Origin of the sequence: Dyadobacter sp. 676 (assembly GCF_040448675.1) — a bacterium.
GTDB lineage: Bacteria > Bacteroidota > Bacteroidia > Cytophagales > Spirosomataceae > Dyadobacter.
This window is the reverse complement of record NZ_CP159289.1, coordinates 689,362-747,032: the sequence shown is the minus strand read 5'-3', so window position 1 is coordinate 747,032 and position 57,671 is coordinate 689,362. Positions and strand designations below refer to the sequence as shown.

Here is a 57,671-nt window from a genome sequence, read left to right as displayed (position 1 = left end):
GCGTTGTCGCTTCCCGCATTCGCGCAGGCGCCTGTGACCGCCCCGGACGGGATCACGGGCGGTTTTCGTAATCCTGCTTTTTTTGATACCGAAGGCAAGGCGTGGCGCATGAACATCGCCCACGTAAGCGCCCGGGCCGCTTCCAACACGGCGTCCATTCACATCGGCGATTTCGGCAAATCGGGCCCCGATTTTCTCCGTTCCGACATTCTGGGCACCTCGTCCGTTTCCACCGGCGTGGGCGGTTTGGATTTCAAAGGGCCATCTTTCGCATTCCTCGCCACCGACCGCCTGACGTTGGCGTTGACCACCCGAATGCGCATCCATGCCAATTACCGCGATGTGGATGGCCGTCTCCTGTCCGAAATCGGGGAAATTACGAAAGTAGAGCAATCCTATCCCTACCGGTTGCCGCGGATCGCGAATATGCAAACCAGCATTGCCGCTTTCTCGGATATCGGGGTGTCGTTTTCCTACGGGCTCGTGCGCACCGACCGGCACCGCATGCGCATTGGAGGAACCCTGAAATTCCTGAATGGCATCGCGCACACCGCCATCGACGTTTCGCAGCTCACCGGTACCATCCGTCTCAATTCCGACCGGGTGAGTTACATCACGGCGGCAACCGGTGCCGTTTCAACCCTTACGGCCGGTAAGCTATTCGACAGGTTCTCGGCCGGTAATCTGCTCAAACCCGGCAAGGCGAGCCTCGGCGGTGACATCGGGTTGAGCTATTCCTTTCATGCTTCGGGGGAAGAGCCCTGGAAGTTCAGGCTTGGCGTATCTGTCAGCGACATCGGTAATATCAGGTACAAGGCGGACAGCGCTTACAGCAAATCGTATGACATCGGCATTGCCGCGAATAAGCGGTTATACTTCAACGGAAGTTTCAATAACTCGCTGTTCAGCCGTGCATCGCGCGTTTTCGACACTTATCCGCAGTATTTTACCCGCACCGGCCGGAGGAGCGGGTCATATAAGGTAGCGCTGCCGACCATGCTGCACATTCAGGCCGACTACCGCTTTTCGCCGCAATGGGTCATAAACGCTGGAACGGGCGCCAGCTTGCAGCGGAAGCACGATTTGTACAAATTATACCAGGTCCCTTATGTGGCATTGACGCCCTGCTGGCTCAAAAACGACATGGTGCTTTCAGTGCCATTGGCCTGCCAGCAATATGCCGGACTAACCGCGGGAGCGGCATTACGTTATAAAGGTTTTACAATAGGAAGCAACAGCCTGTTTTCCGCCTTTCTGGGAGGGAAGCAAGCTGATCTTTACCTGGGTTTTATTATTTCTTCCAAATAAAAAGATCGCCCCAAGATGAGGCGACCTTTCCGTTCATTCTACAATCCCTATTTTAACCTATTTCATTAAAATTATTCGCCTGTTGAGAATCATCGCGCCCTTGCGGAGCTGGAAGAGATAAGTGCCGTCGGGGTAGCCGCTCAGATCGATGGACTTGCGAACGGTACTGCCGGTCCCCACGGTCCGGCCTTCCCAGATTTGTTGGCCAGCGAGGTTGAAGATGGCCATATCCGCCCGTTGATTGTTGCCGAGCGGGAAGATGGCCGTCACTTGTCCGCGCGTCGGATTGGGTGCGATGGTTAGCTCCGCCTGGTCCGTTTCGCGGGAATTCGGCGCGATTTCCGTTTCGTCTTCACCCGGCGCGGCCATCCTGCCGCCCGCGGCACAGGTCATTGTCCGCGGCGAATCGGTGAGGGTGAATGTCGTACCTTTCACCCGAACGCCCACTGAACGGGTTTTACCGTCCCTGATCGCCGCCGGTGTTGCAATTTTGAAAACATAATTGCCGGTACCGATGCCCGAAGTTTTCAGGGCTTCGCGGTAAATATTGGCGACGCCGGTGGCGTAAACAGTAGTTCCTTCAAAAACTTCCACGGTCAGTGCATTGGCCGGGAAATTTTTGTCCCAGACCCATCCGTTAATGTAACTGCAACTAGGCGTTTCCATGCGGCCGGCGTAAGCGTTCACCGGGCAGTTGGAGGTGCGGGGCGAGTTGTTCAACACGGTCGCCGAGCCTTTCACCCGAATGCTCAACGCGTGGTTCCGGCCATCCTTCAAAGCGGCGGGCATCGGGAGCCTGAAACCATAGTAGCCGGTTCCGGTACCGTTGTTTTTAAGGTCGTCGCGGTATTGGTTCGCCAAGGCGGTAGCATACACGGTACTGCCTTCATAAAGTTCGACGGTAACCGCTGTGTTCGGGAAATTTTTGTCCCAGGCCCAGCCTTTGAGCGACTCGCAATCGAACCATTCGAAACTGCCTGCATATTGGTTGACGGCGCAGGTCAACGGGCGTGGTGAGTCGGTCAGGGGAAATGCGGTGGTTTTCACACGTACAGTTAGCTGGTGCGCTTTACCGTCCATCAGACTTGCCGGCGTCGGGATCTTGAATGCATAGTTGCCGGTACCGATGCCGCCCGCTTTAAGGTTCTCGCGGTAGATGTTGGCCACGCCGGTTGCATGCACGGTCGTACCTTCCGTTACCTCCACGGTCAATGCATTGGCCGGGAAGTTCTTATCCCAGACCCAGCCTGTGATGAAGTCGCAGCCGGCAGTTTCGAAACGCCCTTCGTAGGCGTTCACCGGACAGTTCATCGCCCTCGGCGAATTGGTCAGTGTGGTGGCAGAGCCTTTTACCCGGATGCTGATGTTATGGTTTTTGCCGTCTTTCAGCGCGGCAGGCATCGGTATCCTGAAACCGTAATTGCCGGTTCCGGTGCCGTTGTTTTTCAGATCTTCGCGATAGGTGTTCGCCACAGCGGAGGCATAAACGGTTGTTCCCTCAAAAACCTCTACCGTAACGGCGTTGCCGGGGAAATTTTTGTCCCAGGCCCAACCTTTGATGGCCTCGCAATCGAACCATTCAAAACTGCCTGCATACTGGTTCGCGGCACATGTCAATGTCCTCGGCGAATCGGTCAGGGTGAAAGCGGCGCCCTTCACACGTATGCTCACCTGGTGCGCTTTTCCGTCCATAAGTGCGGGCGGGGTCGCTATTTTGAAACCATAGTTGCCGGTTCCTTTGCCCGCGGCTTTCAATGCGTCGCGGTAAATGTTGGCGGTGCCGGTGGCATAGACGGTCGTCCCCTCAAAAATTTCGACGGTCAACGCATTGGTGGGAAAGTTTTTATCCCAAACCCAACCCTGGATAAAGCTGCAATCAGGCGTTTCCATACGGCCCTCGTAATTGTTCACGGGGCAGTTCAACGCACGCGGCGAGTTCGTCAGGACGGCAGACGACCCTTTTACCCGGATGCTTACCTGGTGGTCCCGACCATCTCTGAGCGCTGCCGGCATCGGAATCCTGAAACCATAGTTGCCGGTTCCGGTGCCATTGGCTTTAAGGTCGTCTCGGTAAATATTGGCCAATGCCGAGGCATACACGGTCGTTCCTTCGTACAATTCAACCTCGACGGCGCTGCCCGGCGCATTTTTGTCCCATGCCCATCCTTTAATGGATTCGCAATCGAACCATTCGAAGTTACCCGCATACTGGTTTACCGAGCAGCTCAGCGCCCGCGGCGAATCGGGCAGTGCCGTAGCGGTACCTTTTACACGAACACTCAGCTGATGGCTCCTGCCATCCCAGAGCGCAGGCGGCGTCGGAATTTTAAAAACATAATTACCGGTACCATAGCCGGCCGTTTTCAGTGCTTCGCGGTAAATATTGGCCACGCCGGTCGCATACACCGTGTTTCCTTCGTAAACCTCGACCGTCAGGGCCGAATTAGGGTAATTTTTGTCCCAAACCCAACCCTGGATATAGTTGCAATCCGCATTTTCGAACCGGCCTGCGTACTGGTTTACAGGACAATTGACCGGTCTCGGCGAATTGGGCAGTGTATAGGCAAAATTTTGCAGGCTGACGCTTATCTGGTGCGTGTTGCCGTCCCTGAGAGCGGCAGGGAGCGGGATTTTAAAACCATAATTGCCCGTGCCGGTGCCCGCGTTTTTCAGGTCCTGGCGGAAAATATTGGCTACGGCGGTGGTATGCGTGGTATTACCTTCCCTGACAACGACGGTCAGCGCGTCGCCGGGATTGTTTTTGTCCCACGCCCAGCCATTGAGCGTGTAACAGTCGGTGCCCTCGAAACTGCCGCCCAAAGTGCAGCTCAGCGACTTGGGCGAGCCGGTGATGAGCGCCGAACTGCCTTTGACGCGAATGCCTAGCTGATGTGCCGCACCGTCGAGCAATGCACCGGGTGCAGGAATGGTGAACCCGTAATTACCGGTCCCGATGCCATTGTTTTTAAGATCGGGGCGGAACTGATCGGCGCGGGCGGTGGCGAGTACGGTGGAGCCTTCCACGAGTTCGACGGTCAGGGCCACGTCGGGGTAGTTCTGGTCCCAAACCCAGCCACTGATGGCCGTACATGCCACATTTTCGAGGTTGCCAATGTAGTTGGTCGGCAATGTCGCCGAATTTAAGGCGGCGAGTGTGTAAATGCTGTAACTGTTCGGAACGACGGTTTGCACGGTGGTGATCGAACCCGCGGTGAGGCCGCTGGTGCCGCCCTGGTGTGCGACTTCGTCCACAACGGCCTTGACAGGCTCCCACCGGGAAGTGGCTGTGTTCCAGCCGACAATGCCCAGGGTGGCGAGGGAGTTGCCTGTGAGTGTGCCTACATTACTCGCGGCATTCCACGTGAGCGTAATGCGCGATGCGTTCGTGCCGTCGATGTCCCAATATTCGGTCGTACTGACGGCTTTTACAGTCCCCTCGCGGCTGGATGTGGTGAATGGCCCGCCCGCTGGTAATGCGGCCGTTCCCGGATTATCCTGAAAATATGCGCCGGTAACGCCGTCGGCATCCGCCCCGAATGGCCGGTAAATACCTTTATGCCCGACGGGGTACAGGAACGAGCCGGTGCCCGTTTTCTCGACATAGCCATCGATATGTTTCGCATTGCCGATGCCCGTAAGTTTGGCGGCTGCCGCGAAACTCACCAGCCCCCGCGCTGCCGAGCGGTCGGTTTTTACAATGCCGGTCTGGCAAAATCCCGTTGCCGTCGCCATCACCGTAATCCAGGTTATGAGGCAGCCTTTGTATATTTTTTTCATATAGATCTGAATACCTGTGAATACGCTGCTTTTAACCGGTGATATTGACTGTGTAATCACCAAGGAATTTGAGCTTTCCGCCTGATTCCACTTTCACATCTTTGGCGGTGATGTTTTGTGCCACATCCACGGTATGCCCGGAATTGATCCGGACAATCGCCTTCGAATCGGGCACGCGGCCGTTCGACCAGATTTCCGGGTTCGGCCATGCACCGGACGCGATGGTTTGCACGGTATCGGAGAAGAGCGACGTCGTTTTGAAATCGCGGTACAGGATCTGGTCGGTTTTGGAACCGGCCGTTCCGAACCAGTCGTTGAGGATATCGGCGTATACGCGACGGAAGTCGATCTGCATTTTAATGTCCCGGTTGCTGATGCCCGGGTCGGGGGCAGGGGGGAGCAGGCCATTCACGAGGTCGGGGTTGGTACCTATGACCTGTCTTTTGATACCCGTCCCAAACACGAACATCGGCGCGCCGATACCGTGGTCGGTGCCCTTCGAAGCATTGGAAGATGCCCGGCGCCCGAAGTCGGAGAAGGTCATTCCCAGGACCTTGTCTTCGATACCTTGCAGTTTGAGGTCGTTCTGGAATGCGTAAATGGCGTCGGAGAGTTTTTTGAGCAACGTTGCATGCACGCCTTCGGTGGTATTGGTGCCTACCTGGCCCGAATGCGTATCGAAGCCGCCGAGCTCGACGTAATAGATCTTGGATTTCAAACCGCCGTGGATCAGGCGTGCGACGATTTTCAGCTGTTCGGCAAGCTCGTTTTTCTGGGAGGCGTCGGGATAGGCGCCCAGATTTTTACCGGCATCGGCCGCCGCCTTGATTTCGGAAGCGTAGCCCACTGCGAGAACCTGTTTTTGTCGCACGTATGAAAGCAGATCACCGGCGTCGCAGCAGGGAAGCGGTGCGCTTACCGCCTGGTTGTTTTCGCCGATCAGCTGGTAAAATGCATTCGGGTCCTGGATATTGACACCGGTGGAAACGGCTCTTTCTCCAAAAAGCGTGGTCGTGGCGATCTGGCCGATCTGCACAGCCAGCGGATCTTCCATTTCACTATTCGGATATGCTTCGGGATATCCGGCAAAGCGGTCGCTCAGGTAGCGCCCCGCCCAGCCGGAAGTAGCATATCGGTTGGAATCGACGGCCGTCATCCAGATGTCCGTCGAGCGGTAATGCGACTGATCAGGGTTAGGATACGATACCGAATTGATGATCGCCAGTTTACCTTCGTTATAGAGGTCGCGCATACCGGTCATTACGGGGTGAAAGCCGGTTTCCGGCGCTCCCGCGAGTTTGAGTGCGCTGGCTTCCGGAATGGCGATATTGCTTCGCAGCCCGTAGTACTGGGAATAGTATTCGAGCGGGATGACCGTATTGAGGCCGTCGTTGCCGCCGGCAAGGTAAACGATCACCAACACGCGGTCGTTATTGGCGGCCGACGTCTGTTTCAGCGCCCGCACCAATGCCGAACCTTTGGCGAATGTCCTGATCCCGAACCCATTCAGCACTACGGGGACCATCAGCGAGGATGCCGCTGACATAAAATCTCTTCTTTTCATCGACAGCGGGATTAAAATAGTTGATATTCGGCCATTCTCATGAGGTATCTCAGTAATGCGCGGCATCGCCAGAGAATGGTGCTTTGCTTGGTCGTATCGCCGGGCGCCGCACGGTAGGCGTCCCATTCGCGGAGCCAGGTGGCGCGTGCGGCACTATTCATCATCAGGATTTTGTCGATCAGAAAATCCTTTTGTTCCTGCGAAAGCTCCATCGGAAAAAGGTGTCTGGTAAATTCGGCGAGGACCTGCTCGGTGGTGATGGCGGGCGAAGCGGCCACGTCCGAAAAGTTAGGCTGGATCTTTCTTAACCGCCCCAGGATATCGATGGAAATGTACTGGCCGGGCTTGATTTCGATCACCGACGACACCAGCGTGTCGGTGCGTCTGCCGCGGAGCCCGATGAGAGTCTCGTTGATCCAGTTTTTGGAAAAACCGGTCTGATAGTAAGCCGGCGAGCCGAATACCGTGGGCTGGTCGAGCAGGTTGAGCTGCAAGAGCTTCATGTTGTCGCTCAGGTGACTGGTCATCCGGCCGAAAGCGGCGGTATCGGTGACCATGTCGGGAATGGGCATATCGAATAACCTCACCGTACCGACCAGCAATTCCGCCGGCGACTTGATAATGGCTGCTACATTTCGGTTGTCGAAAAATATCTGACTGGTGAGCAGCTTTCTGATGAGCGGTGCGACGGCGAAGTTATTGGAAGTGCCCGCGAAAAAGGCGGCCAACGGGACGATCACATTATCCTCGATCTCCTGGGTCACATTGGGGTTGACATAATACCTGTAAAGCCTCCTGCAAATGTATTTCGGGGACTCGGGGTGCCGCACAAGCATGTTGATCAGGTCGGCTACTTCGGCGTCGCCCGCGATGGAACCGGTACGGCCGGCGATGGTAGTACCGTTGTATTTGGCCGAAAATGTCTTGTCGGAAATGTCGTGCCGGTCGGGATTGAACACCGCATCGATAGTGGTACTTCCTTCGAGGCGGCGGTTTTTGGTCTGCCAGCCGGTGAGCACCCGGGCCGCGGTTTTAACGTCCTGCTCGGTATAATTGTAGTTGCCGTAAAAGTCTTTCTGGCCTACTACAAAAATCTCCTGCAACTCGCGTGCGTAGTTTTCATTCGGGTGTTCCCTGGTGTTTTCGTTTCCATTCTGAAAAGTCAGCATGGCAGGGTCCTTGGTAATCGCAATGGCCAGGTCGCGGAAATTCCCGAGCGCGTTTGCGCGTAGCAGGCGCAGGTAGCGATACATATACCGGTAATCTTCGACGGCGGAATGGATTACCACAAAATGGTTTTGCCAGAATACCGCGAGCTTTTCCAGCACGGACGGATGTCCGTTTTGTTCGGCCATAAGCCCCGCCCACCAGTTTTTGATGTAGCCGAAATAGGTGTAGCTCAGCGAGTTCACGAATGGCTTTTCCATGAAAGGCTGTCCCAGGTCGCTTCGTGCCGGATCGAGCTCGACAGGCGGCGGCGGGGAAGCGCGGTAAGAGGCGTTGCTGATCAGTAAATCCACGGCTTCGGCAGCGGTTTTTCCTGTGAAATCGGAGATTTCCTGCTGGGTAGGCCCGAATGTGGCACGCCGGAGCAAATGGGCCGCCGCAGCGGCAGTCAAAGGTGTTGTGTAAGTGTCGAGGTATGCCATGTCTGGCGTGTTACAAATGTTTGGAATTATTTCGGGGAAGAACAGGAATGGCCAAAAAGGGCGCAGCAGGATTATCCTGGGCGGAATTTTCCGCCGGGTGATTTACTGTGGTCTTAATGGGGAATTAACTCAGTGCGGGCAATGCTGATCGGAACGTATAATCTTCACTTATCATCCTCATCTTTTATCTTTGTCTATCTGTTCGTTACCGTAGCAAAAATACTGCGATTGAAATCTATATTCAAAGTATTTCTACAAAAATTGGAAATAAATTTTTGGCAATAGAAGACAAAGCCGGAAGGCCCGGAGCTTCCAGCCCCGAGCTTCACGTTTCAACCGGATGGAATGTCCGGGAATTATCGCCCCGCAAGTGTCTCCTGATGCTGCCACAGGTCCTGGAACACCGGGCTGTTATGGTAGAGGTCGTGGAATGTGCCTTCGTCGATCAGATAGCCGTCGCGCAGAATGTAGACGTAGTCGAATTTGGTGAGTAAATGCAGCCTGTGCAACGTGGATACCACGGCTTTGCCGCGGAATTCGGCGAACATTTTGTCGTAAATCTGCGATTCGGTCTTCGGGTCGATGCTGCTCGTAGGCTCGTCGAGCAGCACGATATCGCTCGTGCGCGCCGCGAGGATGCCTCGTGCGAGCGCGAGGCGCTGTTTCTGCCCGCCCGAAAGGTTCACGCCCTTTTCCTGAATGCTGGATTCGAGCCCTTTCGGCAGCTTTTCCACCACATCCGCAAAATGGGCCGTTTCGCAAACCTGCATAATGTCGCTTTCGTCGAACGGCAGGCCAAGCGTAATGTTGTAGGCAATGGTATTTTCGAAAATTTCGGGGTCCTGCGGGAAGAGCGTAACCTGGTCGGCGAGCATTTCGATGGCGGCGTCCTGCTGGCCATCGACGGTCACTTTTACATCCTTTTCCGGTTGATATAGCCCCCTTAACAAGGCCAGCAGGGTACTTTTACCGCTGCCGCTCTCGCCGATGAATGCAATGCGCTGGCCCCGTCGGATGCGGATATCGAGCCGGTGCAGGCTGTGAGCCCGTTTTTCTGCGTCGTACACTTCGCCGTGCGAGAAGTTGAGGCTACTGATGTGGATCTCCTGCCAGTCTTCGGGGAGGTCGCCGGCCTCGTCCAGGCGGTGGTGCTCCCGGTAAGCCTCGCCGATAGCCCGGGCGGTTTGCACTTCGGTGTTGTAGCGGATAATCTCGGTGTATTGCCAGGCGATGTCCTGGAATACGCTCGTAAACTGGTTCACATAGCTCAGCAAAGTCACCAGTCCGCCCACCAGGAACACCTCTCCCGGCACATAATGCTGGTATACATAGCCGATTGTGACCACGATATAAATAATGGCGATAAAGACGCTTGCTACGAACCACTTCCATTCGTTGATCACCACCGAGCGCCGGAAAGGGGGGAATACGTCGCCCACCTTGTCCATCAGGCTGATTTTCATTCGTTTTTCAAGCCTCAACGTGATCACGGTAATAATGTTGGAAAGGCTGTCGAACAGGGTGGAGGAAACGATGTGCTCCTTCTCGTTCGACTCGTCGAGCGCCTTGATGAACGGTTTATCGAATTTGAAAATCACATATACATTAATGACGCCGATCAGCACGCCGATCGCTCCGAAAAGCGGGGAGAACCAGATGATCGCGACGAAGGAGAATATGAATTTGGCGAATGCGTGCAGAAACATGAAGCCGTTCTGGAAGAAGTCCTTCAATGCCTCGTAGGCTTTGCGGATACGGTTGATCGTCGCGCCGCTGTGGTGGTCCTGGTGCCACCGGATGGGTAAATGCAATGCCTGGTGGTAAAGCTCTTCGAGGAAATTGCGGCTGAGATCGAAGGCCAGTTTCCGCTCCATCACGCGTGCAGGTCCGTGGAACGCCCATTCGAGCAGGATCAGGCCCAGGTAAGCACCCGCGTAAATCCACACATTATGTAACGTGCCTGCGGCGTCCTGTTGAATGGATTGAATGAACCAGCCGTACAGCAGCGGGTGCGCCGCCAGCACGAGGTTGGCCATCACGAACATTCCATATACGAGCAGGTAACGGCCGCGTTGTTGCCGGGCGTAACGCCAGGCGGTGGACAACAGGGATAAATAGGGGTTCTTCATGCAAAAATCGGTGGTTGCGGGAAACGCCGAACGTCCCCGGCCCCTTACAACCGCAAAATGCCTTCAAAGGTTGCCTTCCGGTGGGTAAAGTTTATGTAAAGAAGCAGTAGTTTTTAGGAGTTTGTGGTTTAGTAACACGTTGACCGATTTTACAAACCAACCTTTTTGAACTACCAAACCGGAATTTTATGAAACAATTAATGCATGTTTTTTGCAGCGCCATCCTGCTGAGCATGGCCCTGGGCATTTCCGCACACGCACAGGACGGCTGGATTTCGCTGTTCAACGGAAAGGACTTTACCGGCTGGAAAGTCGGTGCGAATGCGAGCTCCTTCTCGATCGAGGATGGCACCATCAAAGTGGCCGGGCCGCGGGCACATCTTTTCTACGACGGACCGGTTAAAAACCATATGTTCAAAAATTTCGAGTTCAAAGCCCAGGTGAAAACGACGCCCGGCTCCAACTCCGGTATTTTCATCCACACCGCCTACCAGGAAGATGGCTGGCCCGCGCAGGGCTACGAAGTACAGGTAAACCAGTCGCACACCGACTGGAAACGCACCGGCAGCCTGTACAATGTGGTGGACGTGAAAGATACCTACGTAAAGGACAATGAATGGTACACCGAATACATCAAGGTAGAAGGCAAACACATTACCATCAAAATCAACGACAAAGTGGTGGTGGACTACGAAGAAGCCGATGTGGACAAGCGCCAGGGGGATATGAAGAACAAATTCCTGAAAGCGGGAACATTTGCGTTGCAGGCGCACGACCCCAAGAGCGTGGTGTACTACAAAGACATTCAGGTAAGGCCATTAACCGAGTAACCACATTCGCTTCTTATGGAAGAAGAGGTTCATTTCGAATCGATATTGGAACGCCTCCCCAAAAAGGGAGGCGAATTTTATATGATGGTACCCGACGACGTGGCGGCACAGTTTACCGAAGGCCGCAAGCCGGCACGGGTGCGTTGCGTGATCAACGGCCATGTGCATTTTCAGTGCGCGATCCGACCGAAAGGCGGGGGCGGATTTTACATCAACGTAGCCACCGGGCTCCGCCGGCAGGGTAAACTGGCGTTGGGTCAGAAATTGCAAGCCGCCGTCCGCAAGGACGACAGCGAATATGGCCGCGATATGCCGGAGGAATTACAGGAATTGCTCGCGCAGGACGAAGAAGCGAAGCGGTTGTTCGAAAATGCAAAACCGGTGAACCAACGAGCCATTATCCATTATATCGCCAGCGCGAAATCGGTACAGGTAAGAATCGATCGGTCTATCATGATGACGGACCGGTTGAAAGCGGGGCGGATAACATAGCGGTTGGGAGGGCAGGTGTAGTCAGGAATTGTCAGGTGTGGTCATTGGTTGTCATATGTGGCCATGTTTGGTCAGGAATAGTCATGTGTTGGTCATGTATGGTCGGGAGTGGTAATGTGTAGCCAGAGGGCTTGGTATGGTCATGGATGGTTTTCTTCTCAATATTAATGCTTAACTATACCTGACTATACCTGACTATGCCTGACAACAACTGACTACTCTTGACCACACCTGACAAAACCTGACCACAACTGGCCATACCTGACAACACCTGACCCGACCTAGCCACAAATCTGAATATCGAATTGTTTAATGAGCAGGTGCGACCGTCGTGTAGTGAATCTTTTACACGACGGTTTTGCACCTTTCTTGCCATTTTAGGACTTCTTCGTTATATTTGTTCAAATCGAGCGGTTTGCTGACTGGGAAAATCAAGGTCAGCTATATCTATAACACACCTGTAAATCAGTAGATTTACGGATTTTAAAAGCTGAATTTTGAATTTTAACGAATTTGAACTCCACGAAGACGTACTGAACGCCGTGGATTCCATGAACTACCAGCAGGCGACGCCTATCCAGGAACAGGCTATTCCACACATTCTCAGCGGCAAAGACCTGCTTGCCTGCGCACAGACGGGAACCGGCAAAACCGCCGCTTACCTGATCCCTATTCTCGACAAGGTGGCCCACGAGGCGAATGAGCATACGGGAGCGTTGATCCTCGTGCCGACCCGCGAACTGGCAGTACAGATCGACCAGCAAATCCAGGGGCTGGGTTACTTTGTGGGAGCTACCAGCATTGCCGTTTATGGCGGCAATAAAGGCCCGGAATGGGACCAGCAGAAAAAGGCGCTGACGCAAGGCGCCGATATTATTATCGCCACTCCGGGCCGTTTGATCGCCCATTTGCAATTGGGTTATGTCAATTTCCGCAATTTGCGGCATTTGGTCCTCGACGAGGCCGACCGGATGCTTGACATGGGCTTCCTGGGGGATATCCTGAAAATCATGAGCTATCTGCCAAACGAAAGGCAGACACTGATGTTTTCGGCTACCATGCCGCCTAAGATCGGGGAACTGGCCAAACGTATTTTAAAGGACCCGGAAGAACTCCGGCTGGCGGTTTCCCGCCCGGCCGATCGGATCGACCAGCAGTTTTACCTTGCCAAAGACGAGCAAAAATTGCCGCTGCTGACGCATTTGCTGAAAGAAGTCCGGAATATCAGCATGGTGTTGTTTACTTCCCGCAAATCGACTGTGGAGCCGATTGTGCGGGCGTTGCGGAAATTGGGGCTGGGAGCGCATGGCATTTCGTCTGATTCTGAGCAGGCTGAGCGTGAAATCGTGCTGCGCGATTTCAAAAACCGGCAGTTTCCGATCCTCGTCGCGACCGATGTATTGTCCCGCGGCATAGATATTGATAACCTCAGCCACGTGGTGAATTATGATGTCCCCCGCGACCCAGAAGATTACGTGCACCGTATAGGGCGTACGGCACGTGCCGAGTCGAAGGGTACAGCTATTACCTTTATCAATGAGCATGATCAGAAGTACGTTTTGAAGATCGAGCGGCTTTTTGAAAAGGAACTGGAGAAAAAATCCGTTACACAGGAGCTGGGATTAGGAGAAGCACCCTCGTTTGAGCCGCCACGGTTTCGGTCGGGACGGCGTAAGAAGGATAATGCGAAGAAGGCCGGCTCCGGAACACCGTCATCCGGCAGAAAGCCGCATCGCGAGGCAAAACCCCAGGAAGCGGCGGCGGCCGTGGAAGCAGCACCTGCCGACAGCAAGCCAAAACGCAGAAACAAGCGGCGGAGACCGAAAAAGGGCCAGCCCAAACCCGTAAACCCTACCGAGGCACAAGCCTCATGATCAGCGTTGGTCAAGACGTGCGCATAGATTTGCTTTGCTGTTCGTCATGAAAAAACTTAAATTACGTACACTTGGACCGTTTGATAGATTGGATAAGGAATTATAAATTCAGCGTATCCGATCCTCCTATCATTACGATGGAGGGTTTGTTCTCATTGCTGCTGCTATTGCTTCTGAGCCTGCTTGCGGTATTTTTCCACCTTGTCCGCATTCTCTTCAATTCTCCTGTTGATTTTTCGCTCGACTGGAACCTTTTTCTGAGCTGGATACCGCTCATTATTGCGTTTCTGGCGGATAACCTCACAAAGCGCTTCGGACATATTCCGGTCGTTCTGGGCATTCTCAGCATTGCCTGGCTGGCGTTTTTCCCGAATGCGCCTTATATGATCACCGATCTCGCGCACCTCACCGTCGACTACCACCGCGACCTTACCTGGCACGACATCATTATGCTGTTTTCATACGCGGAGGTAAGTCTCTTTAACGGTCTGGTGTCGCTTTACTGGATTCATCGCTCGTGGCGGCGGGTTTTCGAACGGAGGCCGGCTAATACCTTGCTGCTGTTCAGTTTGCCGCTGGCAGGCTTCGGGGTGTACCTTGGCCGGGTCAGGAGAATGAACAGCTGGGATATCATTCACGAACCCAGGGCTATTATCAATAATCTCTTCGAAAGCCTGCTCGACCGGACCGCCTGGGTTTTCGCGATGGAAATCGGGATGCTGCTGGGGATTTTGTACCTGGTTTTGTGGGGGATAATCCGGTTCCGGATCCGGCATTCGAAGAAGAATACCGAATCCGGCAACAACGGTTAATCGCAGATCAGGATTTTAAAAGTTTCCGAGCCGACAGTAACGAATGCACCCCGTCGGCCACTTTTGACACGTCGATTGGTTCTGACCGGACAAATTTTCCCGCTTTGACCTACTTTCCGGACTACGGTTGAAACAGCATTGAATGGAGCCTTTACAAATTTTATTTCAAACCGACGATCTGGTCGCCATCAATAAGCCCAATGGTCTGCTTGTACACCGTTCGCCGATTGCCGGCGACGCCGATGTTTTCGCGGTACAGCTGCTGCGTGATCAGCTCGGACAGAGAGTTTATCCTGTCCACCGGCTCGACCGGAAAACATCCGGCGTCTTACTTTTTGCACTGGACGAATCCATGAACAGCGAAATGCAGCGCCTATTCATGGGCGGCGAGGTTACCAAGACCTATCATGCGATCGTTAGAGGCTACACTCCCGACAACGGCGAAATAGATTATCCGTTGAAGCGAGACGACGGTGTTTTTCAGGATGCGATCACGTTTTTTGAAACGCTCCGGCACACCGAAGTGCCGTTCGCGGTTGGGAAACATTCTACATCGCGCTATTCGCTTGTGCGGTTGAACCCCGTTACCGGCCGTATGCATCAGCTCCGTAAGCACATGGCGCATATCCTGCATCCGATCATCGGCGACCGGCCACACGGCTGCAATAAGCAGAACCGCTATTTCAAGGAGCATTTAAACATGACCCGGATGATGCTGCACGCATTGTCCCTGGAATTTATCCATCCCAAAACAAAAGAGCCCGTAAAAATACAGGCCCCTTATCAGCCGGAGTTCCTGCGAATGCTCGACGTGTTGGCGTTCCATGTCACTTCGGACGCCAACTGACGGTTTTTGTATCGGGGTTAGTCAAAGGAAATCACACAGTGTCTGCAACGTTTACATGCAACATTGTGTCTAAAACAGAAATTCAATCCTGACTAGCCGCCATGAAAAGAACATTACCCGCCATTTGCCTCTCATTACTGATCTTCTCGTGCCACATCAGGGACTCCGATCCTTTCGTTGGCAATGTAAAATTCGATGGTACGGGTTACCGGCCGGTTTATAAGGATCCGGAAGCCGTCGCGAACGTGGAGATTATGGCCGCCCAGGCACTCCGCGACCCGGGAAAGATCTATACTTTCGATCGCTACCTGTTTATCAATGAAAAGGGCAGGGGCATTCACATCATCGACAATGCCGATCCAGAAAAGCCGGAAAACCTTTCCTTTATTTCCATAGCCGGGAATTACGACATTGCCGTGAAAGGCAACTGGCTCTATGCCGACAACCTTTCAAACCTGCTCGTGATCGATATTGCCGATCCCCGTACGCCCAGGCTTACGAAGACGATCCCTAATGCGGTGCCGGTACATGCCTACCCGCCGTTGCAGGGCGTTTATTTCGAATGTGCCGATGCCAGGAAGGGTGTCGTGGTAGACTGGGAAAAGGTCAGTATGGACAAGCAGCCCAAATGCTACCGTTAGAAATCAAAACATTTCATCCAGCCGATATGAAACTGGCCATAGCTATGAAAAAATTGATACCATTGTTATTCCTCGGGCTCGCTGCCATTGGCCTGATGCTGATCCTGAACGCCTGCAACGATTCGTCGGGCGATTCGAACGTGAACCCGCAAACAGGGACCGGCGGATCCCTGGCGCGCTTTGCGATCACCGGCAATACGCTTTACATCGTTTCCAAGCAATCCCTCGATGTTTATGATATCAGAGACGGCGGCAATCCGGCGAAATCGGTGACGAAGAACCTGGGTGTGGGAATTGAAACGATTTTTCCCTACCAGCAAAACCTTTTTATCGGGGCGATGGACGGAATGTATATTTTTAACAACCATACGCCTGCCAACCCCGTGCTGCTGTCGAAATATACGCACGTGCTCTCCTGCGACCCGGTCGTTGTACAGGGCAGGTACGCGTATGTGACGTTGCGCGCGGGCGTGAACTGCCGGCCGGGCGGTTCGTTCAGTTCGCTCGATGTGGTAGATATCGGCGACCCTACCCAGCCGGCTATGGTAGGCACCCAGCGAATGGATTCACCTTATGGGCTCGGCGTATCTGGAAACAAGCTGTTTGTATGCGAGGGTGAAAAGGGCTTCCGCGTCATGGATATTACCGACCCTAAAACACCGGTTCAGAAACGCTACTTTCAAAATGTACCGTCCTACGACGTCATCGTCCGCGAAAACCGCCTGATCATAACAGGCCAAAAAGGTTTGTTCCAATATCGATACGACGATTCGGACACGATCCGGTTCCTTAGCCAGATCCCCGTTTTATGAGATTTGCCATAATAGTAATACTGGCATGTCTTTCCCATTACTCGGTCGCGCAGTTCGATGTGGAGTCGGCAAGGAGGCATGTGATCGTCAAATATTCGCCGCTGCCGATGCTTGACCTGGACAATACGATCCAGTTCGGAGTGGAAATTCCCCTGGGAAAAGGCAATTTCGCTTTGCAACAGGACTTGGGCTACGGACCCCCGGCTCTCAGTTCCTGGCGGGTCGAGCAAAGGGAAATACCCGACAAGCAGACATTCAAAAGCAGGACGCATTTGCGATGGTATTTCGTTGAAAAGCGAAGAATGAGGGCCTACATGGGACCGGAAGTTTTGTATAAGAAAGTGGCGTACCGCGAAAATCAATGGATTGGAAGGGATTGCGTCGGCGGATTTGGGCCATGTAGTTTTTTTCAAAACCAGGATGTCCGGCTGGACAAAAACGTCGTTGCCGGTCATGCGCGCATCGGTTGGCAGTTTATCACGCCGAGCCGGCTAACAATCGATTTGTTCACCGGCGTAGGCTTTCGCCACATTTCTACCGCGTCGCACACGCCAGGAATCCCCGATTGGGAAATCCGCCGCATTTATGATGGTTGGGAGTATCACACGCCCGGTGAGAGCGATTTTCGTCCAAGCATAGTCGCCGGTGTTCATTTCGGGATTGTTTTGGGAAAATACAGCAGAGATTGAGTACATTAGGCTATCAATCCCAAACATCGGACAATTATGGACAATGCCATCAGCTGGTTTGAAATCCCGACCACGGACCTCGACCGCGCCACCGCTTTTTACGAATTCATTTTCGGGATCCGGCTCATTCCTATGGATACGCCGAACCTGAAAATGCGCATGTTCCCTATCGATAACATGACGACCGGAATAGGAGGGGCGCTGGTACACAGCGGCGGCTTCCATAAACCTTCCGCAACCGACGGGCCATTGATTTACCTCAATGCAAACCCGGATGTGCAGATTGTGCTCGACCGGATACCGGCCGCCGGAGGCAGGGTGATCGTTCCCAAAACGCAGATCAGCCCCGAGTACGGTTTCATGGGCGCGTTCATCGATTCGGAAGGAAACCGGATCGCATTGCATTCGGCCCCGGTGGCTTGATATCCGAAATCAGATTTTAATTTGTAACGTCAGGTAAAAACCCCGGCCGTCGGACGGCAGGATACCCGGGCCCGGATAGCCTGTGGCCCGGCGGGTGAAGTACATTTCGTTCGTCAGATTATTTACGCTGCCCTCCGCACGAAAGCGCTTCCATTCGTAGGAAAGGCTCACGTCCATAATTTTGTAAGCCGGAATAAGTCCTACTACCGACGAGACGCCGCCGTCGGTCGCATTGGTGGCTTCGGAAAACTGGTTGGTGAGGCGGGTGAACTGGAGCGATCCTTTCAGCTTCCGGTAACCCACGCGCAAGCCGGCCTTCAAATTTACTTTTGGCACAAATTCGACCTGGTTGCCTTGCACGCCGGGTATTTCACTGCGTTTGTATTCCGATTTGATGAATGCGGCGTTGCCGAACAGAACGCCGCTCCAATCCGGGCTATCCGGACGTGCGAGCCGCAGGAAATCTGCCTCGGCGTAGGATTCGATACCCATGATAATGGCCTGTCCGACATTGCTCCTTAACCTTAAAACCCGGTTGCTTTCGTCGTAAAACTGCACTTCGCCAATGCGGTTATCGTAATTCAGATAAAACAGGCTGACGTCGTAATTGTAAAACGATGTCTGGTGGCTGCGCACGCCGAGGTCTATCGAATAGCCCTTTTCGTCTTTCAGGTTCGGGTCGATGACCGACGACGGGTTGGCAATGCGCATATCGCTGAATGTAATGGAGCGGTAATTCTGCGAGATGTTACCGTACAACTCCACTTCCCGATGCGGCTTGTAACCGATGCCGATCCCGGCGAGCAGAAACCGCCGGCCATTGGTGCGGTACTCGTCGGTGCGCGAAATATCGATCACATTTCCGGCGAGGTCACGCGCTATGTTGCCGTAGTAGCCGTCGGCGGTGGTTTTAATATACTCAAAACGAACGCCCGGTGTGACGGATAATTTATCGGTCAGGTAGAAGATGTTTTCTGCAAAAAGCGAAACGTTGCGGTTCGGAAAGCGGTAATCGTACGTTATAAACCGCTCGGGTTCCACAAAGCTGAAATCGGCGTCCTTACCCTTCGAGCCGAGGCCTTGCAGGTTGTGGTTATAGCCATAATAATAGCGCCCGCCGACGAGCAGCACCGACATTTTTTTGGCTATCGAATACCTTTTCAGATAGCGTACTTCCGCGCCCCAATTAGTGAAATCGCCTTTGATCAGGTCGCGTTCGCTGTTATCGTCGATTGTCGCGACGCGGTTGGGGCGGAAGCCGAGCGAATAGCGGTTTGCCGCAAGCCCGAAAACCCGCAGATTGAATTCGTTGCTTGCATTGAAGCGGTGGTCGAAATGCAGGGCGGCCATATTCCAGTTAACGTGGAACCAGTTACGCTCCCGGTTGGTCTGGCGGGGATTTTCCGCGAACATCGCGTCGGAAAGGCCGCCGGGCTGCCTGGCCAGGTAATGCATGTGGGTGATGTCCAGCCCGAGGGTAGTTTTGTCGGATAGCTTGTAGTCCAGGTCGGTGTAAAAGGTATAATTGTTGAAACGCGAGTTTGCTCGCCAGCCGTCCGCTCTTTTGTATTGAAAAAAAGTATAGTAGCTCAGCTTCCCGACCGTGCCGCTGACGCTGGTAAATGCATTGTAGAAACCGAATGAGCCCACACTTTGCCTTGCCACTACCTCAATTTTGCGGTCGGCAACAGGTTTTTTCATTACGAAATTGATCAGCCCGCCGAACTGCGTGCCGTATTGCAGCGACGCGGCACCACGCACGATCTGGATCTTGCCCACAGCCTCAATCGGCGGTGTGTAATAGCTTTCGGGGTAACCGAGCGCGTCGGCCGCGATGTCGTGGCCGTTCTGGCGAACATTGAAATTGGCGGTCCGGTTAGGGTCGAGGCCGCGCCCGCCGATATTGAGTTGCAGTCCCCCGCCTTCGTTTTCCCAGATATTCAAACCGGCGACACGGGAATAAACTTGCCTCGCATTGTTGGTCGACAGGTTGGCTACCAGTTGATCCGGCGTAATTACTTCCGACTTTTTGCCCTCATAAATACCCATGTTCTCCACGCCGCGTAATCGTGAAAAACCGAAATCCGCGGCTTTTTCCTTTACGGTTAGTTCGTCGAGGTTTTGTTCGAAAGAGGTCAGGTAAAAGTCGAAATGCAGGTCTTTGCCGCGCGCATTGAAATGCTTTTTTTCGACCCGGTAACCCGAAATCGTGATTTGGAGCGTATAGTTGCCGTTTGGTACCGACGTAAAAACGAATTTTCCGTCATCGTCGGTGACGGTGGTAAGGCCTTCGTTCAAAAAGACTATGCAGCCTTTGATGGCGGTGGTGTCGGCCTTGGAAAAAATGCGGCCCGACAGTTTTGTCTGGGCTACGGAAATGCTGCAAATCAGCAGGAAGGGTAAAAATTTAAAGACCTTCAATTTCATCGGTAAATGGAATAATCCAGGATTTGTGGCGAAGGGATTCGGTTTGTTGTGCCAAATCCACGTCGGGTGCGATCAGGGGTTTGCCGGTACGCCCGTTCAGGGCTACGTACGAATCCACATATACTTGCGGTTGCGTGAAGCCGCGCGCCGCGTAATGGTCGCGCAGCATATGGGCATATTGGAGGATCATGTCGGGTTGGGTCGACATCATTTTTTCCTGCAAGCGCGTCAGGAAATCGTTGTTGTTAACGACCTGCTTTTTCCCTGTTGCGTCCGTGACGGTAAATTGCGTGTAACCCGCTTTTTCCATTAGCATAACCCTCCACGAGAACCGGTAGCCTTCTTCTGTCCAGAAAAGCTCGTCCGGATAGAGCATGTAGCGGAATGGGAAGATGATTTGGAATAGAAAAAAAGGACAAAAATGCCGTGCACGACCGGTTGGACGAGCGTAGGGAAACGGTAACGTCCCGATGGACGCGCTGAACCCGAATGCGATCCGAATACGGACCGGAAGCCGTCGATGAGCTTCTGGTGAAATGCGGCCGGGAAGAAAATCAGTGCGGTCACGATCATGATGTAGGGAAACATGCCGATCGGAAAGAGCAGGGACGTCAGCAAATGGAAGCCGATCACCGACGCATAGGCGAATGCCCGGGTTCGACGGTTCCAAAGCAAAAAGCCGACACTCAGGTCATAAATGCAGCCGGCCCAGCTGAAAACATAAGCCGTTTCCAAATGGTTGAACCATGGCCCCAGGAGTGGCAGGTCGTTTTTCGCAGGCAACCAGATTCTGAGCGGCAATGCGTGCTGAAGCCAGTCGCTGTTGAGCTTGGCAATGCCGGCGTAGAAGTAGAGCATGCACACCATTATACGAATGCTATCGATGCACCAAGCGGGGACTTGTCCGGCACGCAACTTCGGGTTCCGGCCCGAATCTACCGAAAACATCGTATGCGCCGGCAGGAACATGAGCATGAAGCACAGAAGGCTGACGAAATAATAATGGTTCAGATAAGTGCTCTTGTCCATGAGCTCGATATAGGTGAAACTCAGGAAAAGCGTCACCGAAGCCAGCCGGTAATGCCAGCCGAATGCTACTAGCAATGCGGAAATGCCGCATACGGCGAACAGCAGGTAGGTCCATTCGCCCAGCGGCCTTATGAATTCGAAACCGTAAAACGGGAAAAAGAACCGCGGGCTGATATACAGTTCGCCGACCCATCCCATAGCTACAAAACGGATGGTACTGACGGCCAGCATCAGTCCGAAAATAGCCCGGAACACGGCCAGGGGAGCCGCTGAGGTATATTTTTGCAGATACGCCCGCATTTGTTCAGTACTAATCGCCGTCGTTGTCCGTATAGGTGATGGTAATGCTCATGGCCGAGGCCATGTCGACTTTCAGCATCCGCACGGCCTTCTGCATTTCGGTGTACGTGTCTTTCATCGCCTGGTTATTGGTTTTGACCTCCTCGTACAAGTTCGGCTTCAATACGTCGAGCTTTACCGCAGCCGCCTGGAATTGTGTGTTGATGCTTTCGCTCAGCGACTTACCGGTGCCGCTGTCTTTCGCCCCCAGCGCATCCAGGTAAGATTGAAGGCCCGGTCCGGCCTCTCCGGTAGTGGCGTGTTTCCCGTTGAAGAAATCGACATAGGCTTTGTGAGCGGACTGCGCCAATGCCCTGGAAATGTCTTTTTTGTAATAAGCTTCCACTTTTTCGGGAGCCGGAACGCCGTTAGCCATAGCGCCGGAAGGAATTCCGAACTTGCCTGAACGAATGAAGCGCTCGTAATGCAGTACAGCGCCGTTGACCATCAGAGAGGTAGACGAACCAATATCCACGCCGGTTTTGCCGACGAACGTTCCGAGGTATTCGCCTTTCCATTCACCGACCACCTTGTTCAGCAGCGACTCCATTCGTGTGACCACGCGGGTGGTGTACGCGAGTCTTTTGGCTGCGTCTTTGTCGGTCGTGTATTGCGCAAGAATGTCGGTATCGTTGGCACCGAGGCCGTTGATGAGGTAGTCGAGCGCGGGGAAGCCCTGGGTGGCGTAGGAAGCGGGTACATCCAGGTTCGATGCAGGATCGGCGTAATTGGCGGCAATACCCGCTTCATTGGCAGGGTAAATGTTGAAAAAGTTGCGGATCGCGTGCTTTTCGCCCGGGCCGAAATCGAACAATTCTACGCGCTCCCATGCTATGTAGGCGTCCGCCCATGCGTTGCGGAATTCGCCTAAAGTCCGGGCATCCGGCTTGGCAGTAAATGCTCTGGATTTTTCCGCCATCACATCGAATTTGGCCTTAAACTGATCGTAAGAAGGGATAATAATGCGTTCGGCCACGCTTTTCAACATCACCGACCGGTCCTTTCCGTCGTCCGATGGCTGGGGATCGGGCTTGTCGCTGCCGTCAGAACAACCCAGGAAGAATACCGCCAGCAACAGCGCGAGGTACTTTTTCATTTTATCGAAGGTTAGATTAAAACAACAAATGGTGGACCAGCAAAACTGCCGGTCCACCCCGTTCAAAAGAATGATATGCTTATTGTATCTTGAATTTGGCTTTGATGGCGTCGGACGCGGCGTTAATCTTGTCATTGGTAAGATCCCAGAAGCCATTCGGTGACGCCGGACCGATCAGACCCAGGAGAATGCCGTCGGAGAAGTTAGGATCGGCACCGTTGAGTGTGCAGTAACGCAGCGAGTAAATGAAGCCCAGGCCTTCTCCCATTGCGTGTGCACGGGCAGCGTCGTCTTTACCGGTTTTCCATTTGCCCAGATAACCCAGGGCAGCCGAAGCAATTGCTTTCTCCATTTCCGTGCGGATCAACGTAGCCTGCGTTTTCAGCTCCGTTTTGTCGTTGTTGACGATCGCGACGCGGCCTTTAAGAAAGGCGGTATGGATTTTTGCGTAATTGTCCCTGTTGTATTCCCAGAGGTATGAAGCTAAAAACTGCTCGGTTGCTTTGGGGCCTTTTTCAGCGCCTGTTGCCCCTTCCAATAAAATCGGGTTAGGTGTAAGCAAGCCGAAAGCCTCGTCCCAGTTGTGTTCGAGCGCTGTGTATTTTTTGCCGGAAACCAATGTCGTGTTGTCGGCATCAAGACCTTTGTCCAGAAGCACGTTGCTGATGTAATCGAGCTGCAATGCGCCGATAAGGCCTTTCTGGATAATCTGGGCCATTTCAATGCCGTTCGAAGTTACCAGGTAATTGCCCAGTTTCCCGGCTACTCCCTTCGATGCTTTGGTTTTTACCGATTTGCTGGCTTCCGCCATTTCGTTGAAATAACCTTCGAGCGCCGCACGGTTTGCGTCGGCTTCCGCCAATGACCTCGATGAGGCCGTCACGTTGCGAAGCTGTACACCAGATGCATTCAGATCGTTACCATTTACCTGGACGGCCCCCGCTTTGATGTCCTTGAACGGGTTACCACTATTCGCAAACATATTCTTCATGACCGAGGCATCGAGCGTAGCCGAATCGCGCACAGCGCTGCCGAGGTAGTAGTTCAACGCCTGGAACATTCTGTAACGGTCGGTTCCTGATTTCAGGTCGGCGGTGGTATCGCCTTTGGCGTCAATGAAAAGGCTCTTGTAAGGTGTGGTGGGGGTTACTTTGGCATAGTCGATCTTCGTGCGAAGATTCTGTTGTACGGGAGGTGTCGGCTCGTCGTCATCCGAGCAGGACACAAGTCCGAATGCGACAACTGAGGCGAACAACATCGCCCGCAACCTGAAATTGTGGTGTAACATTTTATCCGGTAGGCGTTTTTGTTAGGGATGTAACCGTGTGATTTATTTAGATTAATTATAAATCACGACAAACATATAGATTATTTAGAATTGGAACAAATTGCAAAAGATTATCCGGGTAAAAATTTTTTCGGAAGGCAAAATAAAAAGGACACTCTCCTTTGAGCATGAGCTGGTTAGCCCGGCGCAGGGAGCATTGTCCTTGATGTTAGTAAATACGAAGTTCGGGCCTAACCGCCGGTTTCAGGGTTCTTTTTCCTGTTGAATTTCTTCTCCGCGGTTTTGGCTTTCTCGAAATCCAGCACGACGCCGTTGATGCAATAGCGCAGGCCGGTAGGAGGCGGGCCGTCGTCGAATACGTGCCCTAAATGCGACTTGCATCGGCCGCACATTACCTCAATGCGGTGCATTCCAAGGCTGTTATCCGGCGCCTCCACGATGGATTTTTTGCTGATCGGCTCGAAGAAGCTCGGCCAGCCGCAGCCGCTTTCATATTTGGCGTCGCTTTTGAAAAGCGGGTTGCCGCATACCGCGCAATAAAATGTGCCTATTTCCTTCGAATGCTCGTACTCGCTCGTGAAAGGCCGCTCGGTGCCTTTCAGCCGCGCCACGCGGTATACTTCCGGCGAAAGAATCTTCTGCCAGTCGCTATCGCTTTTCCGAACGGGCGCGGCGTCCGTATGCGAATATTCCGGTGCTTTTTCGGCTTTGCCCTGACCGGAGGATTGTCCGTAGCAGTTTTGCAGCATCAGGGCGAATATTCCCGCCAGGGCGGCCATTGCGATGTTTTTCATGCTTTCGTAATCTGTTTTTCCTGATATACGATAAAAACACCCGTAGCGGTCAAACAAATTCCCGGAATTTTCTAACAAAAGTATTACGACACGTCTCAAAGAAAGACGGAAAGGTCCTTCACGCCCAGTTTACGCGCCGTGGTGAAGCCTTCACCATATTTCACGCCAATCGCATGGCCCATTTCCTGCGCGCGTGCGATGATAAATTCCAGGAACTCGGGTGTAGAAATATAGCTCTGCGGCTCATTGTTGCCTTTGTAGCCAGGTACGTGGAACTGACTTTTGAATGCCTTGATCGCCTCGATCTTCCGATCGTGAAATTCGGTGATGTCGACGATGAAATCCGGATCGATGTAACGGTCCTGAATTGAATGGAAAACCTGTTTCGGGCGCCACGCTTCCTGCTCGTCGCCCCGCTCGTCGTAAGTCTTGACCATACGCAGGCCGGAATAAAAACATGCATCGGACACCAGTTGCCCGCCGCGGCCGTGATCGGGGTGACGGTCGTGCACGGCATTTGTAATCACGATTTCAGGCCGGTATTTGCGGATAAACGGGATAATGGCTTTCTGGTGTGCTTCGTTGTTCCGGAAGAAACCGTCGGCCAACTCTACGTTCTCGCGCACTTCCACACCGAGAATGCGCGCCGCGTCCAGTCCCTCCTGAATGCGGCCTTCGGGTGTTCCGCGGGTGCCGAGTTCGCCCCTGGTCAGATCGACAATACCCACTTTTTTTCCTAGGGCAATCTGCGCGAGCAATGTGCCGGCACAGCATAGCTCCACATCGTCGGGGTGGGCTGTGACGGCAAGGATATCTAATTTCATGGTGTTTCTGATTATTTAATACGCAGTTTCTGACCGATGCGCAGCGTGGCGCGTGTCGACATGCGGTTTCTGCGTGCAATGGATGAAATGCTCACGCCATAACGGGAAGCGATGGACCCAAGGGTGTCGCCCGAGCGGACTTTGTGCAAAATCGAGCGGGAATACGCTACGGGCGCGTCGCCGGCTTCGAATTCGCTCCTCGTCGACTTGCCGCGGATGTGGCTCCATGCTGCGCTGGTCAGCAGAAAATGGTCGGATCGGATCGCCGCGTTGCCCCAATCGAATATGTGCTCGGGGTCGAAGGGGTTGCCTTCGTAGCGGTTTTCGTAATGCAAATGCGATCCCGAGCTGCGGCCTGTATTTCCTCCCAAGCCGATTACTTCCCCTGCTTTCACAAGCTGGCCGGATTCGACCATTTGCTTGGAAAGGTGACCATACAGTGTTTCGAGGCCATTGTAATGCCTTACCACTATAAACCGGCCATAACCGCTGCCATCCCAGGCCACGATCCGCACCATGCCGTCGTAGGTACTCCGGACAGAGTCGCCCGTTTCGAGATCGAGGTCGGTACCATTGTGCCAGCGGCCCCAGCGGTAGGCAAAACGGGACGTTACGGGCGTGCGTTCCATGGGGGCGGCCCACATACGGTTGGCCGCCGGGTCGAACAGTTTCAGATCGACGGGCTCGTCGAACTCGGCCGGGTTGAGGCCGTAAGGATTAATAGTGCGGGCATCCCAGATCACGTAGTATTCGGCAGCCTTGACCCATTCATCCGCAACGAGTACCGAGTCTTCGGCGATCACTACTTCGGTTTCCCCTTCGTCAATGGTGGCGGTATCTTCATTCACGACGGGGTTTAGCGGCTTGACCGGCTCGAACTGGCTCTGGAATTTAAGATTGGAGGTTTCTACCTCGTATTCGTCCTCTGGCTGAGGCGTGGCTTTCGTAGTCGGGCCTTCATTGGCGTTACCCGACTGGTTGATCTTGGGGTTTCTTCGGAATTTTCCTCGCTCTTGCGCTTGCGTGTTCCAGGAGATTAAACACACGGCCATTAGCAAACAGACGATGAGCTTTACTTTCATAAGTATAAATACCAAATCAGACTACGCCGGGGTGCTTGTCGTACAGCGTAGCCTGATCCTTTTAGGAGTTGTGCGATTGATTAAGCTGTTTCCTCGATAATAATATCCACCTCCCGTTCCATCAGGAATCTTTCAGCATCCAATGCCGCCATACAACCGGTTCCCGCAGCGGTAATTGCCTGGCGGTAAACGTTATCCTGTGCATCACCGCAGGCGAACACACCTTTGATGTTGGTGCAGGTGCTTCCCTTGATGGTCTGGATATAGCCGGTTTCGTCCATTTGGACGTAACCCCTGAAAATATCAGTGTTCGGTTTGTGGCCAATCGCAACAAAGAAACCGGTTGCTTCCAAAAGTTGCTCCTCGCCGGTTTTATTATTTTTCACTAACACCGATTCAAGCGCCTCGTCACCGTTCAGCTTGACGGTTTCGGTGTTCCAGAGTATCTCGATATTAGGCAGTGTTTCGAGGCGTTTCTGCATGATTTTCGACGCGCGCATTTCGTCACGGCGGACGAGCAGGTACACTTTGCGGCAAAGTTTGGCAAGATAGCTGGCTTCTTCGGCCGCCGTATCGCCTGCACCTACCACCACCACATCCTGGTTACGGAAGAAGAAACCGTCGCAAACGGCACAGGCCGATACGCCGTGGCCATTCAGGCGTTCCTCGTTTTCGATGCCGAGCCATTTCGCCGAAGCGCCGGTGGAAATAATTACCGCGTCGGCGATGATCTCGTGCTTGTTATCGATGATCACTTTATGGGGATAGCCCGTAAAATCGACCGCAGTGGCGAGCCCATACCGTATATCGGTCCCGAAGCGGCGGGCCTGTTTTTCAAAATTGATCATCATTTCCGGTCCGGTAATGCCATCGGGATAACCCGGGTAATTTTCGACATCGGTGGTGATCGTAAGCTGGCCACCCGGCTGGGCACCTTGGTAAAGTACAGGATTCAATCCCGCGCGGGATGCATATATGGCGGCTGTGTAGCCGGCAGGGCCGGAGCCGATAATCAGGCAGGAGACTTTCTCGGATGACATGTTATTATAAAAACTACTGTTAATGACGTATGTTCTATGTTTTGCTGGAAAACCCAGTGGTAACCGTAAGGCCGAATCTTCGTGTGTGGATAGGGATTTTGCCTTTCTGTACCTGTTGGTACAACACCGGCAGACTGACAAAAGTGCAAAATTCCAGCTCCTTATGCAAATGCCGTCAAAGGATGCGCCACTCGATTCTTCGGTTTTTCTGGCGGTTTTCGTCGGAATCGTTGGGTGCCACGGGCTTTGTTTCTCCATAACCTTTGGCCAAAATGCGGTCGGCCGCAATTCCCGATTGCTGCAGATAATATTGTACCGACTGTGCCCGGCGTTGCGAAAGAGCCATGTTCTCCGTATCCGAACCGACGTCGTCCGTATGGCCGGATATTTCGATTTTAATGGCTTTGTTTTTACTCAGAAAGTCGGTCAGCTTGTCGAGCTCGACCTTCGATTTGTCGTCCAGAATGTACTCGCCTGTTTTGAAAAAAATATTGTTCAAAACCTCCGCGCGGTCTTTTTCGATCGCTTCAAGCGGGATTTCGAGATTCACGAACGACTGATCCTTATCGACTGAGAATGAAAGGCTTTTAAACAAATAACCCGGTTTTGAAACGTAGAACGCATATTCACCGCCACTATTCAAGACCGCCAAAAACGAACCGTTCTGGCTGTCGGATGTAAACGAGCCGACTTTGGTTTGCGTTTTCAGATCAAACAGGTCGATATCGGAGGCCAGTACGGCCCCTGTTTTTTTATCGAACACTCTACCCTTCGCGTAGCGCGTGGGCGTGATGATCTTTTGCAGGGATTCGGGCACACGAAAAGTATACAGCAACGAGCGGCCATTGCCTTTTTCCGTGTTATCGTCGGTATAATAGGCATTCTCGCCGTTGGACGCGATGAACAGGCCAACCTGGTCCGAAACAGTGTTGATAGGGTAGCCGATATTTGTCGCGGGGGCCCAGGCCGTATCTATTTTTTGGGTAATGAAAATGTCGAAACCGCCCATGCCAGGCAGCCCGTTGGATGAATAGAACAGCGTCCGGCCATTGGCGTGGATGAATGGCGCATTCTCATCGTCGGGCGTATTAATGGCCGGACCGAGGTTTCGGGGAGCAGTCCATTGCTTTTTATCGTCGAGGCCCGTCACCCAGATGTCGCGCTTGCCGACGCCGCCTTTGCGGTCGGAGGCGAAATAGAGCGTATGGCCGTCGGCGGAAAGCGAAGGCTGCGACTCCCATTCGCGGGAGTTGACTTCCTGTCCCAGGTTAACCGGCTGGCTCCATTCTTTCCCTTCTTTATGGGAAATATACAAATCGCAGCTTCCATAGCCGTCGGGCCGGTTGCAGGCGGTGAAAACGAGCGTGCGGCCGTCGGCGGAAACCGTACAGGTGCCCTCGTTATTGGTCGTGTTAATGGCTTTCGAAATTTCTTCGGGAACATCCCAGCGGTCAGCCGGGCTGCGGTCCGCCGCGAGGCCACTTTTGCCACGGCGGGTGACGTAAATGTTTTCGTCGCGGTTTGCCGTCAATCCGGTGAATATCAATGTTTCGTCATCGGCTGTCATTACGGGAAAATATTGCGTTTCCAGGAAATTGACCGTATCGCCCAGCGATTTTTTCTCGATCACCAGCGGGTTTTTTACCGCCTGCTGCGCAAATTTCGACGAGGCCACGGACTTTTCCGCCAGTCGGCCTAAACTGGACCTGGCCGGGAACAACGCAAGTGCCTTCTCAAAATAAACCTGTGCGGAGTCGTAGCGCTGTGCATTGAAATGGTCGCGGCCGATCCATTGAAACGCCGGTGCGGATTGCGGTGCGTCGGGCCTTATCCGGATCGCCTTGTAATAGTGTTTCCGGGTAAGGTCGGGATTTCGTTGGAGCTCGTAAACCTGGGCCAGCCTCAGATGCGTATCGTAACTGTCAGGTTCAATTTCGAGCACTTTTAAGAACAGTTCGGTAGCTTCGGGGAGCCTTCTTTCCTGCCAGGCCTTTTGTGCCTTATCATATACTTCCCGCGCTTTTCTGGATAATGTAACTTCCTGAGCTGAAACGGATTGAAGCGTAAATGTGCCGAGCGCTATACAGAAAAGAATAATCCGGTGCATTATGGAATGTTCATAAACTTGTGAGTTTGTAACGACATTTTCCATTTGGGATTGTCTTTGATATAGTCAATTATCAAAGGCAGCATCGCGTCCTGCTTACTCCATTCGGGTTGTAGCAGCAGTGTGCAATCGGGCGAGACTTTGGCGGCATGTTCTTCGGCAAAATCGAAGTCGCTTTTGTTATAAACGATCACCTTCAGTTCGTCGGCGTTGCCATAAATGTCGGGGTGGGGCGTTTTGAATTTCTTCGGAGAAAAACATACCCAGTCCCAACGCCCCGTGAACGGATACACACCCGAGGTTTCGATGTTGGTTTTGAAACCCGCGGCCTGTAATGCGCCCGTAAGCCCGTCGAGATTGTACATCAGCGGCTCCCCGCCGGTAACCACCGCCAGCCGGCCGGGATATCGCATTGCACCGTCCACAATCGTGCCGACGTCGTATTTGGGATGGATGCCGGCGTCCCACGACTCCTTCACATCACACCAATGGCAGCCCACATCGCAGCCGCCGAGGCGGATGAAGTACGCGGCACGACCGCTGTGCTGGCCTTCTCCCTGCAAGGTGTAAAAGGCTTCCATCACCGGAAGTTCAGAAGTAACGATGGGCCAAGTTTCGGTAAGCAAAGTATTGAAATATTGAATGTTGAAAAAAGTGTAACACGCCGCGGCGGCGGAAAAATCCCGTAAAGGTACAAAATTCAAACTTCCGGCGGGGGATAATGGTTCTATCAAATTAGTAGCATATTTGCAGTTATGAATACAGAACCAGTCCATCAGCAGGAAGTGATTTGCGCGCTCGCCACGCCCTCGGGCGTGGGCGCGATAGGTGTTATACGTGTGTCTGGCCTGGGCGCCATTGCCATGGTCAATAACATATTTAAGGGCAAAAACCTCGAAAAAGCCGACTCTCACACCGTGCATTTCGGCACCATCAATGCCGGCGACGAAGTTATCGACGAGGTGCTCGTGACCGTTTTCAAAACGCCGCGCTCGTTTACCAAAGAAGACTCCGTTGAAATCTCTTGCCACGGCTCAGATTACATTATCCGCCAGATATTAAAGTTGCTTATTACCAAAGGCGCCCGCATTGCCAAACCCGGCGAGTTCACCCAGCGCGCTTTTTTGAACGGACAATTTGACCTCGTCCAGGCCGAAGCCGTCGCCGACCTCATCGCCGCCGACTCCCGGGCCAGTCATAAAACCGCATTGAATCAGCTGCGGGGAGGGTTTTCCAGAAAACTGGCCACCCTGCGTTCCGAACTGATCCATTTCGCATCCCTGATCGAGCTCGAACTCGACTTCGGCGAGGAGGATGTGGAGTTCGCCCAACGTGACGACTTGCGGCGGTTAATCGATGCCTTGCTTTCGACTATCGAGCCGTTGATCAGCTCCTTCGATTTTGGGAATGCCATCAAGGAAGGTGTGCCGGTGGCCATTATCGGCTCGCCCAATGTCGGTAAATCGACCTTGTTGAATGCATTGTTAAACGAAGAAAAGGCGATTGTAACCAGCATTGCGGGCACCACGCGCGACGTGATTGAGGATACGATGGTGCTCGACGGCTTAAAATTCCGCTTCATCGACACGGCTGGCATTCGGGAAACCAACGACGTCGTCGAATCGATCGGCATCGAGCGCTCGAAAGCCGCGATGGATAAGGCGGATATTGTGATATTCCTCTTCGATAGCGCTGAAACTTTGGCTGAAAACCGTGCGCTGGCTGCGCTGCTGCCCGCTAACAAACAAGTGCTATTTGTTTTAAATAAAACCGATATTAACCCTTCGCTGGCTGATTCGCTATCTTCGGAAGATCCGGGCATTATCCCCATTTCCGCCCATACCCAGCGGAACTTGTCCGCACTGACCGAAAAACTTGTTTCACTCGTCCACAAGCAGGCCGCCGGCGATACCGTTGTGACGAACCTGCGGCATTATGAGCACTTGTTGAAGACCTCGAATTCGCTTACCGATGTTTTGAATGGGCTGTCTCTGGGCGTTACCGGTGATTTTCTTGCGCAGGACATCCGGCTGGCACTGCATCATCTGGGGGAGATAACAGGGACGATTGTTACGGATGATTTGCTGGATAATATTTTTTCGAAGTTTTGTATCGGGAAATAAGTAGATAGAATACCAGTAGGCAACAATATACAAACGCCTGAAAATTAGACATTTGATCTGAATTTTCAGGCGTTTTCTTTTGCCCTTCTCGCAGTGATTTACTAATTTTTGTCCCTCATTTGTCCCTCAGGATCAGACGATTTTGGAAGGCAGAAAAAATGGGAGAGATTACTTCTCTTATTTACCCTTAAATACTCTTATTTGACCTAACCGCATTTTAAGCACGTTTATGAGCTCTAACATTTCCATCACCAGAATATGCCAGCATTGTGGTAATGAGTTCACAGCGAAAACAACTGTGACAAAATTTTGCGGCGATGATTGCGCTAAGCGGAATTACAAACTCAGGCGGAAAACCGCCAAGCTGCAAAAGATGAACGAGAAAATCACTGAAAGTAATCGTCAGACCCAGCTGGTCAGAGATGCTCCGAAGATGCGGCTTCTGGAAAAGGAGTTTCTCTCGGTCAAGGAAGCGGCGCTAATCCTTGGATGTTCCGACCGGGCGATCCATTTGATGATTAGTTCAGGTAGGTTGCCGGCCATTAACTTAGGTATACGTAAGACAAGGATACTCAGGGCAGAATTGCAGCGATTGTTTGAGCTTCCTGAACTGAGAGTGAAGCCTGTCCAGAAAGTTAAGCTTGTAGAAGAGCCGCTCAGCAAGGAAAATTGCTATACGGTGGAGGAGATTACAAAATCCTGGGGTGTTACCCGAGATTCAGTCTACAGCATGGTCAACAGAAAGAAGATACCTAAATTTCAACAGGGCAAAGAGATTTATATTTCCAAAAAGCATATCGAGAAGGCATACCGTTTAGCGAAAGGAGGTGGCAAATGAGCAAGGTAACGCTAAGGCGCAGAACAATAGGCAAGGGAAGAATGTCGCTTTACCTGGACATCTATCCTCCGGTTGCAAATCCTGACAATGGAATTCCTGTCAGAAAGCACTATCTGAGAATTTTCATCTACGAGAAACCTAAAACCGAGCTGGAAAGGCTGCATAATAAGGAAACAATGGAGCTGGCCGAAACCATCCGCTCCCGAAGGCAACTGGACGTGCAAAATCAGCGCTTTGGTTTTTTGTCAAGCAGGATGATGAATGGCGATTTTGTAAGCTTCTTCGAAGCTCAGAAGGATAAGAGGAAGGGAACAAGTCGGATAAACTGGGAAATGGCCATTGCTTACTTCAAGCAATTTGCAGGCGACAAAGTGCTTTTTCCGCGGCTCAATGAAACGTTCAGCGAAGAATACGCAGATTTTCTCTTATCCGGACCAGGTATCGGTCGGATCAAAAGGAAGATATCTCGCAACACCGCGGTCAGTTATTTTGCCAAATATCGCGCGACTTTGAAAGAAGCGTTCAAAAATGGGTTTTTGCCCGTTAATCTCGGGGAAATTATCAGTGCAATCACTCCCAAGGATACGCATCGGGAGTTCCTTTTTGAAGAAGAGGTGCAAAAGCTCGTCGATACTGGTTGCCGTTCGGAAGTCATCAAAAGAGCGTCATTGTTCTCAATTCTGACGGGGTTAAGATTTTCGGATATCAGCACCCTTGATTGGTCAGAGCTCAGAGGCCAGGCGGGTGATTACTACATCCAATTTTTGACCGACAAAACAGGAAGGGCGGAGTTTATGCCGATCTCGGATCAGGCCTATGGTTTGTTGGGGCAGAAAGGGGAAGGTCGAGTATTTAAGAGGCTGAAATATACCCAAGTAAACTACATCCTGCCGGAATGGCTGAAAGACGCGGGAATCGAAAAGCGTATTAGTTTTCATTGCTTCCGACATACGTTTGCGACCTTGCAGCTCTTGTTGGGGACAGATATTGTAACAGTTTCCAAGCTATTGGGGCATCAGGATATTAAGACTACGATGATCTACGTGAAAATCGTTGACAAACTGAAAAGGGATGCGTCGCATAGGATCAAATTAAACATTGCAGCTAGCGCTCTCGTGTTCCAGGAGTAGTCGGGAGGCACTCTGTTTGTTGCCTACGCTGTGAAGTATCAATTCAAGGAATTACAATCATAATATAACAAACATGGATCAAATGACATTTGAGCAATTGCCGCAAGTCGTCGGTGAGATCAGAGAGCGGTTACTTCGTATAGAAGATCAATTAGAAGCGTTGCTTTGCTCTGAGAAGACGCCAAGTTATTTAAGTATTTCCGAAGCGGCAGAATTTCTAAACTTGGCTAAGTCCACGCTGTATATCAAGGTTTGCCGAATGGAAATACCTGTACACAAAAAAGGCAAGCGGCTATATTTTGATAGAGCAGAGCTACATCAATGGATCAAGAATAGCAGAAGGAAGACTAGCGATGAGCTCCATGCTGAGGCAGATCAATATTTGAAGCTTCCAACAAATAAACGGCGAATTATCAGTTGACATATTCAGAAGTTAGTTGCGCAGACAGAAGGCCGCCAACCGCGAGGTTTAGGTTAGGTCAACCTTCTTGTAGCATTTCAGTCTGGTAACCTAGTTCATGATAAGTGGGCCGTTTTGCTGCCGGTCGCATTATACCGGCCAGTTTGCAGTGCATGCCCGCTAATTGTTTTTGACCTTTTTGGGATATCGGATGGACCGGCAAGCTGATGCTGGTCCTGCCGGTAAACTGCATTAGCTTGCCCTCCTCCCTTAGCCGACAAGGATCCATTGCCGGTCGACCTCATTAAAAGGATCGTGGCATTCCGTGTGCAGGAAAACGAACTGGCCGCGGCATCTAAACAAAAGAAAAAATAGGTCCTCCCGGTTATGACCTTTCTCAGCATACGGGCTAAGGCGTATCAGTTTTTAAGCTGTTGCAGCGCGGTAATTTTGGATGAATAAGTCAACCTCATTCATACCATTATGCCGCATACTTTTCATATTCCGGTCCTTGGCCTGGGATATTCCATCGATACACCTGTTAAAGTTGCCAAATATGGCATTTCCTCGGTAGCATCCATTGTCGACGACGAACTGATCGAGCGCATGCGGGCGCATTATGTACGCATGCGTGGGGAAACCTACGCGCCCATCACCAAAAAAGATCCTGATTACCGGGCCAAAAGGATCACGGCTTACCTGGACCTCATCCACGACATTATCCAGGAATCCTTCCAAGAATTGCAGCAGCAGCCTTTTGGAGAAGACAATGATATCGCCCGCTATTTCCGCCTTTTACCACCCGGATCCTCAGTAAAGCAACGCTATGAAGCGATGCTGAATATGCCAGGTGGTGTTGAAAGAATGCAGGAAGAGGAGGCATTGCGCGTTGGCATTGTGCCGGGCGCGATCGATGTGAACATCATGTCGAAAGTCGATAAAATGAATGCGGACGCAGCCGGGAATGTGTCTGGTGATATTTATTCCGACGCCCTGGCCGCCCTGAGGGGTTTCGCGTTGAGCAAGCTGTCATCGTCTATCATCATGTCGGCAGGCATGAACCCACGCTTGTACAGCTATCTGGAAAACTTTCCAGATTTTTACCCGGACAGCAGTGGTATCCTGCGCAAAAAAGTGATTTTGAAGGTCAGCGACTACCGTTCCGCATTGGTGCAGGCCAAGTTTCTTGCGAAAAAAGGAATATGGGTCTCCGAGTTCAGGATAGAATCAGGACTGAATTGCGGCGGGCATGCATTTGCCACCGAAGGCAATCTGCTCGGGCCAGTTCTGGAAGAGTTTAAACGCCGAAGGGATGAAATGTTTCGCGAATTAGTGACCATGTACAGCATTGCGCTGGAAAATAAAGGCATTGCATTACAAAATGTACCTGCAACGCGCATTACCGTTCAGGGCGGGATTGGTACTGCTGCCGAAAACAGCTTTCTGCTTGACCATTACGGGCTCCAAGCCACAGGGTGGGGCAGTCCGTTCCTGCTGGTGCCCGAAGTCACAAATGTCGACGATGAAACCCTGCGCGAACTTGCCAATGCGAACGGCGATGCCTATTATGTAAGCGACTCTTCGCCGCTGGGTGTTTTGTTTAACAATTTCAAAAGCAGCACAGCCGAAAAGCAACGCCTGGAGCGGATTGCGAAGGGGCGCCCGGGCAGTCCGTGCAACAAGCGTTACCTGGTTTCCAATACCGAATTCACCGCCGAACCGATCTGTACGGCTTCGCGTCAGTACCAGCAATTAAAGATCAAACAGCTGTCGTCGCTCGAACCCCGTCCCGCCAACCTGGATAGGCAAATAGAAGCCGTTACTGAAAAACTATGTTTGTACGACGGCCTAAGCACGGCTGCATTGATCAAAAATAATCTGGTTAAACCAAGAGAGAACAAGGCGGTGGCGATCTGCCCGGGCCCTAATCTGGCCTGGTTTTCGGGTATTTATTCGCTGGATGAAATGGTAGGGCATATTTACGGGCAGGTTGACCTGCTGGCCAAAACCTTCCGGCCCAACATGTTCATCAACGAGCTGAATCTTTATGTGGATTATCTCAAACGGGACATGGAACGTCATGCGGCCATTTTGAGTGAAAAGAAGGCGAAGTATTTTACAAAATTCAAGGAGAACTTGTTCGAAGGAATCCGGTATTATAAAAACCTGATCCCGGAAATTACAAATCAGACGGTCGCCTACCGGCAAGAAATGATGGCGCAACTTGGTGCCATGGAAATAGAACTAGCCCGGATTTAATTTCGCATCCGGACCAGTTTTTCATATTCGAGAACGGTGATCAGGCTACCTTTCATGTCGACAAGGCGTTCGTCCTTGAAGTCGGAAAGCGTCCTGATCACCGTTTCGGTTGCAGTACCGACCATTGAAGCAATGTCTTCCCGCGTAACAGCCATCGAAAACGGCTTCGAACGGTCTTCCTGATATCGCTGCACCAGCATGACGAGCGCTTGTGCAACCCGCTTACGCACAGAGTTATAAGCCAGCTGCAACAGCCGCTCTTCGCGGTCTTTGATCTCATTGGACAGCATCCGGATGAATTTCGACGCTACTTCGCGGTTGCCTTGCAGCAGGCTAAAAAAATCGTCTTTCGGGATCATTGCCACCTCCGATTCTCCAATGCAATGGCCGTCTCTTCGTAGGGCTCTCCCTGCAGCAAGTCCAGATAGCCGAAGAAATCCCCCTCCTTATGCAGGTCTGTAATGTATTCTTTGCCATTTTCATTGGCCTTATAAGCCTTTACCTTTCCTTTTTGAAGGAAAAATACATGTGATGGATAACTGCCTTCAGTATAAATGGTCTCTTTTTTTGCGAAGCAACTTCACTTTCTTGTCTTCCGCCAGTTTCATGATCGGGTCGAAGGTCCGAGCTTCTTTAATGAACTGGTCAAGGCCGTCGGCCGAGCGTTCGAACTGTCGTTTGAGCCGGTCGCTCTTTTTGAGGCGCATTTCAACTGCATTCAGCAGTTCGACATCGTCATAGGGTTTGGTCAGGTAATCGTCCGCGCCCATGGTCATGCCTTTGCGGTAATCGTCTTTTTCTGCCTTGGCAGTCAGGAAAATAAAAGGAATAGAAGCCGTACGCTCGTCCTTCCCGAGCATATGCAACACACCGTAACCATCCAGTTCGGGCATCATAATGTCACAGATGATGAGGTCCGGGACTGTCAGGCCGGCCTGTTGCACGCCCTCCTTGCCATTGCGGGCCGTAACAACCTCGTAGTTGGCTAGTTCCAGTATTTCCGCAGTATTTTCCCGCATTTCCGGATTATCTTCGATTAAAAGTATTTTTCTCGTTTCCACGTCTGTCCGGTTGCTTTATAGTTCTGTTCTGGTTTGCGAGAGCTCCGGATTGGGCAGGTCTACCACGAAGGTTGTACCTCTGCCTGCTTCGCTATGGAACTTCACAGTGCCGCCCATGAGGTTAATGTAATTTTGCACGATATTTAATCCAAGGCCTGTTCCTTGCGCATTTCCCGCATTGTGTGCCCTGAAAAACCGGTCGAATATGTGCGCCTGATCCTGTTCGGGGATACCTATACCCTGATCTTCCACCTCGATGCCAATGTGCCCGGGGCTGATTTTCATTCTCAAAAAGATCGATTTGTCATTATCCGAGTACTTGATGGCATTCGAAAGCAGGTTGAAAAGGACATTCCGCAGCAGCTGTTTGTCAATCCATGCATTACTTTCACCTTTACCAACGTGGTTGCCGGTGTACCGTTTCGAGATCAGCGTTTCGATCTTCTTTCCGATCAGTTCCTGGTCTTTATAACCAAACAATTCCCGGGCCTTGGGATTTAACATCACAATGCTAGCCTACCTGTCCACGATCACGATCCCCTCGGTCGCATGCGTCAACAAGGCATCCAGCATTTCAATATGCCGGCTTTGTAGATGTCCTGTAATTTCTCTTAGGATTTCTTTCCCCGAGCCCTCCACCATGGCTTTTTTACAAAGTTTCCCAATGTACATGGGGAAAGTTCGTATCCCAGAATACGGTAATATGCTCAGCCTGTCCAAGAAAATAGGGCTGGTATGGTAGATAAATAGAAATTTGCCAATTTGAGGCGTTCAAAGTCGTTAGGACGTCCGTGCCATCGACATTACCGTAAATTCCCTCTTTCGGCCGTAGCACGAAAGGTAAAAGGCTGTCTATTAACCATCATTTTTTGGTAAGAACTGACAATGGTCATTTTCTGCCTAGCAGATGTTAACCAAATTGCGGTTTGACGCTATTATCGATACGATGCAATATGGTTGTTATTTCTTTCACCGAATTGAATCGAATATTATTATCCGGCAAATATGCGGCCCAGGCAGTACGCGGTGATGGACTGCTTTAGTTACTTGAAAGATTGATACGATGATCACCAACATGTACGCAGGGCTTACCTTTATTTGCCTTTTATTGAGCTTTTTGCACGCTGTTAAAAGCTTTAGAAGTAAACGTTAGTCTTGCCGGGCCGCTGTTTGCATTCGAGCATCATTTGGCAGGCTTCTTTTATCCGGGCGCTGGCCGTGTACTGGCCGTTGTCAGTGCACCCCTTTAATGTGGAAGCTCGGTTCTGAAACGTCCATAAACGCATGTCCCTACAACTGCGCTCAATAGCGGTACGATCATCACAGTTGCTCCTGTCCCGATCTGAGCAAAAAAGAGGACCGGGGCAAGCCCCGGTCAGGCTCCATCCCAAGCCGAAAAGCAAACCACCATAAACGTGGCCTTTGTTGAATGTCTTTTTTGTGAAGGTGATTTTTTCGCCATGGGTAGTTTTGATTTCCAAAGTCTTAATTACTCCGACCGACAGCATACCTACCAGTACTGCGCTGGAGCTGCTCGCAAAACAGATGACCTTCCTTACTGGCGAAGACATTGGTAACAGCATCTTATATTGGGTGACACAGCCCGACCACGTGAATGTTTCGCAAGTATTTGTACTGCCAACTGAGCAAGGTTGGTGAGCGCCGGCAAGCCGAAAAAATCCGGAGACCAATCAAGCGGCCTCCGGATTTTTTATGAATGGGCCTAATATTTCACCAGGTTTAGTGTCGCTAGCGCTCCTTTGGCCTGTTGTAGTTTACTTCCCTCGCTGAGCGATCCTAAATCAATGGGAGCGAAACCCAAAGAGGCTATCACGTCTATTACCTCGTTTTTCGAAATCGGGTCATTGCCCGATACGAATAGTACCCGATTGCCGCCCATGACCCTAGGATCTTCGGCCAATGTCTTGTAAAATATTGTGTTAAATGCCTTTACAATTTTGGCGCCCGGCAACAAGGATGCAACAACCTCACTGGACGCCTTGCTGCCCAGGTCTTCGACTTTAAAGTCGGGGGCGTAACTGATGAAGTGGTTGGTTGCATCTATGACGGTCTTTCCTTCCCAGTCTGTGACCTGTTTTAATGTGGGTACCTGCGACCAGGGCAAGGAAAGCAAGACAATATCGGCCTGTGCGGCTTGCTGGACAGTGCCCGCCGTTGCACCCGCTCCGAGCGATTGAGTGATTTTCTTTAGGGAGTCGCCTCCGCTGTTGTTAGCGAGAATGACCGCGTGTCCTGCGTTGAGCAGGTGGCGCGCTACGGTCTGCCCGATATTTCCTGCACCGATAATTCCAAATGTCTTTTTCATTGAGTCTGATTTTGAAAGTCGAATTAAATGTTGACAGCCGTTTTCAGTCCGAAATACAGTATGTCACTTTTCGTTAAAGGATTGATTTTTAAGTATGCCCCTCTGGCATAGTAGGCAGAAATCAGGTAGAACATCCAATGACTACCCGCACGGTACTGCGCGTAGAGGTCAACCATTTGCCCGACCCGTTTTTCCGTACCATAAGCTGGCAGCAAGAAAGAGCCGTTTACTGCATAAAACCCATCCGCTGTGTGCCGACGCCAGAATCGGTAATAGTTCAGTGTAAGAGCTAAATTGGTTGCTAGTTTTAGTTCGGTCTTTGGGTGAACTACAATCAGGTTTGAGGATCCGGCATTATCAATAAATCCGTAAAATATGGCTTTGGGGTAAACGGGGTTAAACGTTTGCAGAATACCGTCACCGGTGTCCTTATCCCCGCTTGAAATGGCGGCCTGGATGGAAACTACTGGTTGTGTTGGAAGCCTGCCAAGCCGGTAGCCCAGGGAAGGAGCCATTTTCCATGCCAGGATTTTGTCTGTTCCGAGTTTGCCCCATTGAAAGTCGAGCTCTGAGAAGCTAAACCAGCGCTCGTCTTTCAGTGTGAGCCCGATCCCCATGGTATGTCTGAGCTCCGTGCCGCTGCCTTGGTTATAACGACTATTTTGGCGACTAATGAGCAGATAGTAGCTATCAATTTTAACGGGTGACCTTTCTCCGAAGTTTTGCGTCATCCAAAGACCACCAATCCGTTGATCGTGGTCGATTCTGTCATCAAGCAAACCTTTTTGCGCCGCTATCGCCTTCATGGCAAACAGATCCAACCTGGTATGCGCCATTTCAAATTGTAATTTGCCGCCCAGGAATGATCTGCGCACATTCGCATCCCGTAAATCCAGAAGTGTACCTTGACCGTAATTCAAATGCTGCTTTCCCAGCCGCAGTATCAGGCGGGAAATTGCCGCTGTTTTTACCGTCAGCTCGCCAAAAAGTCGATTAACCGCAAGTTTATTCAGCTCCTGGACAGGCCTGGGGCCACCGTTACGACCGGTGATAAAGCTGCTTTGCAACTCGGCGAAAACGCGCAAATGTCTTTTGTACCGAAGATCGCTGTGGACTAACATGCGGTGGAGCAGATATCCATTGCCGTCCTGCGGGCCTATACCCCACAAGTAACCCCTGAAAAATTCAAAACCTTCCCGAACGTTGACCCCGCTGCTTATTAGACCCTTTCCACCAAGTATCGGAACATGTTTTCCGATGTGGGATCGTCTATCCAGTGAATCGGCCGGCCAGTATTCTTCTGACGCATCAGCCAAGTAGCCGGTAGGTTCCGATTTTGGCGTTTGTGCCCGGGTAAGCGGCGCGATCAGGATCGCTGAAAAAGCAGCGACTGTGATTTTTCCTGGCTGGAAAGATATTTTCATCTTAGACATGCTGGGATAAAACGGATCAGAAGCGCCGCAAAACGGGCTCAGCATCTTTTGTACTATTTGGCCAGCACTTTACGCTGGCGCTCCTGATCGTAAGTCACTGGGCTAGGACGCCGGAACCGGTGTCGCCAGCAGCTGCCATTCCCAATGGAATACGCTATTTCATGGACAACCAGGACGGTGGTAGTACTAGCACAAGTAACTGGACTGGCGCATGGTCCGTTGATGGAAATGGAAATACATGGCACACTTTGTGTCGTGTCGATGGCCGCCTGTTCAAATTCCTCCATCTCACCCCCCGCGTAATAGATGGTGCCCCTCTCCGAACACTAAACTATGGAGTTGTTCGCCTGGGAAACCTGAGACCCACCTATATGATTCATGTCGACCCATATATTGTACATCATGACAGTGAGGATGATAATAACAAGAACATTAGCACAGCAGGTCAAGTTGTTAGCAACCCATACATTCACAGAGATACAAATGGATTTGCTTTGCAATTTTGGATTGGCTATGGCACTAATAACGCAAACGAAAGTTCTTCTTATATGTCCGAGTTCCCTAATCTTGGATTCAGCTACGGTGTTTTTTCGTCAAACACAAGCTCCCCATCTCTTGCAAACGGGAGTTTATATGTTGACGACGAGAATACCAGAAATGCGAATACCCTTACCAAAGGTGGCGTAGCCTATACAAATTTAGACGGCTATGGTGTCACACGTGTTTCAGATCCAGGAAACACGCGCTACAACTTCATGAAAGTACGTTAATATTGTCGCTAGCAATGCCGCAGGGGCGTTTTTGGCGTCTCTGCGGCATTTTGTTTAATTAAAACGCAGATGAAAAAAGTATTTTTACGGATAATTGCCCTTCTAGCAATTGCTTCATTTTCAATATCAGCCTGTAAGTATAATAACAGCGAAGAAGTAGTTGCCAAAATAGGAGATGAAAATATTTATTTGACAGATGTTGATATAAACATTCAAAATTCTCTTTACGAATTTTTATTTGGTATTTTTAAAGTTCGAGCTATTGCATTAGAAAGCCTCATTATAGAGCGTGTTTTAATTAAAGAGTCTGAAATTCAGGGCATTTCTGTTGACTCACTTGTGAAAATGAGCGTTCGCAAACGGATGAAGAACTTTAAGATTGACGAGTTTATCAAGCTCAACTCATTAGAAAATGGTGTTATCGACCCTAAACAGCCATTTAGAAACATTTCAATTGATAGTGAGGAAGGAAAAATCATCCTGAACAAGTCCTATGAGGATTTTCTAAAAAGCGAATATGTAAATGATCTGAAAAAGAAATTCCAGGTTACGACTACGCTCAAACCACCTATAGGTCCAAAGTTGGATCTCCGCGGGGTTTCGTTTATGGGGAGGGGCTATGAGCTTTCAAAGCATGCAGTTTGGATTATTTCTGATTTTACTTGTCCCTCATGCAGACAATATGAGCATACAATTAATGCCTTCTATGAACGATTTAAAGACAAAGTTTTTTTTAAGTACGCGCATTTCTCAGGTGGTGTCAATACTTCAATGATCCTAGCAGACTGTGCTGGTGAGCAAGATAAATATTGGGATGCATATACCGCATTGCACAAACAGAATGTAGACTCGCCGACAGAGGTCAAGGCGTTAATGGCCTACCTTAAATTGGACGCGGCAAAATGTATGGCATGTATAGCGGGCTACGATTCCACGAAAGTACTGGCCAGCATGAAAAGGTTGGCTGACCAAAAGGTAACCGGAACCCCTACGATTATCATAGACGGAAGAATTTACTACGGGGAGATTAGTTTAGAAGAACTAAGTAAGCAACTAAATGCAGCATTGGATCAATAGAGTGTCAAATGAAATAAGCTGGTCGGCCAGCTTTATCCTAAAATATGGGACAATCGTAATAGTCGCCCTTATCTTCATGCTCTCATGCGCGAAAAGCATAGAGCTAGATCTGGGTCAAAACGGCGAGCCCGTTCTGGTTGTTGACGGACAATTTACAGACATGAATGTGAACAATTATGTCCGTTTAACGTGGGCGAGAAGACCCAATGAGACGTCTGTCACCCCTGTCGATGGCGCCGTTGTAGTGGTGAGCAATCAAAAGGGCGATTTAGATACCTTGGTAAACGAAAGGCTTGTGGAGAATGAATATGACGATCCCTTGTTCGAAGGCTATTATTATGCTACGAAATTGAATTGTGCAGCTGGCGATAAGCTTCATCTGACGGTTCTAGTTGGGGATAATTCTTTCGAGGCTGATGCAATTATGCCACCGGTTACCCCAATTGACTCTGTAGGGTTACAATTAGTCGAAAACTTTCCTGACGAAAATAGCCGCAGCTATTTTCCATTGCTATTTTTCAGGGATCCGCGGCCCGACAGGAATTTTTACATGACACAGTTTTGTCCCGTGAGTTCAACAACCGGGGCATATTTACATAGACTGCCTTGCAGGTTCAGCGATAAGGTTTGGAATGTGGCCATTCTAGACGATAAGCACCTTCCGGAATATGTAAACGGCCTTAACATCAATGTAGGTGCGACGCCCTCGCCTTATTTTAAACAATGGCTCACGGTAGATGACTATACCGCATTCCTCTATTCTTTGACCGAAGAAGCCTACAACTACTATTTGGCCTTGATAAAGAGCCTTAACAGCGATGGCGGTGTTTATTCGCCTGCACCAGCAAATGCGCCATCTAATATTCGTGGTACGGCGCCTGCCGCTGGCTTTTTTAACGCTTCCTGTGTAAAACAAAAGCCATTTAGTATTATCCCATAGTTTTGATTCATCTGTGCAACGATTCTCTATGTTTTTTCTTCGGTTTTCCAGACAGTCAATATTCCTTATAACTCTATCATTTGCCTCACCGGCCCTTGCCCAGCAGGTCAGATTGAGTGGAAGGGTACTTGACGCCACGTCAGGTGAAAGTCTTCCTTTTGCTACTGTGGTGATCAAAGACAAATCAGTATCTACGCAAGCAAATGCGTACGGATTTTACTCATTGTTGCTGGAAAAAGGGCGGCATATGTTCGAAGTATCATTTGTTGGGTATAAACGATACGCTATTGAAATTCAACTTGATCGCGGTGTGACACGGAATTTTGAGTTGCAGCCACAAAGCACCGAGCTGAGCGAGCTTGTGATAAAAGGTGAGGGAGAAGGCCTGAGCAGCGACATGATTCCCGGCAAGAACAGCTTATCCGTAGCACAGGTGAAAAACATGCCTACCTTAGGCGGTGAGGCAGATATATTTCAGTCACTTCAGTTCCTGCCCGGCGTCCGTACTGCCGTGGAAGGCACGACGGGACTTTCGGTCCGAGGCGGCTCTTTCGATCAGACTCTTGTGTTGTTAGATGAAGCGCCGGTTTATAACCCGTCACACGCTTTGGGTTTCTACTCAAGCTTTAACCCTGATGCCATCAAATCGATAGACATTTATAAAGGAGCGCTGCCGGCACAGTACGGCGGCCGGCTTTCATCGGTTGTCGATTTGAGGATGAAAGAAGGAAATGACCGGGAGTTTAAGCTATCGGGCGGTTTAGGCTTAATCGCCGCCAGGCTTACTGCTGAAGGGCCAATAAAAAAGGAAAGGGCGTCATTTATCTTTTCAACCCGATATAGCTACGCCGGTCTTACAGCAAACACGCTGGGAAATATTGCCAAATCAATAAAAATCAAAGAATTCCAAACCTTCAAAGACGACAATGATATTCGATTTTACGACCTGAATGGAAAGATTAACTGGAAATCGGCGAGCAACAAAGATCATATCTTCGTTTCCGCATATTCGGGAAGTGACTGGTTTAAATACTATCTGTTCCAAAAGGGTACTTTTACAAAATGGCAGAACAACACTGGTTCTTTGAGATGGTACCACATTTTTAATCAGCGGCTATTTTTAAATTCCACCCTGTATTTTAGCAAATACAATTATCGTTACAACCTTTTGAACGACCGCAGGGATTTTAATTGGAAGGCCGGGCTGACCGAAATTGGCATAAAGAATGAAATTGATTTTTTCATGGGTCAGGGTGATGTCATTAAAATGGGTTTGAATTTTTCTCAAACCGGTTATCAGCCCGGCGAAATATCTCCCCGTACAGCAAGTTCATTGACTGTCCCGTTCAAACTTGAATCAAAACGCACACTCCAAGGGGCTGGATTCGTTGGCATCGATAAACGGCTTGCACGGAGAATCATGACCAATTGGGGACTGCGCATATCTTCATTTGCATTGCTAGGCCCATCAGTCCTCTATAACTATAATGGCTCTGACGTAATGGATTCCACTTCCTTGAAGAACGGGAAATTGGGCCAGTTCAAATGGGGTTTCGAACCGAGGTTTTCGGCAAAATATCAGCTAGACAGTTCGCGGGCACTATCCTTCGCTTTCACTCGGACGTTGCAATATGTTCACTTGCTTAGCAATTCTTCGGTGGCGCTCCCCACAGATATTTGGCTGCCGTCCAATAACAACGCTGGCCCGCAAAGTTCGACCCTTTTTTCGGTTGGTATTAAGCAAAAGGCCCGAATGTTTGTGGTCGGGATCGAGGCCTATTACAAAGCGATGAGAGGTGTAATAGATTTTATAGACAATGCGGATTTGTTTGTTAATCAATATATTGACTCCCAAATAAGATCTGGTACTGGTCGCGCGATTGGTCTGGAAACGTTGCTTGAAAAAAAGAGCGGCAGAATTACAGGTTGGGTCACATACACGCTGGCCAAAACAGATCGTACGATTGCAGGTATAAACAATGGTCTTACCTATCCAACGCGGTATGACCGTCGGCATAGTTTTTCGGTGGTCACAAGCTTCCAAGCCACCAGGCGATTGACTTTTTCCACCGATTTCCAATTTAACTCGGGAGGGGCAGCTTCTCTGCCAACGACGGTTTATGAATATCAGGGGTCGACATTCAATTACTATTCTAAGCGAAATGGATTCCGCTTGCCGGCCTATCACCGTCTGGATATTCAATGCACGTTTTCAGAAAAGAAGAAGTGGGGGGATTCTCAATGGGTGGTCGGAATTTATAATGCCTATAACCGTCGCAACCTGTTCTCTGTGGAGCTGGTGCCGCAAGACTATAACTACTTTCAGTACTCGGCAGCAAACGCCGTTTCATTATATGGCATAGTGCCTTCGATATCCTACAATTTTAAATTTTGAGTCCTCAGCTCAGTGAAATAAACCCAAAGGTAACCAATACTAGCAAATACCAGAGGTCATTTAATTTCTCTCATGCTAAGGAGGATGCAATTAGGCAATCCAAGCCGCCTCACCTTTGGTATTAGCCGTAATTTGGCGGCCGTTGTTAATTTGTATCAAAATGATAATCAGTATATTTTGGGCTAAAACCGGCGTTTATTGGGATAAAATGTAGCGAGCCAATGGAAGACATTTGTATGCATCCGGCGAACCCGTATTGTGTAGTTGGGTTTTTTGGCAGGTAGCTTAGGCGCTCTGATTGCGGAATTTGATCCAGTTATTTGGAAGCAGTTGATAAAGATCTTTTTGTTTGTGTGACTGGATCCGTTCGAAAACGTCTTTGAGCCACTCCTGCTCATCTACACCGTTTTTCTTGCACGTAGCCATAAAAGAGTACATCCCTGCTGTCATTTCAGCTGCCTGGTGGGAACCAGCGAACAAAAATGCTTTTCTTCCGATTGCCAAGGGCCTAATTACGTTCTCCGCCAGATTATTATCGATCTCAATTTGCCCATGTAATGCATACGCACTGAGCCCTTCCCAGCGAGGTAAGCTGTAAGCAATGGCCTGACCAAGCGGGCTTTTCGGCATTACCAGCGGCAGCTGCTGGGTCATCCAATCTTTTAATTCCAAGAGAACCGGAACCGATTTTTCCTGTCTTAACTTGGTTTTCTCCTCCCAGCTCAGCCCTTCTTCCCGCATCTGCTTTTCAAGGAGATAAAGTAACTGCATACGTTCAAGCACATAGGTAGCCCTTTGCTCGTCGTATTTCTTGGCGTCTACAAATTTGCGTCGGGAATGAGCCATGCAGTAGACCAGAAGGATATCTGAATGGTTCCCAAAGAGCTTTTCGTACACCGAATAGCCATCAACTTGCAGTATACCGGTATATCCCTCCAGCATCTGCCTAGGCCCACTTTGATCGCGACCCTTCCGGTAGTCAAACAGCGTAAGCTTATCACAAGGGGCATTATATATCCACATGTAGCCCTGATGGACCCCATTTTTATGGTCTCGATCAAGCACTTTTAATGGGGATTCGTCTAGCTGTAAATATTTCTGGTTGAGAACCAACAGTTTCAAGAGCTCCCATAAGGGGGACAGGTGCTGCCAGCCCCGCATAATCCAGTCAGAGGCCGTGGAAGCAGGAACATTTACTCCTAACCGTCTGTATTTGTCTATCTGCCGGTGAAGGGGAAGCCCAAAAACATACTTATCAACAACCATTTGGGCAATAACTGCTTCCGAAGGAATGCCCTTATCAATTACACGGTCTGGAAGAGATGCGGTTATGATGCCCTCACCATTGGCACGGGCATATTTGTAACGGATATAACGCTTCACAAAAAACTCAGCAGGAATAAGGTCTAACACCTCAGTGACCTCTTCTCCGATTATAGTGCAGCCGGTAACGTCTTCGGTAGGTTCAATGATGATGATCTCACGGCGCAGGTTCTCAGGAAGCAGCATTCTCCCCGTTCCCTTTTCACGTTTTTTAGCGGGAGCTTTTTCCTTTACAACGTCTGCTGCCTGCTCTGAGAGTTCTTCTTGCTGCTGCCGGTCGGTTCCCAGTTCAAAGAGATCGATCTGGTTTACATCTGTGTATACACTGGCCAGGTTTTCGTTCTTTTTGCCGAATATATACCGCTTGTATTTATCAAGCTCAAAGTTCAGGGCCTGGATCTGCTCATCCTTTTCCGATATTAATTCCAGCGACTTTTTATGTGCAGCAATCGCCTGCTCATAAAGTAATTTATAGTCCGTCGCTATATCTTCCATAACCCGAAGATACGGACCAAAAATAGCCTAATCAAGCTATTGAGGCACTTTTAAAGTAAGTTTTCCATCTTATTTTGTGACCTGATTTGTGTGCTGATATCGTTTTCTTAGACGAACCGAGTCCAACATTACACCCTGTAAAAGAAGTGTCAGTTGATGGCTGTGATGGCTATATCTTCTGATTTTAGCCATTCAAAAGTGCCTTGTTCCAGCTTTTTGACATACATCGCAAACCCGTCCCTGTCCCACTGCAAGAGCCGGATTTGATTAAGTCGTTTACCTAAGAAAACGAAAACATCACCGCTCGATGGATCAAAGCCCAATTCATTCCGGACCAAGCCAGCCAAACTGTATATTCCATAGCGCATGTCAGTTGGGCTCCGATACAGGAAATACCGGCAACTATTGGATAAGGCCAGCATTTTAAAGAATGAGCTTCCTGATAAATGATGCGTCAAGAGAACCGAATAGCTCTATACGTGCTCCGGATGGAAAAGTAATTGCTGCCAGCGCCTGTTGGTCTTGACCAACTAACTCCGGTTGCGGAACTGATATCTGACTGAACCCAGGGGGCGGTGACATGGTGGCTACATTCTTGCCGCGGAATTTTTTAACCCAGTAATTGAATTTATGGTATCCCATACCATTCCGATTGCAAAAAGCCTGCTTGCTTATCCCTTGCGTTTGCCACTGATCATACAGTTCACGCATTTTTTCTGTCTCATTTTTCATGAAACAAGATTACGAACTATGCGGATTTGTTAAAATATGGTTTTATCGGACGCATACAGACATTTGAACTACTCCCGTTTTACTGGACATGATGTCCTCCCAAGTTTTCAGACGGTCGAAAGTAGAGTTTCCGGTGTCTTTTGATGTAAGTTAACAAATTCTTTCGGGACCGTCCGCGGCTGCGGTTAAATCATTCAGTGCGCTGTGCGGCCTAAAGTGGTTGTATCCCCACCGAAAGTCCTCGATTTTTTCTCGGGCATCGTCCAGGGATAAGAACCAGTTGGTGATAGACATTCGTCCCTGAACTTTCCGTTAAATGATCGCTCCGGCGACCCGGTCGACATATGGGTTGTCAGTCGGTTTCCCAGGCCTCGAAAAGTCGAGTTTCACACCGTTTGAATATGCCCATAAGTCCATTTCCTTTGAGATAAATTCACTGCCGTTATCACATTGTATTCGTTCCGGACGACAGCCTTCAATCAGGCAAATCCTGGTCAGTTCAGCTGCAACATCAAATCCTTTTAAGGATTTTCCAGGCAGCAAACCGTGACAAATTTGCCGCCGGAATTCTAAGATTGAAGCAAGAACATGTTCATAATTTAATCGCATTGAACAGAATAAGCTGGCTTTATATTTTCTCACAGTCCTCTCAGATACACAGGACAGGACTCTGTTAGGACCGAACGTTAGGCAGATTGGGCGTAATTCATCAGGGTAACATATTGGGTCCCTCAATGGACAGTGGCAAATACCCGATTTATAAGCTTTGTTTTCACCGCGTTCATAGCGGCCATTTTTGCTTTACCGTCCTTTATTTTGTGTTGATAATACATTTTGAGCTCTGGATCATGCTGTACAGCCGCACTGGCACAATTGCTCAGGAGAGATTTCATTTTCCTGTTAGCCAGTGGACTAACCTTTGTTTTGCCTCTAATACTACTCCCTGAGGAAAACTCAAACGGTGCAACGCCTGAATAGCAGGCAAATTGCCGACCGTTCTCAAAAGCAGTAAAATCCTGTGTATAAATCAGAAATGCGGTAGCAGTGATCATTCCAACCCCGATCACAGAGGTGATCAGGGTGAAATGTCTGTAAATCTGCTCGTCCTCTTTCATAACTAATTGAATTTGATGGTCGGTATCGGCGATTTGCTGTTCTATGAATTTTTGCCGTTGCTCGGATTGGTTGATAATGAACTGATTATCCATTAGACTCGAAATGCTTTTCAAATCTTTTGCAGCATTCGCCAAACTAACGTTCGTCTTTACAAGCCTGTCACGAAACGCAAGAAGATTTTTTAGTTTTAGTAAACATGTAGATGGTAATCGCATAGGTTTCAGGAGACGATGATGCAGGCAAGCAAATTTCGCAATACGCTGTGCATCAACGCGGTCATTTTTACCTCTCACCAACCCAAGTGATTTTTTCAAATGTGAGGGACTAACTAAGGTAAATGGAAAGCCCCTTTCCTGGAGGCAGCAGCAAAGACCTAAGGTATGATGTCCGGTATGCTCCATGCAGAAGAAGCTGTTTGTCTGGTTGATCCCACTTCTTTTGAGTATAGTGAACATCGATTTATAGCCTAGTGAGTTGTTGCCAAACCGATGGACAACGCAATCGTCCGGCTTATTAAAATGGCAAACTGCTACATCCAGGGTAGCCTTCGAAATGTCGACTCCTACAAACCATTCATTTTGCATAACGATCTTTATTAATGTTTGTTTATTTCAACTGAAAAGGATACCACTAATTCATTTCAAAAGTATACCAATTTAGTTTAATGGTAAAGGGTTAGCAGACCGAATTGGGGTACCCCGATTCGGTCTGCTAACGCCGGCGCTCGTATGGCTGGATAGTGCTTCATTTGTTCATTTGTTTTGTTTCCCTTATGCGGTAAGACTCTCCGTTCATGTTGACCAGATAGGCTTTGTGGGTGAGCCTGTCGACCAGTGCATCGGTCAGGACCGGATCGCCAAAGATTTCCTCCCAGCGGTCAAAACCCAGGTTGGTGGTGATGATCGTCGACTTTCTTCCCGTGCGCAGGGAGAGATGGTTAAACAGCAGTTCTGAACCTTGTTTGTCGAAGGAGACATATCCGAACTCGTCACAGATAACCAGGTCCCATTTTTCGAACCGGGCCTCGGTAATACGCAGGGCCCTTTGCGAGTGAGCTTCACGCAGTTGGGTCAACAGTTTGTGAACGGTGGTGAACAATACCTTATAGCCCTGGATACAGGCCTTAAGCCCCAGGCCTACGGCTATATGGGTTTTGCCGGTGCCCGGGTTTCCGGACAGCACGATATTTTGCCCGGATTTGATAAAATCCAGCCGCTCCAGCAGCGGTAGTTTCTGCTGGGCCTGCTGGGTAAATGCTGCTTTTCAAGTTCGCTTAAATACATTCTGGCTGGGAACCCGGCCTGCCTGATGGCCGCACCCTTTCGGTTCTCGATGCGCTTTTCATACTCGATCTGCATCAGCCGGAGCAGGAACGTTTCGTAGCCAGCGCCTTCGGATGCGGACTGGCGGGCGACTTCTTTAAAGTGATGGCCCAATGCAGGCAGGCGGAGCTCTTTGCTGTATTGGCTTATTTGATCCTCGATTGGCTTTTTCATGGCGACTTTTAGTTGAACAGGGATGATATTTGCAGAAGCTGGTTTTGGGCTGCCAGGCCTGTCGAGCAACTGGCCGGCGACGGGCAAGTTTGCGCCTTATTGCCCATCAGGGTCATCAACTGCTCGGCTCCCGGATGCCCAACTCCGCTTGTGAGCAGCCGCTCAACGACCGATGCCAGCAATGCATCCGATACCTGGTTTTGTTTGCAAAAACATAACAGCTCGATAAAGTCTCTGGGGGTTTGCCGGAAGTAAGCCTGATATAGCCTTTTGAGCTGGTCACTGCTGGCAAGGGCCACACTGCCGGCCAATGCCCCTGGCTTACGCTTGAAGGTTTCCAGGTAATGGTCAATTCGCACGATCCACTCGTGTTTGCCATAGCTGCGGGCATGCTGGGCTATTTTTTGCCCTTGATCATAAAGATGTAGCCCGTCACTAAGCACTTTCACATCGACGAACTTGCCCACCAAATGGTCCGGCACCGAGTAACGGTTGGTCTTATAGCTTACCGTGGCGTATTTGTCGGCCCGGAGCTGGATTTGCTCCGCGCAAAGCATCGCCGTATTGCTCACCGGCAGATACGGCTTTTCTTCTTCCAACAGCTGTTGTGCGCTTTTGCCGCTTTGCTGTTGAACGGCCGCATTCAGCTCGGCCAACCGCATCTGTAACCATTCATTGGCCGATTCCAGGTCGTCGAACCGGGTCTTGAACCCAAAGCTTTTTCGGCGCACATATTCCACGCTCCGCTCCACATGCCCTTTTTCGTTGCCGCGCCTTGCGTTACAAAACCGGTGGGTAAACCCGTAATGGCCCCGGAGCTGTAAAAGGGCCATGGTGGGTTCTTTCTGGTGATGGCCCGTAAATTTAGCGACCGCTACGCGCATGTTATCGTAGACCAATTCGGGGTATACATGCCCCAAAGACCTAAAAAACGATACATGCGATTCCATGAACGATAGCGTGTCCTGCCGCTGATAGAGCCGTCCGTAACGATAGTTGCCGTAGCTGCTGGTGAACACAGCCAATTGCAGACGAGATAAAACACCGCCTATCCATAACTTAACTTCCCCCCAGTCAAACTCGCAGCTGCCGCCTGGGGCATACTGCTGACGGATATAGGCTTCCTGCCCATGGGCTATACCCCGCTTTGAGCGGATATAATTGCAGACACTGGTGTAGCCAATCGAAAAACCGCGCTGGTGCAACTCTTTCAATATGTCGCTGTTTTTCAAAAGCTGCTTCCGCAGGCCTGCCTGTTTGTTATCATCGTTGACCAGCAACATCTCATCTATCGCCTGCTGGATTGCTGCGCTCAGGCGCCGTTTGCAGCGGTTCTTTGAGTTATAAACCGGAGCACTCACCAGGTAAGGGCCTATTGAACCATCCACAGATCGATCTCCCTTGACAGCCAAATCATAACCGGCTAGATAACGGCATACCGTCTTCCGGCTGATTTTCAGCTCCCGGCAAATGCTCCGCTGGCTTTTGCCCTCACGGTAGTACTTTAAAATAATCTCCTGCGGTCCGCCGCTGCGGCTTGGTATACATGCTTATCATCTTTGTTCAGCTTCCGTTTCCAGCGCTGAAGGTTCGAAACAAGTGGTATACTTTTCAATTGAAACCTGGTTCCCTTTTCAAGTAATATAAACACTGGATGACTATGACCATGAGCAGTTGGATCGGAAAGGCCGGACTGTGCGCCCGGCCACGTATCCAGATTTAACCGAGTACCATCTCGTCGTCGATGCTATGAAAGCTGACTTCAACTCAGCTGTATTCGGAAAAGAAAAGGATGGAAGCTTCCAAAGTGCTATCGTGCAAATTGGCAAGGGTTTTGGCGACGAGGATTTTTATCCATCGGTGGAAGAAAAGGCAGCAACTTTACTGTATCTTATCATCAAGAATCATAGTTTTGTAGACGGGAACAAGCGTATCGCCGCGGCATGTTTCCTGCTGTTTTTAGAAAGGAACAATTTGCTAACGTCTGACAACGGTGATCCAATTATTAGCAACGAGGCGCTAGCCAGCCTCACCTTGTTTGCCGCAGCCAGTAAGCCGGAAGAGATGGAGACAGTGAAAAATCTCATCATTAGTATACTCAATAGAAACCAGTAGTTTTTGTATCTTATCTGGTTCTGATCTTGGTTAATTGACTGATGATGAGATAGATAAATATTTTGTATCGGCAAGTGATTTTCGAAAAACAACGATAGATAACACTATACAAGCGTCTGAAAAGTTGATATTTGATCTGATTTTTCAGACGCTTGCTTGCTACTGCAATATCAATGTTTTACTAATTTTTGCTCTTGATTTGGCCCTTAGGACTGTAAGGTTTTTCTGATCGATACGGTTACCATTCGATATACATGTGTAATGGAGAATACGGTGCAACAGACCACCCCATTCCGTGGCAGATTGACCAGTAATCCAAATTCTTGGATTTTGTGTAACTCACTGACGAAAGAAAGATTTGGTGGTCGATCTTGACCGAAATCATCTGGTCAGCTCAAATTGAAATGGGGTGGTCACTGGCACCGTAATTTCCACCACTGGCGAGCATTTCAAAAAAATACAATATATCGGATAGTAGTCTTCGAAAGGTTTGCAAGTCCATGGGGATCCCTCTGCCAGATATTGGCCATCGGAATAAAGTAAAGGTTGGGAAAAAAGTCAGGATAAAACCCTTCTTAGAGAAATATGAAGGAGAACAACAACTGCATCTGTCTCTACGGACGGAAGGGGATAACTTTTCGGAGGTAGGAATATCTCCACAACTGGCTTTACAAAGGGCGATTGAAGCTGATACATCAGTTGACCTGGTAGTTAAGCAAGAGTTGTTAAACCCGGATCCATTAGTTAAAGCGGTTCAACAAGCGTTTTTGTCAAACGCCAAGGGGGATAGCTATCTTCGGGGAGATCTCAGACTGCCCGCCGGCGGAAATGTCTACATCAGCGTGTCGTCCGGCCTGCTTGATCGTTCCTTGCGTATTATGGATACCTTCATTAAAGCTATGCGGCAAAGAGGGCATGATTTTACCCTGGAAGGCGAATATTACAAGGTCGTCGTATCCGGAGAGGCAATAGGAATGGTGTTAACGGAAATGCAAAACAGAATCGCGGCGTACGACAGTTGGCAGAGCAGCCTTCTAAAAGCGAACGGAAATCTGATGTTCAAGTTCGAAGAATATTACATCTCTACCATTTGCAAGGATGGTAAAGAGCAGAAGCTCGAACAGCGACTATCGAGAATAATTTCCCGGTTAGAATTGGCCGAGCGCCTTAAAAAAGAACGGGAGGAAAACGAGAAGAGGTGGGCGAAAATGCGGGAAGAGGAAAGAATACGAAAGGAATTTGAGGAGCGGAAGAAGCTGGAAATAAAGTCTTTTCAGCAATTGGTAAAAGCTGCAAGCCGTTGGAAGGAGGCTCAGGTCATCCGGGAATATATTAATCAGAAGGAGCAGAAGGCTCGCGATGCGAATTCATTGAATGAAGAAATGACCGCCTGGCTCTCTTGGGCCAGAAGGAAGGTCGATTGGTATGATCCTTTTGTGGATACTGGGGACGAGTGGCTTAGGGATATATTGCCTGATAAGATTATGAAGGAAGATGTTGCCAAGAACACGAATCCTTGGTTTGATCAGAATAACTCGGAACAAAAGGACGATGGGTGGCCACTAAAACCTTGGTATGTTAATTCTTAAAGTTTTGGTTTTAGATTATTTTTCCCGTTGGTCAAACCTACGGAACTATCAACTAAGCGAGCTGAATAATAGCGGAAATGCTTTGATAGATTCTCAGGGACAACTGTCATTTGAAAATGCTCCAAATTGCAGCGTTGTGTTGGCGAATTGTTATTTGTAAGTTACAAAATCTGACAGTTTTGTAACTTACAAATAACAATTTTGGGCTCGTTTCGCAGGAAGCAGATTCTGCGAGCAAATAGTTGACACCACAGACTCGATCTTCCCTTGCAAGATCGAAAAAGTTTGGTGAGTTGTCGGCAGTCGCAACCACAGTGGTCGAAAGTATCGATAGCAATCATGGGCAGATCTCAGAGGCGGGTGCTTTCCGCCGGTGGCAAAGTGGGGCGGGTCGTTGTTACGGTCGATTCTAGTTGAGGACAGACATCATAGGTGCAGTGCAATAGTTTTTGGACTCGGCAGGTGGGTGGATACTACGTTCAGCACCTGTTTTCAATTTAATATTCACGTTAACCGCTCACATATCATAGTACCTTTTAGACTTAAAAGAAGGTTTTGGGTGAGATAACATGCGGATCATGGAACGGGAAATAAAAAATTACATATCGCAATATTGCGATATGTAATTTTTCCTGTTATGTTTGGAGTATGGGAGTTACGAAAACGGAAATATTCACAGAGCAGCAGAACCGGATCGCGGATCTGGCCAAAGCATTTGCACATCCTGCACGGGTGGCAATTTTGCAGCTGCTCATTGCCCGCAAGGCATGTGTTTGCGGTGATCTGGTAGACGAACTGGAACTTGCCCAGGCGACCGTGTCGCAGCATTTGAAGGAGTTGAAGCGGATAGGTATCATTCAGGGAGAGATTAACCCACCTCGCGTCTGTTACTGTATTAACCCACCGGTGTGGGAAGAAGCCCGCCAGGCCTTCGGCTCGATACTGGAATCCTTTGAACAGGTTACCTGCTGCAATTAGGCGGGTGTTTTTTTGAATAAATTAATCGTAATATTACATTATAACAATGAAACCATGGCAAATCAATTCAATCCGGTGACAAGCCGTCCGATGACCTGGGGCGATTTCAAAAATACGCTCGAACAAAACCCTGAGCTGCACCTGCAATTCGAATATGAGGCAGGAAAATTCGTGGATAGCTCGTATCATATCACCGAAATCAAGCAGGCGCCCATCGTTTCGGTCGATTGCGGTGGCCAGATGAATAGCTGGACCGAAGTTATAGTGCAGATATGGGAACCCTCGGTCAAAGAAGCTGATCGGTCCATGAAAGTGGGCAAGGCGCTTAAAATCGTTGGGATCGTAGAAAAATCGGTGCCTTTGAACCCGAATGCCATAGTGAAAATTGAATTTGGCAACTCGAAGTTCGACACGCGGCAGATGTATCCCGGAGAATTCGTTGCCGAAGGTGAGACATTTACGGTAAATTTGGTCCCCGACTTTACCCAATGCAAGGCGCTTTCGCGCAATCAAAATTGTGGGACAACATCGGCCGATGCTTCCTGCGGCGCTCCTGCGTATAAAAAAGACGAGTCTAAGCTGGTTGTAGCCAGTGAGGAAGCGTCTTGTTGCACCCCGGGGGAGGCTGTTGCTAGTTAACCATCATAACAACCTATCGATGACGATCAGAGAATTATTACCCAACGATTGGCCTGTGGTCCGCGATATCTATGCGCAAGGCATCGCAACCGGTCAGGCAACGCTCGAAACAAGTCCGCCGGAATGGGAGGTATGGGATCAGTCCCATGTGGCGGACCTCCGGTATGTAGCCGTTACCGACAACGGCGAAGTCGCGGGTTGGGCTGCATTGACGCCTGTTTCCGGCCGATGCGTTTATGCCGGAGTGGCCGAGGTGAGTGTTTATGTAGCCGAAGCTTTCAGAGGCCAAAAAATAGGGGACCTGCTTTTGAAGCATTTAATTATCGAAAGTGAGGCCAAGGGTTACTGGACATTACAGGCCGGTATTTTCCCGGAAAATTCGGCAAGCATCAGGCTCCATGAAAGCAATGGTTTCCGGATCATCGGGTACCGTGAAAAAATCGGTAAAATGAAAGCTGTCTGGCGGGATGTAAATCTGTTGGAACGCAGAAGTAAAACCATAGGAATCAATTAAATAAACATGAAAAAAGTATTAGTGCTATGCACCGGTAACAGTTGCCGGA

Annotated in this window: 53 protein-coding genes and 3 pseudogenes (2 of these 56 only partly in view); 25 read left to right on the top strand and 31 right to left on the bottom strand. The window is 50.2% G+C overall.

The window, feature by feature from the left end; genetic code table 11:
- Positions 1-1,308: the 3' portion of a DUF5723 family protein gene (locus ABV298_RS03490; protein ID WP_353720804.1), read on the top strand. The gene continues 42 nt to the left of window position 1, outside the view; 1,308 of the gene's 1,350 nt are visible here — the last part of the coding sequence; its start codon lies off the left edge, out of view; its stop codon occupies positions 1,306-1,308.
- A 57-nt stretch (positions 1,309-1,365) separates the two neighbouring features.
- Here the strand turns inward: ABV298_RS03490 and ABV298_RS03485 are convergent, their stop codons facing one another.
- The 4 genes from ABV298_RS03485 to ABV298_RS03470 all read right to left on the bottom strand — a co-directional run bounded on the left by ABV298_RS03485 (position 1,366) and on the right by ABV298_RS03470 (position 10,427).
- Positions 1,366-5,085: a T9SS type A sorting domain-containing protein gene (locus ABV298_RS03485; protein ID WP_353720803.1), complete on the bottom strand. Its 3,720-nt coding sequence runs from the start codon at positions 5,083-5,085 to the stop codon at positions 1,366-1,368.
- A 31-nt stretch (positions 5,086-5,116) separates the two neighbouring features.
- Entirely contained in the window at positions 5,117-6,649 is a 1,533-nt protein-coding gene (locus ABV298_RS03480; protein ID WP_353720802.1) for a DUF1501 domain-containing protein, read from the bottom strand.
- A gap of 11 nt (positions 6,650-6,660) precedes the next feature.
- Entirely contained in the window at positions 6,661-8,298 is a 1,638-nt protein-coding gene (locus tag ABV298_RS03475) for a DUF1800 family protein (RefSeq protein WP_353720801.1), read from the bottom strand.
- Positions 8,299-8,654: 356 nt separating this feature from the next.
- Positions 8,655-10,427 (bottom strand): ABC transporter ATP-binding protein, encoded by a 1,773-nt coding sequence (locus ABV298_RS03470; protein ID WP_353720800.1) that lies wholly within the window; start codon positions 10,425-10,427, stop codon positions 8,655-8,657.
- 188 nt (positions 10,428-10,615) lie between these two features.
- Between ABV298_RS03470 and ABV298_RS03465 the strand changes: the two genes are divergently transcribed.
- The 9 genes from ABV298_RS03465 to ABV298_RS03425 all read left to right on the top strand — a co-directional run bounded on the left by ABV298_RS03465 (position 10,616) and on the right by ABV298_RS03425 (position 17,847).
- A complete protein-coding gene (locus ABV298_RS03465) occupies positions 10,616-11,257 on the top strand; it encodes a DUF1080 domain-containing protein (RefSeq protein ID WP_353720799.1) in 642 nt (213 codons plus the stop codon).
- Positions 11,258-11,272: 15 nt separating this feature from the next.
- A complete protein-coding gene (locus tag ABV298_RS03460; RefSeq protein WP_353720798.1) occupies positions 11,273-11,749 on the top strand; it encodes a YdeI/OmpD-associated family protein in 477 nt (158 codons plus the stop codon).
- A gap of 497 nt (positions 11,750-12,246) precedes the next feature.
- The gene (locus ABV298_RS03455) at positions 12,247-13,623 is read left to right on the top strand and encodes a DEAD/DEAH box helicase (RefSeq protein WP_353720797.1); all 1,377 of its coding nucleotides are present in this window, start codon (positions 12,247-12,249) and stop codon (positions 13,621-13,623) included.
- 71 nt (positions 13,624-13,694) lie between these two features.
- On the top strand, positions 13,695-14,435 hold the full coding sequence (locus ABV298_RS03450; protein WP_353720796.1) for a DUF1361 domain-containing protein: 741 nt from the start codon (positions 13,695-13,697) through the stop codon (positions 14,433-14,435).
- A gap of 142 nt (positions 14,436-14,577) precedes the next feature.
- Positions 14,578-15,282 (top strand): pseudouridine synthase, encoded by a 705-nt coding sequence (locus ABV298_RS03445; RefSeq protein WP_353720795.1) that lies wholly within the window; start codon positions 14,578-14,580, stop codon positions 15,280-15,282.
- A 101-nt stretch (positions 15,283-15,383) separates the two neighbouring features.
- Positions 15,384-15,923, top strand: coding sequence for a hypothetical protein (locus ABV298_RS03440; RefSeq protein ID WP_353720794.1), 540 nt, complete (start codon positions 15,384-15,386; stop codon positions 15,921-15,923).
- 44 nt (positions 15,924-15,967) lie between these two features.
- The gene (locus tag ABV298_RS03435) at positions 15,968-16,735 is read left to right on the top strand and encodes a hypothetical protein (protein WP_353720793.1); all 768 of its coding nucleotides are present in this window, start codon (positions 15,968-15,970) and stop codon (positions 16,733-16,735) included.
- Complete coding sequence (locus ABV298_RS03430; RefSeq protein WP_353720792.1) at positions 16,732-17,424, top strand: hypothetical protein; 693 nt, start codon at positions 16,732-16,734, stop codon at positions 17,422-17,424. The genes ABV298_RS03435 and ABV298_RS03430 overlap by 4 nt, the downstream gene beginning before the upstream one ends.
- A 36-nt stretch (positions 17,425-17,460) precedes the next feature.
- A complete protein-coding gene (locus ABV298_RS03425) occupies positions 17,461-17,847 on the top strand; it encodes a VOC family protein (protein ID WP_353720791.1) in 387 nt (128 codons plus the stop codon).
- A 9-nt stretch (positions 17,848-17,856) separates the two neighbouring features.
- Here the strand turns inward: ABV298_RS03425 and ABV298_RS03420 are convergent, their stop codons facing one another.
- The 10 genes and pseudogenes from ABV298_RS03420 to ABV298_RS03375 all read right to left on the bottom strand — a co-directional run bounded on the left by ABV298_RS03420 (position 17,857) and on the right by ABV298_RS03375 (position 30,454).
- Positions 17,857-20,274, bottom strand: coding sequence for a TonB-dependent receptor (locus ABV298_RS03420; protein ID WP_353720790.1), 2,418 nt, complete (start codon positions 20,272-20,274; stop codon positions 17,857-17,859).
- Positions 20,255-21,501: pseudogene (locus ABV298_RS03415) on the bottom strand (HTTM domain-containing protein). The gene ABV298_RS03420 and the pseudogene ABV298_RS03415 overlap by 20 nt, the downstream one beginning before the upstream one ends.
- 112 nt (positions 21,502-21,613) lie before the next feature.
- Positions 21,614-22,738 (bottom strand): imelysin family protein, encoded by a 1,125-nt coding sequence (locus ABV298_RS03410; RefSeq protein WP_353720789.1) that lies wholly within the window; start codon positions 22,736-22,738, stop codon positions 21,614-21,616.
- Between the two features lie 79 nt (positions 22,739-22,817).
- Positions 22,818-24,026: a DUF4856 domain-containing protein gene (locus ABV298_RS03405; protein WP_353720788.1), complete on the bottom strand. Its 1,209-nt coding sequence runs from the start codon at positions 24,024-24,026 to the stop codon at positions 22,818-22,820.
- A gap of 230 nt (positions 24,027-24,256) precedes the next feature.
- Positions 24,257-24,820 (bottom strand): peptide-methionine (R)-S-oxide reductase MsrB, encoded by a 564-nt coding sequence (gene msrB / locus ABV298_RS03400; RefSeq protein ID WP_353720787.1) that lies wholly within the window; start codon positions 24,818-24,820, stop codon positions 24,257-24,259.
- A 95-nt stretch (positions 24,821-24,915) separates the two neighbouring features.
- Complete coding sequence (gene bshB1, locus ABV298_RS03395; RefSeq protein WP_353720786.1) at positions 24,916-25,644, bottom strand: bacillithiol biosynthesis deacetylase BshB1; 729 nt, start codon at positions 25,642-25,644, stop codon at positions 24,916-24,918.
- Between the two features lie 11 nt (positions 25,645-25,655).
- Positions 25,656-26,726, bottom strand: a complete 1,071-nt coding sequence (locus ABV298_RS03390) for a M23 family metallopeptidase (RefSeq protein WP_353720785.1) — start codon at positions 26,724-26,726, stop codon at positions 25,656-25,658.
- A gap of 80 nt (positions 26,727-26,806) precedes the next feature.
- On the bottom strand, positions 26,807-27,766 hold the full coding sequence (gene trxB, locus ABV298_RS03385; RefSeq protein ID WP_353720784.1) for a thioredoxin-disulfide reductase: 960 nt from the start codon (positions 27,764-27,766) through the stop codon (positions 26,807-26,809).
- 175 nt (positions 27,767-27,941) lie between these two features.
- Positions 27,942-29,873, bottom strand: coding sequence for an OmpA family protein (locus ABV298_RS03380; RefSeq protein ID WP_353720783.1), 1,932 nt, complete (start codon positions 29,871-29,873; stop codon positions 27,942-27,944).
- Complete coding sequence (locus ABV298_RS03375; protein ID WP_353723135.1) at positions 29,873-30,454, bottom strand: 7-carboxy-7-deazaguanine synthase QueE; 582 nt, start codon at positions 30,452-30,454, stop codon at positions 29,873-29,875. The genes ABV298_RS03380 and ABV298_RS03375 overlap by 1 nt, the downstream gene beginning before the upstream one ends.
- Positions 30,455-30,628: 174 nt before the next feature.
- Between ABV298_RS03375 and mnmE the strand changes: the two genes are divergently transcribed.
- The 5 genes from mnmE to ABV298_RS03350 all read left to right on the top strand — a co-directional run bounded on the left by mnmE (position 30,629) and on the right by ABV298_RS03350 (position 36,623).
- Complete coding sequence (gene mnmE, locus ABV298_RS03370) at positions 30,629-31,996, top strand: tRNA uridine-5-carboxymethylaminomethyl(34) synthesis GTPase MnmE (RefSeq protein ID WP_353720782.1); 1,368 nt, start codon at positions 30,629-30,631, stop codon at positions 31,994-31,996.
- A 229-nt stretch (positions 31,997-32,225) separates the two neighbouring features.
- Complete coding sequence (locus ABV298_RS03365) at positions 32,226-32,834, top strand: helix-turn-helix domain-containing protein (protein WP_353720781.1); 609 nt, start codon at positions 32,226-32,228, stop codon at positions 32,832-32,834.
- Positions 32,831-33,964, top strand: coding sequence for a site-specific integrase (locus ABV298_RS03360; RefSeq protein WP_353720780.1), 1,134 nt, complete (start codon positions 32,831-32,833; stop codon positions 33,962-33,964). Before ABV298_RS03365 ends, ABV298_RS03360 begins: the two co-directional genes overlap by 4 nt.
- A gap of 73 nt (positions 33,965-34,037) precedes the next feature.
- Positions 34,038-34,385: a helix-turn-helix domain-containing protein gene (locus tag ABV298_RS03355; protein WP_353720779.1), complete on the top strand. Its 348-nt coding sequence runs from the start codon at positions 34,038-34,040 to the stop codon at positions 34,383-34,385.
- Between the two features lie 462 nt (positions 34,386-34,847).
- Positions 34,848-36,623, top strand: a complete 1,776-nt coding sequence (locus ABV298_RS03350) for a hypothetical protein (protein ID WP_353720778.1) — start codon at positions 34,848-34,850, stop codon at positions 36,621-36,623.
- Here the strand turns inward: ABV298_RS03350 and ABV298_RS03345 are convergent.
- The 9 genes and pseudogenes from ABV298_RS03345 to ABV298_RS03305 all read right to left on the bottom strand — a co-directional run bounded on the left by ABV298_RS03345 (position 36,620) and on the right by ABV298_RS03305 (position 41,434).
- On the bottom strand, positions 36,620-36,982 hold the full coding sequence (locus ABV298_RS03345) for a Crp/Fnr family transcriptional regulator (protein ID WP_353720777.1): 363 nt from the start codon (positions 36,980-36,982) through the stop codon (positions 36,620-36,622). The two genes, ABV298_RS03350 and ABV298_RS03345, sit on opposite strands and share 4 nt — an antisense overlap.
- A complete protein-coding gene (locus ABV298_RS03340) occupies positions 36,979-37,179 on the bottom strand; it encodes a cyclic nucleotide-binding domain-containing protein (protein WP_353723134.1) in 201 nt (66 codons plus the stop codon). Before ABV298_RS03340 ends, ABV298_RS03345 begins: the two co-directional genes overlap by 4 nt.
- On the bottom strand, positions 37,169-37,684 hold the full coding sequence (locus ABV298_RS03335; RefSeq protein ID WP_353720776.1) for a response regulator: 516 nt from the start codon (positions 37,682-37,684) through the stop codon (positions 37,169-37,171). The genes ABV298_RS03340 and ABV298_RS03335 overlap by 11 nt, the downstream gene beginning before the upstream one ends.
- 15 nt (positions 37,685-37,699) lie before the next feature.
- Positions 37,700-38,188: an ATP-binding protein gene (locus ABV298_RS03330; protein ID WP_353720775.1), complete on the bottom strand. Its 489-nt coding sequence runs from the start codon at positions 38,186-38,188 to the stop codon at positions 37,700-37,702.
- 12 nt (positions 38,189-38,200) lie between these two features.
- Positions 38,201-38,356, bottom strand: coding sequence for a hypothetical protein (locus tag ABV298_RS03325; RefSeq protein WP_353723287.1), 156 nt, complete (start codon positions 38,354-38,356; stop codon positions 38,201-38,203).
- A complete protein-coding gene (locus ABV298_RS03320; protein ID WP_353720774.1) occupies positions 38,334-38,519 on the bottom strand; it encodes an oleate hydratase in 186 nt (61 codons plus the stop codon). The genes ABV298_RS03325 and ABV298_RS03320 overlap by 23 nt, the downstream gene beginning before the upstream one ends.
- Positions 38,520-38,930: 411 nt before the next feature.
- Positions 38,931-39,210: pseudogene (locus ABV298_RS03315) on the bottom strand (DUF6691 family protein); the annotation flags it as partial.
- A 197-nt stretch (positions 39,211-39,407) separates the two neighbouring features.
- Positions 39,408-40,034: an NADPH-dependent F420 reductase gene (locus ABV298_RS03310; RefSeq protein WP_353723133.1), complete on the bottom strand. Its 627-nt coding sequence runs from the start codon at positions 40,032-40,034 to the stop codon at positions 39,408-39,410.
- On the bottom strand, positions 40,034-41,434 hold the full coding sequence (locus tag ABV298_RS03305) for an alginate export family protein (RefSeq protein ID WP_353720773.1): 1,401 nt from the start codon (positions 41,432-41,434) through the stop codon (positions 40,034-40,036). Before ABV298_RS03305 ends, ABV298_RS03310 begins: the two co-directional genes overlap by 1 nt.
- 380 nt (positions 41,435-41,814) lie before the next feature.
- On the opposite strand from ABV298_RS03305, the gene ABV298_RS03300 reads away from it, so the two are divergent.
- The 4 genes from ABV298_RS03300 to ABV298_RS03285 all read left to right on the top strand — a co-directional run bounded on the left by ABV298_RS03300 (position 41,815) and on the right by ABV298_RS03285 (position 46,625).
- On the top strand, positions 41,815-42,213 hold the full coding sequence (locus ABV298_RS03300; protein WP_353720772.1) for a hypothetical protein: 399 nt from the start codon (positions 41,815-41,817) through the stop codon (positions 42,211-42,213).
- Between the two features lie 69 nt (positions 42,214-42,282).
- The gene (locus ABV298_RS03295; RefSeq protein WP_353720771.1) at positions 42,283-43,290 is read left to right on the top strand and encodes a thioredoxin domain-containing protein; all 1,008 of its coding nucleotides are present in this window, start codon (positions 42,283-42,285) and stop codon (positions 43,288-43,290) included.
- Complete coding sequence (locus tag ABV298_RS03290; protein WP_353720770.1) at positions 43,271-44,230, top strand: DUF4249 family protein; 960 nt, start codon at positions 43,271-43,273, stop codon at positions 44,228-44,230. The genes ABV298_RS03295 and ABV298_RS03290 overlap by 20 nt, the downstream gene beginning before the upstream one ends.
- 28 nt (positions 44,231-44,258) lie before the next feature.
- The gene (locus tag ABV298_RS03285) at positions 44,259-46,625 is read left to right on the top strand and encodes a TonB-dependent receptor (protein ID WP_353720769.1); all 2,367 of its coding nucleotides are present in this window, start codon (positions 44,259-44,261) and stop codon (positions 46,623-46,625) included.
- A gap of 285 nt (positions 46,626-46,910) precedes the next feature.
- On the opposite strand, the gene ABV298_RS03280 is transcribed toward ABV298_RS03285, so the two are convergent.
- From ABV298_RS03280 to istA, 8 genes and pseudogenes are all read right to left on the bottom strand, one after another.
- Entirely contained in the window at positions 46,911-48,443 is a 1,533-nt protein-coding gene (locus tag ABV298_RS03280) for an IS66 family transposase (RefSeq protein WP_353720768.1), read from the bottom strand.
- Positions 48,444-48,592: 149 nt separating this feature from the next.
- Positions 48,593-48,865 (bottom strand): IS66 family insertion sequence element accessory protein TnpB, encoded by a 273-nt coding sequence (gene tnpB / locus ABV298_RS03275; protein ID WP_353720767.1) that lies wholly within the window; start codon positions 48,863-48,865, stop codon positions 48,593-48,595.
- A 1-nt stretch (position 48,866) separates the two neighbouring features.
- Entirely contained in the window at positions 48,867-49,175 is a 309-nt protein-coding gene (locus ABV298_RS03270) for a hypothetical protein (RefSeq protein ID WP_353720766.1), read from the bottom strand.
- A 150-nt stretch (positions 49,176-49,325) separates the two neighbouring features.
- Positions 49,326-49,706, bottom strand: a pseudogene (locus ABV298_RS03265) (integrase core domain-containing protein); the annotation flags it as partial.
- Between the two features lie 200 nt (positions 49,707-49,906).
- A complete protein-coding gene (locus ABV298_RS03260) occupies positions 49,907-50,875 on the bottom strand; it encodes an IS110 family transposase (protein WP_353720765.1) in 969 nt (322 codons plus the stop codon).
- Positions 50,876-51,035: 160 nt separating this feature from the next.
- Positions 51,036-51,473 (bottom strand): ATP-binding protein, encoded by a 438-nt coding sequence (locus tag ABV298_RS03255; protein ID WP_353720764.1) that lies wholly within the window; start codon positions 51,471-51,473, stop codon positions 51,036-51,038.
- Positions 51,434-51,787: an ATP-binding protein gene (locus tag ABV298_RS03250; protein ID WP_353720763.1), complete on the bottom strand. Its 354-nt coding sequence runs from the start codon at positions 51,785-51,787 to the stop codon at positions 51,434-51,436. Before ABV298_RS03250 ends, ABV298_RS03255 begins: the two co-directional genes overlap by 40 nt.
- 8 nt (positions 51,788-51,795) lie before the next feature.
- Entirely contained in the window at positions 51,796-53,298 is a 1,503-nt protein-coding gene (gene istA / locus ABV298_RS03245) for an IS21 family transposase (protein ID WP_353723132.1), read from the bottom strand.
- A 238-nt stretch (positions 53,299-53,536) separates the two neighbouring features.
- Between istA and ABV298_RS03240 the strand changes: the two genes are divergently transcribed.
- The 6 genes from ABV298_RS03240 to ABV298_RS03215 all read left to right on the top strand — a co-directional run.
- Complete coding sequence (locus tag ABV298_RS03240) at positions 53,537-53,902, top strand: type II toxin-antitoxin system death-on-curing family toxin (RefSeq protein ID WP_353720762.1); 366 nt, start codon at positions 53,537-53,539, stop codon at positions 53,900-53,902.
- A 500-nt stretch (positions 53,903-54,402) separates the two neighbouring features.
- Positions 54,403-55,491 (top strand): hypothetical protein, encoded by a 1,089-nt coding sequence (locus tag ABV298_RS03235; RefSeq protein WP_353720761.1) that lies wholly within the window; start codon positions 54,403-54,405, stop codon positions 55,489-55,491.
- Between the two features lie 648 nt (positions 55,492-56,139).
- On the top strand, positions 56,140-56,469 hold the full coding sequence (locus tag ABV298_RS03230; protein WP_353720760.1) for a metalloregulator ArsR/SmtB family transcription factor: 330 nt from the start codon (positions 56,140-56,142) through the stop codon (positions 56,467-56,469).
- Positions 56,470-56,523: 54 nt separating this feature from the next.
- Positions 56,524-57,108: a DUF6428 family protein gene (locus ABV298_RS03225; RefSeq protein ID WP_353720759.1), complete on the top strand. Its 585-nt coding sequence runs from the start codon at positions 56,524-56,526 to the stop codon at positions 57,106-57,108.
- A gap of 19 nt (positions 57,109-57,127) precedes the next feature.
- Entirely contained in the window at positions 57,128-57,622 is a 495-nt protein-coding gene (locus tag ABV298_RS03220; RefSeq protein WP_353720758.1) for an N-acetyltransferase family protein, read from the top strand.
- A 6-nt stretch (positions 57,623-57,628) separates the two neighbouring features.
- A protein-coding gene (locus ABV298_RS03215; RefSeq protein WP_353720757.1) for an arsenate reductase ArsC crosses the window boundary here: on the top strand, positions 57,629-57,671 show its beginning. 371 nt of this gene lie beyond the right edge of the window; only the first 43 of its 414 coding nucleotides appear in the window; its start codon is at positions 57,629-57,631; its stop codon lies off the right edge, out of view.

Coding starts and splice junctions, on each gene's coding strand:
- ABV298_RS03250 (WP_353720763.1), bottom strand. CDS start 51,787: ATGAAAAAGCCAATCGAGGATCAAATAAGCCAATACAGCAAAGAGCTC.
- ABV298_RS03290 (WP_353720770.1), top strand. CDS start 43,271: ATGCAGCATTGGATCAATAGAGTGTCAAATGAAATAAGCTGGTCGGCC.
- mnmE (WP_353720782.1), top strand. CDS start 30,629: ATGAATACAGAACCAGTCCATCAGCAGGAAGTGATTTGCGCGCTCGCC.
- ABV298_RS03230 (WP_353720760.1), top strand. CDS start 56,140: ATGGGAGTTACGAAAACGGAAATATTCACAGAGCAGCAGAACCGGATC.
- ABV298_RS03355 (WP_353720779.1), top strand. CDS start 34,038: ATGGATCAAATGACATTTGAGCAATTGCCGCAAGTCGTCGGTGAGATC.
- ABV298_RS03220 (WP_353720758.1), top strand. CDS start 57,128: ATGACGATCAGAGAATTATTACCCAACGATTGGCCTGTGGTCCGCGAT.
- ABV298_RS03300 (WP_353720772.1), top strand. CDS start 41,815: ATGATTCATGTCGACCCATATATTGTACATCATGACAGTGAGGATGAT.
- ABV298_RS03360 (WP_353720780.1), top strand. CDS start 32,831: ATGAGCAAGGTAACGCTAAGGCGCAGAACAATAGGCAAGGGAAGAATG.
- ABV298_RS03480 (WP_353720802.1), bottom strand. CDS start 6,649: ATGAAAAGAAGAGATTTTATGTCAGCGGCATCCTCGCTGATGGTCCCC.
- ABV298_RS03345 (WP_353720777.1), bottom strand. CDS start 36,982: ATGATCCCGAAAGACGATTTTTTTAGCCTGCTGCAAGGCAACCGCGAA.
- ABV298_RS03435 (WP_353720793.1), top strand. CDS start 15,968: ATGAAAAAATTGATACCATTGTTATTCCTCGGGCTCGCTGCCATTGGC.
- ABV298_RS03330 (WP_353720775.1), bottom strand. CDS start 38,188: ATGTTAAATCCCAAGGCCCGGGAATTGTTTGGTTATAAAGACCAGGAA.
- bshB1 (WP_353720786.1), bottom strand. CDS start 25,644: ATGAAATTAGATATCCTTGCCGTCACAGCCCACCCCGACGATGTGGAG.
- ABV298_RS03280 (WP_353720768.1), bottom strand. CDS start 48,443: ATGGAAGATATAGCGACGGACTATAAATTACTTTATGAGCAGGCGATT.
- ABV298_RS03475 (WP_353720801.1), bottom strand. CDS start 8,298: ATGGCATACCTCGACACTTACACAACACCTTTGACTGCCGCTGCGGCG.
- ABV298_RS03365 (WP_353720781.1), top strand. CDS start 32,226: ATGAGCTCTAACATTTCCATCACCAGAATATGCCAGCATTGTGGTAAT.
- ABV298_RS03285 (WP_353720769.1), top strand. CDS start 44,259: ATGTTTTTTCTTCGGTTTTCCAGACAGTCAATATTCCTTATAACTCTA.
- ABV298_RS03430 (WP_353720792.1), top strand. CDS start 16,732: ATGAGATTTGCCATAATAGTAATACTGGCATGTCTTTCCCATTACTCG.
- ABV298_RS03305 (WP_353720773.1), bottom strand. CDS start 41,434: ATGAAAATATCTTTCCAGCCAGGAAAAATCACAGTCGCTGCTTTTTCA.
- ABV298_RS03420 (WP_353720790.1), bottom strand. CDS start 20,274: ATGAAATTGAAGGTCTTTAAATTTTTACCCTTCCTGCTGATTTGCAGC.
- ABV298_RS03295 (WP_353720771.1), top strand. CDS start 42,283: ATGAAAAAAGTATTTTTACGGATAATTGCCCTTCTAGCAATTGCTTCA.
- tnpB (WP_353720767.1), bottom strand. CDS start 48,865: ATGCTGGCCTTATCCAATAGTTGCCGGTATTTCCTGTATCGGAGCCCA.
- ABV298_RS03445 (WP_353720795.1), top strand. CDS start 14,578: ATGGAGCCTTTACAAATTTTATTTCAAACCGACGATCTGGTCGCCATC.
- ABV298_RS03380 (WP_353720783.1), bottom strand. CDS start 29,873: ATGCACCGGATTATTCTTTTCTGTATAGCGCTCGGCACATTTACGCTT.
- ABV298_RS03260 (WP_353720765.1), bottom strand. CDS start 50,875: ATGCAAAATGAATGGTTTGTAGGAGTCGACATTTCGAAGGCTACCCTG.
- ABV298_RS03270 (WP_353720766.1), bottom strand. CDS start 49,175: ATGAAAAATGAGACAGAAAAAATGCGTGAACTGTATGATCAGTGGCAA.
- ABV298_RS03470 (WP_353720800.1), bottom strand. CDS start 10,427: ATGAAGAACCCCTATTTATCCCTGTTGTCCACCGCCTGGCGTTACGCC.
- ABV298_RS03350 (WP_353720778.1), top strand. CDS start 34,848: ATGCCGCATACTTTTCATATTCCGGTCCTTGGCCTGGGATATTCCATC.
- ABV298_RS03405 (WP_353720788.1), bottom strand. CDS start 24,026: ATGTTACACCACAATTTCAGGTTGCGGGCGATGTTGTTCGCCTCAGTT.
- ABV298_RS03390 (WP_353720785.1), bottom strand. CDS start 26,726: ATGAAAGTAAAGCTCATCGTCTGTTTGCTAATGGCCGTGTGTTTAATC.
- msrB (WP_353720787.1), bottom strand. CDS start 24,820: ATGAAAAACATCGCAATGGCCGCCCTGGCGGGAATATTCGCCCTGATG.
- ABV298_RS03425 (WP_353720791.1), top strand. CDS start 17,461: ATGGACAATGCCATCAGCTGGTTTGAAATCCCGACCACGGACCTCGAC.
- ABV298_RS03465 (WP_353720799.1), top strand. CDS start 10,616: ATGAAACAATTAATGCATGTTTTTTGCAGCGCCATCCTGCTGAGCATG.
- ABV298_RS03225 (WP_353720759.1), top strand. CDS start 56,524: ATGGCAAATCAATTCAATCCGGTGACAAGCCGTCCGATGACCTGGGGC.
- ABV298_RS03240 (WP_353720762.1), top strand. CDS start 53,537: ATGAAAGCTGACTTCAACTCAGCTGTATTCGGAAAAGAAAAGGATGGA.
- trxB (WP_353720784.1), bottom strand. CDS start 27,766: ATGTCATCCGAGAAAGTCTCCTGCCTGATTATCGGCTCCGGCCCTGCC.
- ABV298_RS03485 (WP_353720803.1), bottom strand. CDS start 5,085: ATGAAAAAAATATACAAAGGCTGCCTCATAACCTGGATTACGGTGATG.
- ABV298_RS03440 (WP_353720794.1), top strand. CDS start 15,384: ATGAAAAGAACATTACCCGCCATTTGCCTCTCATTACTGATCTTCTCG.
- ABV298_RS03325 (WP_353723287.1), bottom strand. CDS start 38,356: ATGTACATTGGGAAACTTTGTAAAAAAGCCATGGTGGAGGGCTCGGGG.
- ABV298_RS03375 (WP_353723135.1), bottom strand. CDS start 30,454: ATGGAAGCCTTTTACACCTTGCAGGGAGAAGGCCAGCACAGCGGTCGT.
- ABV298_RS03460 (WP_353720798.1), top strand. CDS start 11,273: ATGGAAGAAGAGGTTCATTTCGAATCGATATTGGAACGCCTCCCCAAA.
- ABV298_RS03235 (WP_353720761.1), top strand. CDS start 54,403: ATGGGGATCCCTCTGCCAGATATTGGCCATCGGAATAAAGTAAAGGTT.
- ABV298_RS03410 (WP_353720789.1), bottom strand. CDS start 22,738: ATGAAAAAGTACCTCGCGCTGTTGCTGGCGGTATTCTTCCTGGGTTGT.